The following is a 57,111-nucleotide window of genomic DNA, read 5'->3' on the forward strand; positions in this document are numbered from 1 at the left end:
GTCGTCCGACGCGACACATCCAAAGGCTCTCTCAGCATCAAACTCAAGCGAGCTGGCTGGGATGAGGCATTCTTATGCAGCGTTCTCAATGGGCTGTAAGACGCGTGAGCCAAACGCGATTGCCCTGTCGCTGACGAGACTGTGCTTATTCAGGCATGGAAGAAGACATCTAGCTACATTCGCTACCACAACTGGTTTTCAGATACCCTTGAGCTTGACCGCACAGCTATCAATCTAAGGGAGTTCATTACCAATATTTCGACCGAGATCAAATCTGATAGCCAACTCCTTTCTGACCCGATCCGAATGGTTCCGGCACCAAAAAGTCAACAATGGCGGATCGAAAGTGGTGGCCAATGGAAACCGGTCAACGGTAACGGCGACACTGCGAAGATCCGTCCGCTCGCTCATGTGAGCCTGCGCGACCAAGTGATTGCGACAGCTATGATGATGTGTCTGGGCGATCGTGTCGAGACGCGCCAAGGTGACCCCGCCATGCCACTTGACAGTGCTGAACTGCATACAGTCGTCTCGTATGGCAATCGGTTGTTTAGCGATTTCAAGAACGGTAAAGCGCACCAGCGGTGGGGTTCAGGTACACTTTATCGGGGGTTTTACGAGGATTATCAGACATTCTTAGCCAGGCCAGAAGACGTAGCTGAGCGGATTCACAAGGGCCATCCACGGACGCTGATCGTGCAGTCTGATCTTCGCCAATTCTATGATCGTGTCACAGACGATCTCTTGCACAAAGCGATAGTAAACCTTCGGGATGACTCTGGTGAGGCCGCGTTTTTCGAGCGTGTAACAGGCTTCTTGAAGTGGAAATGGTCAGATAGTGACCTTAAAGAGGTTGATATATACGCCAAGCAATCCGGCATTCCGGATTTCAGCAGAATTGTACTACCACAAGGGCTTGTTGCGGCTGGCTTCTTCGCCAACGTCGCCCTTGCGACATTTGACAAAAACCTTAGAGACCAGGTCGGCCGAGAAATCCTGCCAAATATTAAGTTGCACGACGTCGCCCGCTACGTTGATGATCTCCGGTTTGTGCTGTCTGCCCCATTGGACGTGGACATCGAAGCGGTAAAGACCGATATCTTCAAATGGATCAAAGGCAGTCTGGATCACTCCGCGCCTGGCCTTAGTCCGGCAGAAGAGAAGACACAGGTCACGGCTTTCCGGGCGGACGAAAGACCCCTAGTACAGCAGAGCAAGCGCATGGCGCGGATCCAGACAGCAATTTCAGGAGGTTTTGACCCCGTTGCTGGCGGAGAAATCCTCGATTCCGTACTTGCTCTTGTCAGGGCCCAGGAGCGGTTGGCGAAGGCCGAAGCGGTCAACGAGCACGACCCGTTCCGACCTGTTCCTGATGTGCGCGATTCAACCGTTGACCGCTTCGTTGCTGGTCGGTTTCGTTCAACTTATCGCTCTCTTCGCCCTCAGCTTTGGCAAACCCACGAGGATAGTCAGGCTGAGGGTGACGGCGAAGAATATAGCCAATTTCGAGGGGTTCGCACCCGAAACGAGCTCGACGATGAAATGCGAGCCTTTGCACTGGAACTGATCTCGAAATGGGTCAGCGATCCTTCCAATGTCCGTTTGCTGCGGATCGCCCTCGACCTTTGGCCCGATGCTGACGTCCTGACGAGAGTTCTCAATCTATTGCGACGGTTTACCCAAAAAGGGGGGCCCCGGAATGCACCGCGGCGGATCGCATGGTACTGCTTGTCCGAAATCCTTCGCGCCGGTGCCGTGGAAACCGGCTTTGTCGAGGATGATGAACAGCTTCCGTCTGCAGTCAAAGTCGACGAATATAGACGGGTGCTCCGAGAAGAAGCCCTAAGAATAGTTTTCACCACGGAAACGCGCCTTCCATGGTATCTCAAACAGCAAGCTTATCTGCTACTCGCAACAGATCCACCAGATATTCAGGCGCTGCCATCTCACGGAAGTAGCGATCTTTCACCCTATACCCGGCTGCTGCGCTTTCTGAAGGGTGATGCGCAAAAATGGCTGTCTGATGAATTCGCCACCTATGCCGTTCTTGCTCGGCGCTCATATTTGGACGCACAACGAGCAGCGGCGCTAGTAGGGCCGCAGTTGACGCCATCTCGAATAAATCGAATTGCGTCGCTAGATCCGAATTTTGCTGCTGAGCTTGTGGCTGCGACGGGTGGGGTATCCTCGCTGACCCCGCGAGCTAAGGCGGATCTCGGTCTCTCAGATCATTCCGATGCCAAGAGCAACACGCTGGCCAAGATCGTACTCTCACCTGAGACGCGAAATAAACTGCGCAACGAGCGCGCCTTGCTGAGCTTCGCTTCCAAGTTCCTGCTGGCAATTGACGGCGTTGCGGAGACAGCACCTATTTCCCCATCCGAGGTAACTCTGGGTCTGGATGCGGAGATGAACGAGGTTGGAGAGCTTCAGCTCCACCGTCGCAACTTGGCTGGCGATTCACTTTATGACCCGCCGAACTGGGTTCCTGTTGATGATCACTGGCGATTTCAACTTGGTTTTCTTCTGCGCTTCATCCTGACCGCCCAGCCGGATTTCACAAGGCCAGCTCGGAGTCCACATTGGAAAGAGGAGAAGCAGATCTACAGGTCGCCTGGCGGCCATTGGCATGAGCGGATACATGGTTTCTTTAATGGCTATTCTGCGTTCGGTGATGATTGGCTGCCCATTTCTGACTGGGTGGAGAGGTTGCTCTTCGGCCTCTTGTGGTGGCCGGGCTGTGCTGGAAAACGGGAGGATACTCCAGTTGCGGGCACCATGAGAGAAGCTCAGGAAGCCATTGGCGCGCGTCTGAAGTACATGCGGGAGATGCAAGGAACTAGCGTTGCCCTGATGCCCCTTAAAGTACCTGGTGCTTTTAAGAGGGAGGGGAAGCCCCTGCGGGCGTGCGTTGTCCAGATGGCATTTCCCTCGGTGGACGACTTTCATGAAAACGATCTTACTATGTCAGATGCAGATCTTCGAATACGTCATCGCCGCCATCTTTCTGCGGCCTTGGCTGCGGTCAAAAGCTCATTGGCCCTCCGCGAAACGCACAAGGGCATGGACCACAGACTCGACTGGCTTATTTTGCCCGAGCTTGCGGTCCATCCCGACGATGTGCGGACGCACCTTGTTCCCTTCGCACGAGCGCATAAGACGATCATCCTCGCAGGGCTTACTTATGACGAGCTTTTTGCCGGTCAGCCGCTTGTGAACTCTGCGCTCTGGATACTGCCTACCCACCATCCCACGCGCGGTGCACAGATCCTGATTAGGCGACAGGGCAAAAAACACTTGGCGCCGAGCGAGAAAAGCTTTGAGACCAATGGGTTGGTTCAGTCGTTCCGCCCTTGTCAGTGGCTGATTGGATATGATTGGTCCAAAGATCCAGACAGCGATCCGCTTTGGCTGACTGCCGCCATTTGCTTTGACGCAACCGACCTTCATTTGGCGGCCGACCTGAAGGATAGGTCTGACATTTTTGCTATTCCAGCCCTAAATAAGGACGTGAAAACGTTCGACAATATGGCTCTGGCTTTACACTACCACATGCACCAAATGGTCGTGGTAGCGAATAACGGCAACTATGGTGGAAGCAACGCTTATGCACCCTATGCTAAGGATTACAGGCGGCAGATATTCCACATGCATGGACAGCCACAGGCTTCGATCGCATTTTTTGAGCTGGAAAACATCGCCGTGTTCAAGGACCGCAAAACGAGTGGGATAGTTTTCAAGCCACCACCAGCAGGTTAGTCGAAACCCCTGCCAATGGCAGGTTGCCATGCGCTTCAAGCATATTTAACCTGCAAAGTCTTATCTTCCCCTCTTGTCGGCGACAGACCAAACCACCGACCCAATGGTCAGCAGCGCCCCAATCATCGGTTCGACATCGGATGCCTGGACAAGACCCTTTGCGACGAGTGCGGTGCCACCAACAGTCAGGATTTGGCGTACAAGTGCGAGGATTGCAGGTTTCAGCATGGTATTCTCCTGTTCAGATTTCATTGGTGGTTGAGAGGAACTCGCCGGGCTTCATGGTCGGCAGGCGCTGCAGGCGGGGCGGTTTAGTTGAGGGCCAGCGGGCGCCGAGGAGCCGCGATTTTGCGATGCGCGCCACGGTGACAGCGTCGGATTGGTTGCCGCCCAGCACGTAGAAATGCATGTCGTCCTGGCCGACCGCGAAACCGACATGACCGCCAGACCCGCGTTCGAAGACCAGTATGGCCCCAATGATCGGCTGTACTGTTTGCCCAAACAGCAACCAGTTGCGTGCCCAGTAGGGATTGGTGCCCAGCGCGCCGAGCAGCGGTTCATCCGGCAGGGCCACGCGGATGCAGGTTTCCACGAAATCCCCACACCACGGATTCTTGGACGGATCGCCAAGAGATCGGCCATCGCGTTTCAGCCAATCCATCAGCCAGGATCGATCGCGGGCCTCATGGCGACCGAGGGCAGACTTGGCTTCCGTGATCCAAGGCAAGAGGCCCGGTGGGGCGACAGACGCCGCGCGCCCGTTCGCGGCCAGCAGCGCTTTCATCGCGCGGGCGGTGCGCAGGCCCCAGAGGCCATCGATGGCGCCGGGGGAATGGCCGAGTTTATCGAGACCACTCTGGATCAGCCGCATGGGTTCGCGGGTATCGGTGGACATAGGGAGGCTCCTTTTGCTCGTCGCCGGGCATCAAAAAACCCGCCTTGCGGGCGAGTGTGGGTGGGATCGGAATGGTGGGTGGTATGCTGGTCAGTCGGTTCGGCCGCGCTGGAAGGCTTCGAACATCAGATCGCGCATCGCACGGATGTCGGTCTCGATGCGTTCCAACCGGTCCGCATCGTCGTCGCGATCTTCGGCGCGCTGACGATCGACGCGGTAGCGTTCCTGGCTGAGTTCTCGATCGAGGCGGGCGAGCATCGCGTCGTTGGTGAAGGCTTTGCGTGTGACGGAGGCCAGAAGGGCTATGGTGCCGCCAATCAATGCTGTGATTGCAGCCGCAATCCCATTGTCACGCAAGGCCTCGGCGACCTCCTGCAGGAAGCTGGTTTTCTCAGTCATGAAGGGTCTCCTAGAAGTCGGTTTCGACGTAGACGCCGGAGCAGTCGTAGGCGACCGCCGCCGCCGTGGTGCCGGTGTTCATGTAGTTGCGGGGGCTCAGGAGTTGGGTGGCTGCGGGCATGTCAGTGGTGATGGTGAATTCAATGGCCACGCCGCTCACCTCCTCAACCACCCGAACACCGATATCTCCGCCGTTCGGGGCGGCGGCGATATAGAGCGACAAGATGTTAGTGGTGCTGGCCACCGGGAAGCTACCGCCCAGATCGGTCAGGCTTGGTGCGCCTGCACCATCGTTGTGCACCAGCTGCCAGTTCGTATGGGTGCCGCGCTGGAAGCTGATGCCGACGCAATTCACCGCGGCGGCCAGTGTCAGATTGGTGGCCAGTGCTACCGTTGAGCCATAAAGCCCAAAGAACCCCATGCCAGTCGCCTGCAGCGTGGTCAGCGACAGCCGGTTGACGTAGCTCCAGCCTCCCAGCCCGTCGGCATTGCCGCGCCAGCAGACCCATCCGGCAGACCGTTCCTCGGCCACGGCATCTGCCGTCGCGGCGCTGGTCACACGCCAGCGTCGCATGCTGGTCGAGAGGTTGGTGGTTGCCAGCGTCGGCGTGGCAACGGTGCCAACGGCGGTGCGCGGCATGCCATTGGTGTTGACGGTGGTGCCCGTGGACGGTGCCCAAGTCGCAATCCTGTTCACGCCGAAATGCGGCTGCAGGGGGAAGAACCGACCGGATGGGCGCTGCACGTCCAGCCATCCGGCCCCGGCGCGATCCCGGGCATAGATCGCCAGTTTGCCAGCAGGCGGCGGGTCAGGTGCTGCGGGAAGGTTGGGCATAAGCAGAGGTTCGGGCAGCTCGACCCGGCCAGAGGTACGGTCAATCTTGATGGCCTCGTGAAACGTTCCGCCATCCGGGCTGACCTTGAAGCTAAAATCATCACTGCCAAGAAGGCCGATCAACGCCCGCGCCGAGAACCCGGTCTTGAAGGCGAAGGCGGCATCATTAGCCGGGCCATTTTTGTTGAAGGTCGCCTCGATCCCAGCGCCAGCGTTATTGAACAGCATGGCGGGAGCGTTGATCGACAGCCGGTTGTAGCTGTCGGCCGCAGCGCCACCGAGGCCGAGCAGTTGCGCGGTCAGGTTCGCCTGCGGCATGCCGACCTGTGTCACGGCATTTGCGAAGGTGACGGTCGGCGTGTTCACCACCGTCGTGCCGCCAGCCCCTGACGTGGCCGAGCCGATATTGACGACCGTCGTGGATCCGTTTGCGCCGCCGGTGCCGAGGTTCAGGGTCTTGGTGACGCCGGTCGTCGTGGCTCCGATGCCGATCCCGTATGTCGCGGTCGTCGTCGCTGTCCCGATCGTGGCCGTCGCCGCCGAAACCGTGACGGTTCCCGAGGCCGATAGGGTACCGGAGAAGGTCTTGTTGCCGCTGAAGGTCTGCGTGCCCGCGAGGATTGCCAGTTCCGACGAGGTATTGGGCAGCGTGAAGGTCCGGGTGGTGCCAGTACTGATCCCCGACAGCGAGAACAGCGCCTTCTTGGTCGGATCGGCGTCGTTCACCAAGCTGAACACGGCGTCCGACACATCCACCGGTTCGCTGACCAGATCCCATGCGCTGCCGGTCCAAACGGCAAAGGCTTGTTCTGCGGCGATCCAGGCCAGCCAGCCCGGGCGGGGGACCAGCCGCATCCAGACGCCATCGACCCAGAACGCCACATTCAGATCCCAGCCTGCCCAAAGGCCGATGGCACCAGAGACCACGATATATCGGTCGCCGTCGGCAGGGCTGGCGGGCGGCGTGGTGCGCGTGCGGTCGAGGACGGACAGTTGGACCATCGCATCGAGCAGGCGCAGCGCCTCGTTGTGGGTGACATGCTTCTGAGCTTGCGATGCCAAGATATAGGGCAGCAGGAGGTGAGTGGTGATGTCGGACATGGGTGCTTTCAGAAGCTGAGGGTGACTGATCGCCCAGCGCCCCGGCCGATCAGGGCCGAGAGCTGGTAAATCCGAATGGCAATGGATTGGCCGGGGCCGAGGGGTGCGCCCCAATCGGCGGTCTGCTGGGCGGCAGTGTAGAGCACACTGGTCGTGGTGGTGGTCAGTGTGCGTTTGACGGCACCACCATCACGGATTTCGACCTCATAGGCCTCGCTGTCCTCGGCCAAGGGTACATCGCCCGCGCCCCAGGTGTCGGCGACAAGGGATCGCGACCGGCGCGTCCAGCGGATCGTCAAATCGCCGGGGCTGCGGGCGATGCGCCACGGCTGTTCGACATGCGCGACAGAGAAAGGCCGCAGCCCAGCGCCCTCGGGCGTAAAGGTTGTGGCGACAAAGGTCTCGTCGCTGACCGGCTTTGAGGCCGGGCCGATGCGCCAGTTCCACGGCAAGCCGAGATCGGCTTCGGAAATTGGCAGTGAGGCCAGCGCCGCATCCAGCACCACCACACGCGCGCCGGTCGGCACCGTGCTTGCGATCGCATGTTCTGTCCCGCGCTGACCGCGCAGCAGCCGGGCCAAACGATAGCGACCCGGCGCGATCAGCTCGGCCGTGCCAGCCTGGATGATTTCCCACTGCCCAGCGCCAGTTTCAACCGCCAGAGCGTTGGCCCCGCCAAGCAGGGAGATGTCCGTGACGCTTTCCAAGGTGCCCGAAAACAGATCAACCACCAGCGCATTGCCGAGATCGAAGCGCGACACCGGACCCGCATAGAAATCCGCCGCCAAAACGCCCATGCGCGCGCGCGTGCCAAAACTGGTCAGCAGGGAAAAACCATCTGTTGCGGCGCTGCGGTAGACCGCAATTTCACCCGGCCATGGTTTGGCGTAGGCAGCGACCAAAGGCCGATGGGCTGGCTGATCCTCGCGCAGCTGCGGCAGGTCTAGGAGCACGATCTCAGGCATCCCAAACACGGTTGGCGTTGAAAGCGATGCTGGACGCGGCTCGCCGGGCGGCAGATCGTAGATTGTGCGGTCCTGGCGCACGGCGTCGATGCTGCGCAGGTCCGAGTCTGCGATGGAGACCACGCGCATTTCCGTCAGGCGGCCGTCATGATCGAGCAGGATGACGTCGCAGGGATCCAGCGCAAGACGTGAGGGCGGTAGCCGGAACACCGCACTTTCGCGGCCGACCCAGGCTTCCATCAGCGCACGGCGGCAGCGACGTTCAGCTTCTTCGGGTGGCACCGCCATTGGGAACGCCTCGGAGGCGATGCGCGAAGTATCAACCGTAATGCGCCGCGCCTCGACCTGTGCTGCGTCATAATTTTCGTCGGCGCGGGCGACCTGCCATTTGAGGGCCTGTGGCAGTTCGGTTTCCTGTGCGCGGGTCAGCTCCATGACGTCGCCTTGCGCGGATGATGGTGCCACCATGCTGTCTGGCGTAACTGTCGCGCTGGCAATTCGGCCACGCATCAGAAAGCGAATGCGGCCCTCACTCTCAACTGGATCGAAGCCGAAATGCCGGGCCAAGGTACTGATCGAGGCGCGCGGGGCCTCCAGCGCAGAAATCACAAAGCCTTCCACTGCACCCCAGAGGCCAGAAACGTCGATCAGTTCCTCGGGCATTCCTGCGCGCAAACAGAGATGACGGACGAGGGCCGCCAGCGACACCGCCCCCAGACGTCCGGTCAGCCAATGTCCGCGTCGCCAGTTTGGGCCATCGGTCCAGACAGTGGTGAGTTCGGGGAAAAACGGATAGGGCCGGGCATCCCAGGTCCAGGCGGCGCATTCCGGCACATGGACCATCCTGCTGCCGTAGACAGTAGAGGTTGGGTTGTTCGCCGCAGCACCCCAGAACAGATAGGTCGCCTCGAGATAGGTACGCTGGATCGCATCATCCCGCCAACCGCGCGAGAAGTAGGGCGTGAAGCTCTCGGATGATTTTGGATCGAAGAAGACGTTCGGTTGGTTGGTACCACGGTCGATGGCCGGGCAGCCCAGTTCGGTGAACCAGATCGGCTTGGACTGCGGCACCCATGCGGTTGGCGTCCCGCTTTCCACCCCGCCTGGCCGGTTGAAATGCGGCTCGGACCACCAGGTCCGCAGATCCTTGTAGCGGAAGACCCAAGGCTTTGCAGCAGCGCCGTCCGTAATCGGCGTCCTGACCTGCGCGGCGCGGTCAGCCGGGTTGGCGTAGAACCAGTCAAACCCCTCGCCACCGGTGATGTTGGATTGCAGATAGGCGCGGTCGTAGATCGCAGGAGCCAGTGCAGCGTCGGCATGGTCAAACCCATCGCGCCAGTCGGACAGCGGTATATAGTTGTCGATGCCGATTAAATCGATGTTGGCGTCCGACCAGAGCGGGTCAAGGTGGAAGAAGACATCGCCGCTCCCATCGGCAGGGTGGTGTCCGAAGTATTCCGACCAGTCGGACGCATAGCCAATCTTGGTTCCAGGGCCGAGGATCGTGCGCACATCAGCAGCGATAGCCTTGAATGCCGAAACTGCGGGATAGGTGCTGGCCCCTGAGCGGATGGTGGTCAGGCCGGGCATTTCCGATCCGATCAGGAAGGCATCGACGCCGCCTGCAGCTTTGCACAGATGCGCATAGTGCAGGATCATCCGGCGCAGGGACCATTCTCCGGCTGGGCCGGTCCAGCTGACATTGGTGCCCGAGACGCTGAAGCTTGCGGGCGTGGCGGTGCCGAACAGAGCCGATATTTGCGTGGTGGCCGTCGCGGTCTTGTCGACGGTTCCTGCAAAGCCCGCCGCTGGGGAACAGGTGATCCGGCCGCGCCAGGGGAAAGTCGGCTGACCGACACTGGCGGCATTGTTTGAATAAGGGTTCGGTTTGGTGTTGTCGGTGGGCACGTCCATCAGCAGGAACGGGTAAAAGGTCACGCGCAGCCCGCGTGCCTTCATTTCCTTGATCGCTTGCACCACCGCAAAATCAGCCGGGGTGCCGCCATAGACCGGGCGGTCGTCGGCGTCGCGGCTCACCAGAAAGGCATTGGCGCGGCTGACACCATTCACAGTCCATGCCGAAGGCGCCGTGGTTTTGGCCGCAACCTCCACACCGGGGCGCACCTTGCAGTCCCCCGCGCGCAGATCGTCACCAAACCATGCCACCACCAAGCTGACACTTTCCACAGCGGGGGCCATCGCTTGCAGCCGATCAAGTGCCACGACGATGTCGGCGGTATCGGTGATCGCGTTCAGGTTTTCCGCAACGGTCGCGCCACCGGCGCCACTGGTCTTCTTGACCGGGGCTGTCGCATAGCTGAACTCGCCCGAGGCCGGGATCAGGGTGACGGCCTTGACCAGCCCTTCGGCGGCGTCGGCATCTGCGAGGGGGCGAAACACCTCGAAGCTGATCTGCGGCAGGCGGTTGCCGAAGGCGCTGAGGTCCAGTTCCTCGAACACCACATAGGCCGTTCCGCGATAGGCGGGCGTGCTGGCAGCACCCATCTTGGCTGCAATGAACGGATCAGCCGTTTGGGCCTCATCGCCCGGATACCAGCGCCAGGTGACGCCGGTCATATCCATCGCCTTGCCGTCGGCCCAGACGCGGCCAATGCCGGTGATTTCGCCTTCGCAGAGCGCCACGGCGAAGCTGGCGTAGTACAAATACTCGGTCGTCTTGACCTTGCCGCCCCCGCCACCCTTGCCACCACCTTGGGTCGTGGTCTTGGTCTCCTCGCGGAAATCCGTGGCCCAGATCACGTTGCCGCCGATCCGCATGCGGCCAAAGAGGCGCGGGATCACCGCGCCTTCGGTCGATGAGGTCATGCGCAAACTGTCCAGCCGCGCACCTTCAATGCGTTGCGCGGGGGCGAGGGACGAGACGATCCAACTGTCGACCACCGATCCGATGCTAGATCCGATGAAGCCGCCGATGGCTGCGCCGGAAAAGCCAAGGATGGACCCGCCAATGCTGCCGCCAATCGCGGAGCCGACGGCACCGAGAACCAAAGTTGCCATGTGTGAGGTCTCAGCGTTGAGGGAACAGGAAAGCGAAGGCGATGCGCCGCCGCCACACCGGGGTCAGGAATTCTTCAATGACGCCCAGCCGCTCGTAAGCATGGATAAAGCGGTCGGGTCCGGTCAGGATCCCGACATGCTTGGCGATAGCGCGCTGGCCCATGCGGAACAGGACCAGTGCGCCGGGACCGGCTTCGGTCGGGGCGATTTCCGACATCATCGCTCGTGCGCCTTCGGCGAGTACTTCGCGGGGACCGGTCTCGCCCCAATCCCGACTGTAAGGTGGGATCGGGAAAGGTTCTTCGCCCACCACCTCGCGCCAGACGCCGCGCGCAAGGCCAAGGCAATCACAGCCGACGCCGCGCAGGCTGGCCTGGTCGTGGTAGGGTGTGCCGAGCCACGATCGTGCACTGGCAATGACAACGGCGGCGTCAACCACGGTCGGGATGTCTTTCATAGCACGTTCCCCTCATGGCCGCCGTCCTGGCTGGCATAGCGCAGCACCGCATCCTGGCCGGGGATGTTGGGAAAGCCCCGGAAGTTCGCGACATTCGCAAACTTCGTGCTGCAGGTGGCGATCCGCTTGTCGCAGCCCGCGCGCGCTATGAAACTGTCGCCCTCCGCGATGGGGCGCACCGGTGCTTCGAGGAGGGTCAGGGTCGCGATGGCATCGGTCAAATCATGGGAAAGCACCTCGGTGATGCGACCTGCATTGGCACCGCTGGTCCAGCTGAGGGTGCCGGAGGTAAACCAGCCCGCATCAAACCCGGCGAGCCCGGAGGCCATGAACGCCCTGTCGCGCAGAAGGTCGGTGACCACGCCGGGGCCCTTGTAGATGGCGTTTTCCAGATCGATGCAGCAGCGCGCGTCGCCCAGCGCCGCGTCACACCCCGCCTGAAACGTCCGCCCGACCGTCTGGCCAAGCACATGCGCCAGCGACCGCACCTCGGCCACGAAGGCCATCCGCCCGCGCCGGATTTGCCCGACCGCCCCGCGCCGCAAGAGCACCCGCTGACTGGTGTCGGCCCAATTCACCCGCCACAGCTCGATCGCCGCATTGTCCCAGCGCCCGTCGAAGATGTCGGTCTCTGTGATGCGGTCGGAGGTCAGCACGCCGCTGGCATCCTGTGCATCGACGGCTAAGTCGGACCCAGCGCGGATTTCCGAGGCGGCGAACCCGCTTTCTGGCTCAAACGCAGTCCCATCGAAGGCCAGCGTGCGGTCATGATCGGTGAAACCCAGCGCTACGCCGTCGCTGCGCGTAATCCGCCAGCACCAGGACAGGGTGGTGGTGCCATCGTCGAGATGGGCCTGCAGAGCCGGGGAGAGGGATTTCATCTGCGGATCTCCAGGAGGGGGATGGACGTGATCGACCCCAGCCGCTCGATATCGAGGGTCACGTCGAGAGTGTCTGTGTCGAAGCGGACGGGCACGTCGAATTCGAAGCCAGCGGTGATCGTGACACCCGCGCCGGGCGCGTTGGCGAAACTCACGCTGCCGGTGGTGGTGTCGGCGCTCCAGCCCGACATCTGCTCCACCCCATTCAGGGCGAGGCGGACGGTTCCCGCCACAGGCTTGGCGATGGCGCGGGTCCAGCTTTGGGTGCCAGAGGTATAGCGCTTCAGCAGTGCGAAGGTTGTGACGGCCCCGTTGCCGGTTCCAATGGGCTGGTCGATGGGGGCGACTGCCTGCGACGGCAAGCTGGACTTGTAGTCGGCCCAATCCTTGTGGCGGAAGCCGTGCAGGCGGCCGTTGCGGGCCTCGAAGAAGGCAACCACCGTTGCCAGATCGTCAGTGCGGCGGATGCCGTAGGCCACATCATAGCGGCGGCGCGAGTTGGCCCAGCTGGCGTTGCGCTCTTCGTCGCCGCTCACCAACTCCACCACTTGCGTGCGCCGTTCGGGACCGCCGCGTGCGCCACGGCTGATGTTGTCGGGGAAACGAATTTCGTGAAACGCCATCACATACCCCTCCGCCCGAGCGACACCGCGCGGGCGATGTCGGCCGCGACCTGCGTGCGCGATTGCCGGAAGCTTTCAGCGTCACGCGACATGATGGTCACCGAGATATTCGGGGCAGAACCTTGCCCTTGGCCATAGCCAGCAGCTTCCCGACGAGACAACACCCGTTCACCGCGTTGCAGGATCGCTGGAACTTCGTCGGGCTTGATCCCGGCCCAGCCACCGGCATGCATGCGAGGGGCACCGGCGAAGGCCAGCGCAGGGACCATGCGGCCCGGACCCGGCGATCCGACCACGCCACCCGCGTGCAGGATGTTGGCGAACAGCTCACTCGCGCCGCCCAGCGCGCCGGAGAGCGCATTGGCGATAGGCCCAAGGATGAACCGCCGCGCGGCCAGCTTGGCCAGATCGGCAATCATCGAAGTGACGAGGTCGCGAAAATCCAGTTTGCCGGATTTGACGAAGTCGCCGACAGCGTTCTCGGCGCTCTGGAACGCGCCAACCAGTGTCTGGCCGATATCACCGCCAATATCGCGCGCCTTGTTGGCATAACCGGCAAGTGCCGCCGTCACCGCGGCCCAGCCTGTTGCCGCTTGTTCGGCACCGGCACCGGCAGCAGCCACGGCACCGGCATTGCGGGCAGCACCACCTGCGCCATCCGCTGCGGTGGCGGTGTCATTTAAACCGGCCGCGAGCGCATCCGCAGAACTGGCGGCATCGGCCAGTGCGACTTCCGCCTCTGATCCGGTCCCAGTCACCGCGTCACGCAACGCCTGCCAACTGGCAAGCGGCCGCCCTGCGGCATCTGCGAGCATGCCCGCCGCCTCGCGATAGCCGTCGGCGCGGCCGCGCGCATCTTCGGCCATCGTGCCAAGGCCAAGGTCTGGCGGTTCGAGATAGGTGCGTGACAGCGCCCCCGAGAACGCATCCGCCGCGGCAGTTCCGGCGGTCGTGGCCGCCCCTTCGAAGGGGTTTCCAATCCGCCCGAGGTCAAGTGGATCAAGCGTGCCAATCCGAACGCCGCCTTCGCCTACCGCCCAGTCGGGCAGCAGTGCCAATGCTGCATTGAGGCCAGTGATGAAGGTGTTGATGCGGGTGACGACGCCGTTCAGCATGGCCTCGACGCCTGAGATCAGCCCGTTCGCCGCCTGAAACGCGAAGTCGCCGATGGCACCGGGCAGGCTGCCCCAGATCGCGACCGCTGCATCATAGGCGCCCTGGAAGATCGCTGCTGTCCGGTCGCCGAAGCTGACGACGCCCGCGATGGTACCCTCAAGCGCAGAAAACGCTGCGGCCTTCAGACCTTCCCAACCGGCTGCCATATTGGCAAAGGCCGCATCCAGCGACAGCCGCATCCGCGACCAGACTTCTTTCGCAAGATCGCCCAGCAGGCGAAAGGCCTCGCCCACGCTGCCAACCCGGGAAACCAGCTGCGAGAACTGATAGACCAGCTCGCCTGTGCCAACGATCAGCGCCCCAATCCCGGTCCGGATCAGCGCGCCGCGCAGGAATACGAGGGCAGTGGCCAGACCCCGGACAGAGAGCGCCGCTGCCGCCAGCCCCGCCACCCAACGCCCGGCCATGACGGCCGCGAAGGTGGTGGCATAGGTGGCGAGGCGACCGAGGTTGCCGATCAGCGCGTCGATGGCCGACCGCAGGATCCCGCCATCGGCCGCCAGTGCCACGAAAGCGTTTGCCAAAGCCTCGAGAGACGGGGCCACGGCGACAGCGATCCGGTTCCGCAGGCCCTCGAACACCAGCGACAGGGTACCGAGGGCGACTTGCGTGCGCCGCATGGCCTCGATGGCGTCCGCGTCCAGAACCGCGCCGAGGTCGGCAGCCTGGTCGCCCAGCCTTGCCATTTCCGCGCCACCATTGCGAAGGAGCGGCAGCAAGCGGGTGGCATCGGATGCCATGGCTTCGAGATAGAAGGTCATCTCCTGCTGGCTGAGCCCGGCGCGTTCCAGCGTGTCGACGTATAGCTGTAAGGCTTCTGGTCCGGACAGGCGGGCGAACTGGTCGGCGGTGACGCCCACACGGGGGGCCACGCTCTCGAAGAAATCCGCCATCGGCCCGCCGCCGGTCTGCAGAAAATCCCCGACCCGGTCGTTCACGTCTTTCAGGATGTCGGCGAGCTTCTCCTGCTCGATCCCGACCGTCTGCGCGCCTGCCGACCAACGCTGCAGGGCCTCGGGCGTGGCATTGGCGACTTGCGCGAACTGGCGGATCTGCGCTGCACTCTCGGCGGTGGACCGGACGATGAGGCCGAGCGAAGCGGTGGCGGCAGCGGCGGCCGCAGACATGGCGATGCCAGCGCGGCGCGCAAAACCCGCAAGCCGGGTGTTGGCCAGCTCCATCTCGCGGCTGAGGCGGCCAAACCCCTTTGCCCCAGCCTCGCCGACACCCTCCAGCTCGGCGCGCACTTGGCGGCCGCCCTCCGCCACGAGGCGGACGGATACGCGTTTTTCAGCCATCGCGGCCACCTTCCATCTGTTCGTTCAATTTGCGCACCATCACCGCCTCGATCTCAGGCAGCAGCTCGGCGGCGATCAGGGTGTTCACGCCCAGCGCGCGGGCGAGCGACAGCGCCGCACCCATGTCCCAGCCAAGCACTGCGCCGGGGATCACACGCAGCTGTCCGCCAAGGCGGCCGACCAGATCCCAAACCTGCCAGCCCTCTGGCGTTTGCGGCCGGTTCAGTCTTGCGGGGCAGTCCGGGCAGCGCGCTTCACAGGCGATGCAGTAGCGATCGCCCCCGCCGAAGGACCAGTCGGCAAGGGCGCGGAGACGTTTTTTTCCTGATCCAGCAGCAGGCCGCGGGCGACGTATAGGGTCTGGAACGCCTCAAAGACGGGCCAGATTTCCAGCAGGGCATTGATCCCGGCTGGGCTGACGGGCACAAGGTTGCCCGCGTCGTCGCCCACACCCTCCCAATCCAGTACGGCACGGCGGGCGACGGCTTTGGCCATGGCAAGCGCCATTTCCTCTTGGGAAGCGCCTTTGGGCAATTCCTCAACAGCCAGATCGGCGCGGGCTGAGACCATCAGTGCGGTGGTGAGCGGGCCGACCAACAGGCGCAGGCCGGGCGCAAGGTCCAGCCATCCAGGCGTGGCGGTCAGGTTCAGTCGGATCACGGTTGGGCCTTTCTCAAAACAAAAGCGACGTGCCGGGGCACGTCGCTGGGAGGGTGGTCTGCGGAAGGGGCGCTCTATTCAGGTCATTGGAGGCAGCATTTCTTGAACTTCTTGCCGCTGCCGCAGGGGCAGGGATCATTTCGCCCGATCTTGCCGGTGAAAGCACCATTTAAGGGATCACCGCTGCGGGGCATCAGGGATGAAACGACATTCAGTCGCCCTGCCGCCTTCTTCGCCAGATACTCGGGGGCGAAGCAGTACCATGGCTCAAGTTCTGCAATGGTGTCGGTGATCAGCATGTTGCTCGAGAGACCGGTGAACCAGTCGGGCCGACCGGACTCCACTGTTGCCTGAAGGCGCTGCGTAAAATCCTCGATCCGGCTGTGATCGGGCGTGATCAGACCACTCTCGAACACGGCGCGCACCGCGGTTTCCATTTTTGTGAGGCCAAGGGCGGCGATGCATTCCGCCCATGCCCACCAGACTTCCTCGCCCGTCACTTTGTCGGTCAGGTCGAAGAAGTCGATCAGGAACTGCGTTATGCGGGGCCGCAGGTCTGGGTTCTCCAAGGCAACGATGGCCAGCGTGTCAAACATCTCACCACGCAGGAACCCATCGACATCATCATCCAGCAGGATCTCGAACAGTGGCTGCAGATCGCCGTCAAAGACACCCGCCATGACACGCGCCGAGGCTTCGGTGATCGAATCGCCCAGCAATGCATCCAGAAACTCCGGATCCCGCCGCAGCAGGTGGGCAAGCGGGCGATAGGCCCGCGTCTCGCGCCACTCGGCCAACAGGAAGAAGATGAAGACGAAGGCGTCCATGCCCTCGAGATTGTCAACTCCCCCTGATTGCAGTTTCCCGATGTAATCCAGAAAGACTGGCACCATGGCGTCGCGCGATTGCCCTGCCGCTTCCAATGCTTCGCGCGGCAGGGGGCCATTGGCCTCCAATGCAGCGATGATTTCGGCGGGTGTCATGTGGGGAACCTTTCAACGGGGAATCGATGAAGGGAATACCGTCTTTCCGCGTCGGCCTCCATTGCCCGGATCGACAATCCTGGGTGTTTCAGTAGGTCGCGAGCGTGTTGACGAGAACGGCGGTGCACATGCGGGCGGGGCTGGTGGCTTTCGCGGCCTGCCAGTCGAATGTCGCCTGCACACCCTGCGGCCCGGCGATCTCGATGCGGGGGCGGGGCAGATAGACGGCATGGGCGGTGAAGGTGAAGCTCGCGTTCGCCCCGAGGCTGTAGTTGAATTCGAGCTCGCAGGGCGTGCCATCGATGGCTTGCGTGACCAGCGTCGTGTCGGAGAACCGCACTTCGATCCGGCCGGTCAGCGCAGCCATGGTCGGGTCGGCGCCATCGATGCGGCCATCGCCACGGATGGTTTCGATCCGGTCGAGGTTGTTGGAATAGGTGATCTCGGCGGAGACGACGTTGCCCAGGCTGCTGCCGTTGCGTTTCACCGTGCCGTTGAAATGGCCGAAGCGCTGCAGGCCCAGCGCTGTTGGCGTTCCCGCAGCGGTTGCCCCTGCAATCGTCTCGCCTTGTGCAATCAGCTTTGCCGATGCCGTAAGCAGCCCCGACCGCTGCATCTGCCAGGACAGCTGATCCAGCACGCAGCCAGAATACATGGCGAAGCGGGGCACTTCCGGCATTGCGGTTTCAATCGCCATGCTGGGCAGCGTCCAGTTGCCCGACTGAAAGGTGTGGGTCTTGGGCGTGGTGCCGGTCGTGACCGGTTGGCCGAATGCCGCCTTCAGCCAGAAACCGAACGCCTCGACATCAATGGGGATTACCACCTCGCCATCGGCGGTGACCGCGTCCTTGATTGGGGCCAGAGGATCGCGGCCATAGCCCAGCAGTTCGGATTCCAGCAGCGGCTGCTCCGACCCGAGCGTCGCCCGGGCGAAGGGCATCAGCCGGAAGCCACTGACCGGCGGGGTGCCGTAAACCGTCTCATACGCAAGCGCCATCTGCGCCCGCGCGCCTTGCGCACGTGCCATGGGGGTCTCCTTGATGTTGGGGGGTGTCAGGCCAAGGGGCCGGTTGTGGTATAGTGCAGGACGACGGTTATCACCGCCGCCTTCAGCGCGGCCGCGCCCTCGATGGGTAGGTCGACGGAGGCCGGTGCTTCGGGTTCGACCCAATCGCAGAGGCCGCCGAGCGTGCGGTCTGCCTCCAGTGCGGTGCCGATGGCGGCGATCAGGGTGTCGAAGGCCGTGGCTCTGCCATTCGGGGCCTGGACGACGACCTCCAGCTCGGCGCGGTGCTGGTAATGGTAGCGAAGCGGCGACAGCGTCACCTCCGGCTCGCCCGGCTGGCCATCGCGCAGGATGATCAGCCCGGTTGTTGGGATCCGTTCGGGCAGAACCTCATCGCGCAGAACGAGGGCGGCAAGCGGCTGCAGTCGCGCGTGCAGCGCGAAGAGTATAGTGTCGCGGGTTGTGGGCATTGCGTATGGCTTCGATTGGTGATGCAACTTCGCGGTGAATCGCTTTGTTGACGAGGTGGAATATGGATAACGCGAAGAAAATTGGTGCAGGGGCAATAGTCGCAATATTGGGCTATCTTGGGTATATTAGCTTTTTCGAGGAAATATCTGTCGAACCTATTGCTTTCACTCGAGCTCATGCGGCCTTTTCGGGCAGTATCGGAATCCCATTTAATGACTCGGTTGCTGAAGGCCTGCGATCAACGATCGTGTCAAAGTGCGCTTTGGTTGCCAACCAAAAGCTTTCTACAGCCGCCGCAAACCAGAGCATTTCACAGATAGCCCAACTCGTTGGAGGGCGCAGTCTTACCGCAGACATCGTTGCAGAGATTGTTTCAAAAAATGCGCAGGCTAATCCCGATGCGACTGACGAAGCCGAATGCCTATCATCGCTCACGCTCATGAGGACAGTGTACCCTGAGCTTTGGGCCGTGGTTGATGCTTCGTCTGCAGGCGACGACGATTTGGCGGGCATTGGTGCGATTATCGACGAGGCTTCGAAGCCCTAGAGAATGCCCAGTTGGGCCTATAGATTCACCCACCTCGCCACGATCAGCCCCGGCACGCTGTCTACCGCTCGTTCCGTATCTCGCGCCAGATCCAGCCGCTTTCGTAACTTGACCTGCGGCACAAGCAGAAAGATCGGCACGGTCGCCACGCCGCGCCCGGTTTTCGACCTGGACGCCACAGCCCGACCTTTCGAATTCAGCCTCCCCTCGGCCACAAGCAGGCTCGGCCCTCTGCGGCGGTAGATGAACCGCAGGCGCAGACCGGTGCGGCGTTCCCATTCGCCAGGGGTGATCCGCCCGCCTTTCGTGCTTTTCCCGGCGGCTGGTGTCGGGATCGCCAACCAGAACCCATCCTTGGACCGGATCAGCGGGCCGGTGTCATGCGCGCCGATGATCACCGGCGCGTTCGACCAGACCAGCGCCGCTGCGTTCAGGCTGTCGCCGGATTTGGGGAAGCTGGCGAGGCGGATGGAGTTACCAAGCCTTGTGCCGAGGCCAGCGCCGGTGATCTGGCCGCGCCAGGCGGATTTCAGGGAGGTGCCAGCTTCGCGCATCGCCGCCGACACTGCCTTTTCACCTGCGGCGATTTCGGCCTGCATCAGGGCGACGAGGTCGGGGTCGAACGCGATCTTCAGCTTCATGATGGCCGCAGGTCCAGCGACCAGATCAGACGTTCGCGGTCGCGCAGCGGTTCGCCCTGAATGGTGAAGCTGTCGGCCCCGATCACAATCAGATCGCCCGTGCGAGGATCGGGCAGGTCGGATACGCGGGCGTCGACCACCATGGTGTCGCTGACAAACCGTCCAGCGCCGAATTCGGTGATGCGGTCCGGGGCGCGGCGGATGACGCGGATCGGGCGTTTCTCTGACGTGTTGGCAGAAATCCAGACTGCGGCCGCCGCCATGGACGGGTTGGCGTAGATACGATCCATGGCGGCGGCAAAGACGGTCATGATGATGTCCGCCCGGCGTCAGTTCGAGGTGTGGATGCGGATCGCGATGCGCGGCCGCTTGTTCACCGGCAGGATCGAGGCCTCCGTCATCAGGTCGATCCAGCGGCCCTTTTCGTCGAGGTGCTGGCGGGCGTAGAGCGGAAGGCCCATCGTGTTTGCCGCCTCGAGCAGGTTGGCCGGGCCGCCGTAGGTGGTGAAGGTGTCCATCGTGCCCAAGGGGAACGCGATGCCTTCGTTCGCGGGAACCAGCCGTTCGGTGGCCTTGGTCGAGAGAGTGACCGTGCCCGCGTATTCCTCGAACACGATGCCCGCGAAGGGGAAGTTCCGGCGCACATCCTGGCGCAGGGGCTGCGCGCCGGTGGCGGCATAGAACTTGTAGGCCTCTTCGGTCTTCGGATGCGCGATCAGCTTGTCGAAGAATTCGCGGCTGACGAGGGCATGCACGTCCGTCATGCTTTCGCCAAGCAGGTTATCCTCCATCGCGCGAAGCACCTCCCGCACCTTGCCCTGGACATTGGTGCCAGCGGTGCCAAGGACGAAGTCGACCGAGATTTGTGCTAGGCCGAATTCGGTGAAGTAGTTGTAGAGGGTGGTGCCAGCCCCGTCCTTTACGATGCCGCGCAGGGCATTCATCTCCATGTATTCGCGGGTCTGGGCGTGCTTGCGCCGCATCAGCTGCAGCTTGCGGTTCATCACCTCGACCAGCGGATCGGCGCCGTCGAAGACGCCCAGCGCGGGCTGGCCCTGGATATCGCCCGGCAGGATCACGTCATCATGCGGGATCCACGGCAGGGCGAAGCTGCGCATCGAGCGCCCCTCACGCGTCCCGACGGTGGCGGGGCCACCCAGCGGCACCGAGGGCAGCAGGTTCAGCACACCCTCATATTGCTCGATGATCACCGACCGCTGGCTGACGCCTTCGAAGCGGAACAGGCCGATCTGGCCGAGGCGGGTGTAGAGGTTTGGCAGGATGTTGATGGCCTGCGTCATCTCGGCCAGCGAGTAACCGCCAGCGTCAAAGGGATTGCGAACGATGGTCATGGGGTGCTCCGGGGGATTGAGGGGATTTGACGTCAGACGCCGTCGCGGGCGATGATGCCGACGGCGGCAAGCTGGCCGATCTTGGTGGTGATCTTCGCGCCGTCATCGACGGTGGCGTCGTAGGCGAGGCCAGCGCGCGACACGATCGAGGGGCCGCGCGCGACGACAATGCCGACGGCATCGGCCAACGTCGCATCGACGGCATAGAGCAGAACGGCGGTCGCGGTCTGCGCGCCGTCGCTGCCGCCACTGGTGGCCAGCTTGTATTTTCCGCTGGGGGTGATCTTGCCCAGCACCGAACCGACCGGATAGGGCATTCCGGCAAGCAGCGTGATCACTTCGCGGGTGTAGTTCGGGTTGACCTCATATTTGAGGACATCGCCCATGCTGGGCGGTTCCGTCAGGACGGGCATTGGTCAGTCTCCATGTTCTGGGGGTGGGGAAGCAGGCGATGGTTCAGCGCTTGGCGTCGGTCGCGGCCTTCCTGGCGGCGGCGATGATCGGGCTGTCTTTGGCGGCAGCTGCCGCCGGGGCGGTGGCGATGATGCCAGCCGCATCGCTGCGGGCGGCGAGATCAGCCAGGACCCGGGCGCGCAGCGCTTCGGGTTTCAGCCCTTTGGTGACCGCGTCGGCGGCGTCGATGGTCACGCCGAGCCGGGCGGCCTGCGCACAGACCTGCGCCACCTCGGCGGCCTCGGCGCGAATGGCATCTGCGGCCATGGTGGTGGTGACTGGCGCTGCCGCGTTCACCGGCGGTTCGGGCGTGGCGGGTGCGATTGCGACTGCAGGCATGGCCGCAGAAGGAGCGGTAACCGGTGCCGGGTTCGGGGTGTCGGTGGGTGTGGTGGTCATCTGTGGACCCTTTCTGCTGGGGGAGGTTGTGCCGCGGGGTGCGGCGGCGAAGGCGTGGAAGGCGGCGACGGGATCGGCGAGATCATCGGCCAGACCAGCAGCGATGGCATCGGCCCCGCGAAACGCGGCGGCTTCGGTGGCCAAAGCTGCAGCATGGGTCAGCCGATCACCGCGACCGGCGGCGACCGTTTCTGCAAAGAGGAAGCGCACCACCTCCAGCTCGCGCTGCATCTGGTTGTGCACCGCCTCGGGCAACGGCTGATACGGGTTCGCATCGATCTTGTGCGCCCCTGCGTGGATCAGCGTGACGGCGATCCCCTTCTGATCCAGCGCGCCACTCATGTCGGTGTGCAGCGCCACAACGCCGATGCTGCCGACAGCGCCGGTGCGCGGTAGGACGATCCGGTCGGCCTGACTGGCGAGGACATAGCCAGCCGACAGCGCATGTTCGGCGACGAATGCATGGACGGGCTTCTGCGCTCGAGCGGCGCGGATGCGATCCGCCAGATCAAAAGCGCCCGCGACCTCGCCACCGAAGCTGTCGATGTCCAAGGCGATGCCACGCACGCCGGGATCGGCCAGTGCGGCTTGCAACTGGGCCGCGATCCCTTCGTAGGACGTGAGGCCAGAGGACTGCCCGATCCATGCGCCACGATGCACAAGTGTGCCCATGATTTCGATGACCGCGATGCCATCGACCACCGCAAAAGGCTGGCTCCCATTACGCTGATGGCGCTGGGCGAGGTCATTGCCGAACAGCGATGGCCGGGCGGGCAGGGTTGCGGCAGTCTGGTCAGTGGCTTCCACCTCCAGCGCCTGGAAGGTGATGTCCTGCCCGGTGATCCGTGGCCCGAGCCCGGACAGGAAGGCCAGCGCCTTGGCTGGGTCGACCATCAGCGGTGTATTAAAAGCGCGCTGGGCGATCTGGGCGTGATGCATCATGCGTCTTCCTTGGAGTCGGGTTTTTCATCAGCGCCTTCCGGCGCGTCCTCGTCCGCCGTCTCGTCCTTTTCGGCGCTGTCGTTGCCCTTGGCCGCGCCCGGCCCCTGTGCAGGAGATCCCGGGCGGCGGAAGTCGAGGCCAAGTGCCAATTCGCGTTTGCGTTCGGCGGCAATCTCGCGATCAACCTGTTCGGCGTCATAGCCGCGCTCCGACAGGGCTTGGGTGCGGGATTTCAGACCCGCTTCGATCTGCAGGATCTCGGCCGAGGCGTCCTTCATCGGATCGATCCAATCCCATTTGGTCGGCAGCCAGGCGCAGGCCTGATATTGGCGGCGCTTGCTGTCAAAACCGGGCAGGTCCAAGACGCCTGACAACACTGCCACGTCCATCCAGCGCACCCAGACCGCGCGGCAAAGCTGAAACACCAGCACGCCATGTTGCCAGGCTGATATTCGACGGCGGAATTCGATCAACGAAATCCGCGTGTTCGAGAAGTTGCCCTTGGCGGTATCGCCCGTCAGATAGCCGTAGGGAATGCCCAGCGCCGCCGCGATTTGCAGCAGGGTGCGGTATTGGAACGGCTCGTAGGTGCCGCCGGAATCCGGGGTGGCGGGCGTCGAGATGTCCTCGCCGGGATCCAGCCGCACCACCTGACCGGGCTCGACTTCCAGATCCTCGTCGGTCGGTTCCAGCGGGGTTTCCAGGGCGGGCGAGGTGATGAACATCGCGAACATCGCCGCGATTTTCTTCCGCTCCAGTTCAGCATCGTCATAAAGGTCGAGGGTGAACAGTTTGACGATGGCTGCGGCGAACCGCGACACGCCCCGCAGTTGACCGGCCTCGACGGGGTCGAGAACATGGATCACGTCGCCAGCCAGGACGCGCACGGTTTCACCCGCGAGGCCGGGATCGGTCATGTCACCCGGATGGCGGCGCAGGAAGTGATAGGCGACGCGGCGACCGATGCCATCGAACTCGATGCCCTGCCGGATCAACCCTGCGCCGGGCAAGGTACGATTCATGTCGAGCGGCAGCATTTCTGCGGGCAGCATCTGAAGTTGCAGCGGGACCGTCAAACCGTCCTCGGCCCGGCGCGGGCGGATGCGAATGAAGACCTCGCCGGAGAGGAACACCTCGCGCGCTGCCCGGCGCTGCAGGCCATAGAAATCGGTCAGCCCCTCGGCGTCGGCATCGTCGGTCCAGGCCAACCACAGCGCCTGCAACTCTTCCTTCTTGGCTGCATCCGCGATGGTCGACGAAGGCTTGATCCCATCGCCGACGACATTGCTGGCGAAACTCTCCACCGCGTTAGCCGCATAGCCGTTGTTTCGCACCAGCCAGCGTGCGCGTGCCGTGATCGTATCGCCCGATGCGGCGATCAGGGTGTTCACATGGGCGCGCGACGCCCGGAACCCACGAAGGCGACGATGCGCCTGTGCAGCATCGAAGCCCCCGATGATTGAGCCGATGCGCTGTCGGAAGGCTTCAAACGCCATGGATCACAGGCCCTTTGAGGCGACAGTGCCCCAGCGGCGGCGTCTCCGGGTGCCAGACCTGGCCGTGGCAATCCGGGTTTCCAGATCGTTGATGGCGTTCGCCAGTTCCACGTCCGAGCCATAGTTGATGGTCTTGCCGTCATAGCGGACCGAGCGGACGCCCGCGTAACGCGCCTCCTGCAGCGTGGCCAGAAGCGCGCGCATCCGTTCCAGATCCATCTCAGTCCCTCATGAAGTTCGGTGTGTAAGCCCGGCGTTTGCGCCGTGGCGTGGTCGGTGTTCCCGCCTTTGGCGCGGCGGGAGCGGTCGTTTCGGCAGGTGCAGGCTGTTGCCGGGTCGGGCGCGTTTCCACCCCGGCCTGTTCTTCAAGCCGCCGCCAGGTCGCCTCGTCCCAGCGATCGGCGCCAAGGATCCATGCGGCCGCCCTTGCATAGACGCGGCAGTCCAGCGCCTCGTTACGCTCGCGCATTTTCTGCCATTCGGGGTGGCTGTAACCGCGCTTGTTGCGCACGGTGACAAGCTGTTCGGCCACCAGCTGTTTCAGCCATTCGGTGTCGATCCAGTCGGGCAAGTGCACGGTGCCGGGGGCGTCGAGCACCCCCAAGCTCCGGTCCTCGTCGCTCGGCCGTTCCAGTCGCAGGAAGCGATATGTCTCGGTCTTGAAGGTCACCGTGGCCACCGACCAGAGCCGTGCGCCCCGGCGCAGACGTTTGCCGCCGATGGTGGCGTCGACATAGGTCGGGCCCGACACCGGCGTGGCGCGATTGAAGCCCTCCAGACCTTTGATCGGGGCGGCCTGATCAAAGCCCTGTTTGCGAGCCCAAGCGTAAACCGCCGGGCCCTCGTAGCCGGTGTCTATGGCCAGCTTGCCGATCACCATCACCGCGCCATTAGCGCAGGCCCAGGTCCGACTGAGCAGGGCGGTCAGCTTGTCCCAGCAGGCCGGATCGTCCGGGCCACCCGGGATGACGATGTGGTCGACCAGCCAGCTTTCCAAACCGCGGCCCCAAGCCCAGACGTCGACCTCAATCCGGTCCTTCTGCACGTCGACGCCGGCGGTCAGGAACAGACCTCCAACCGGGATCTGCGCGCCTACATAAGCTTCGCGGCGTTCGGCCAGCCGCTGCCATTCCGGCGCGTCGCCCGACTCGACCCACGTCTCGCCCAACAAGGTGTTGCGCGCAGCGCGCAGCATCTCTTCCGAGCCTTGGGAAGCCAGCCAGTCCCGCGCGATCTGCTGCCAGCTTTTCCAGCCAAGCGGCGAATAGAGCGCTGAGAGGTGGAAACCGATGGAGTGCGGATCGGCTGACACGGCCGTCGCCCGCCATTCCCCGCGCTCCAGCATCTGCGTCTTGTGGTGCTCGGCGATGGGCTTCTCGCACCCCTCGCAATGATAGGCCGCCGTGTCGGGCCGTCCCTTGTCCCAGCGCAGCCGTTCAAACTGCAGCCACTGCATCGCGCCGCAATGCGGACAGGGCACGAAATAGCGCCGCTGGTCGCTGGCCTCGTATTCCCGCTCGATCCGGCTGATGCCCCGGATCGTGGGCGTGGAGACCATGAACACCTTGCGCCGGTGCGAAAAGGTGGTGGTGCGCGCTTCGGCCAGTGTGACCGGATCGCCTTCCTCGTCGGCTGAAGCCGGATAGGCGTCAACTTCGTCGAGAAAGATGTAACGCGCAGGCATCGAGCGCAGGCCGGTGGCGGAGTTCGCGCCAGTCAGTACCAGAATGCCGCCGGGAAACTCTTTTGAGAGCATCGAATTGCCCGCGTCGCGCGAGCGGGCCGGGTTGACCCGTTCGCGCAGGGCTGGGCTTTCCGCAATCAGCGGATCAAGCCGCCCGTGTGAGGTGCGTTTCGCCATTTCCACCGTGGGCAGCACCGCCAGCATTGGTCCCGGTGCATGGTGGATGACAAAGCCGATCCAGTTGTTGCCAGCCTCCGTTGCGCCAACCTGTGCTGCTTTCATGAAGCTGATGCGTTGCGCCGGGTGGCGCGGCGATAGTGCATCCATGATCTCGCGCAGGTAGGGCGTGCGTGCGGTGCGGTACTGCCCCGGCTCGGCCGAGGCCCGCGAGGACAGCTTGCGGTGCTGATCCGCCCATTCCGACACGGTTAGGTCCGGATCGGGGCGCATGCCGTTGCGCCAAGTGCGCAGGATGTCCTCAGCCCCGTCAAACTCGAGGTCGAGGCCCTCTGTCAAATCGTTGGTGGCCGTGTCGTCGTTATCCGAGGCTGACCCGGAGATCGGCAAGGGCGTCGAGTTGCGCTCTGACATGGGTTTCCAGCACCCTCTGCAGGATCGCGGCCTCGATGATCACCGGTTTGCCGGATTTCTTTTCCACCTCCGTGGCCACTTCGGCCGCCATTAGAGCCGCGACTCGGGATGGCCATGTGACCCAAGTGTCGCGCTCTTGCCGCGCCAGCCGGAACACAAGTGTTTCCGCCCGGGCGCGGTCGACCAACGTGCCCTTCTTCTTCTGGATTGCCAGCTGACGTTCTTGCGCCTGGTAGACCGTCAGCGCGGTGCGGGCCTTCAGATAGGACGAGCTGTCGGCTGGGCCGCTGAACCCACTATCGCCGCCAGTGCTGCGCCGCTGCTGGTCCGGATCGGTCATCTCGCCGCGACGCAGATCAGACGCGGCGGCGTTGATCGAGCCATCGCCGTACACCACCAGCCGACCAGCCTTGCGGGCCTTCTGAATGGCCCCGCGAGACAGGCCGGAATGGGTGGAATATTCGCGCTCGGACATACCTTCCATGGCAGTGTTCACTTTGATTAAGGCGATGATAATGCTTGTTATTTAGTTGATTGAAATCGCCGACAGAGCGAGTCCTGGATCAAGACATCACCCCCAGCAAGGACTCCGCCATGGCGAAACTCACCGAAACCCAAACCATGATCCTCAGTGCGGGTACACAGCGCGCTGACAATATTGCCCTGCCACTGCCCAAGGGGCTGAATGGTGCCGCCGCAAAGATGACCGTCACCAAGATGATCCAACGAGGGTGGCTGGACGAGGTTGACGCCGACCTGCGCCAAGGTGAACCGCTCTGGCGCGAAACCGGCGACGGCCATGGCACCACGCTGGTCGTCACCGACGCAGGGCTGCTTGCCATCGGGATCGTACCGGTGGTGGTGAAGACTATGGTCGCCATCCGCAAGCATGCGGCCGAAACTCCCGAGGCCAAGCAGCCGACACCGCGCGCCGGTACCAAGCAGGCGATGCTGATTGAGATGCTGCAAACGGCAGAGGGTGCGACGATGCAGGCGATCGTCGCTGCCACCGGCTGGCAGGCTCATACCGCGCGCGGGGCAATGTCGGGGGCCTTGGGCAAGAAGCTGGGGCTGGTTGTGACCTCGGTAAAGGAAGACGGTAGGGGCAGGGTTTACCGGATCAGCAGCAACACTGCATGATTTTACCCGCGGTCAGTCGAGCAGTCGGTAATGAACCTCGGTCGGTTTGCAGTCGGCCCCATTGATCGGGATCATATCCTGAGGACAGGTTGACATAACCACGACGCAGTCGATGGCAGCGCGCAGCGTAACATAGTCTCCCGGCTTGCTGAGTGGCTCGCCCCAAATGATTTTTCCGTCAGGTGCTACGGGAATGTTCATCCACAGGTTCAATGGTGCTGGGCAGTCCGGCGCGCGCAGATCGAGCTGTGCCAACGCGGCGTGCAGATTGTCAGTACAATTATCGTGATACTCCCGGCACCCCAGCATGGCGTAGCGGTGCACATCGCAGGCTGCGATGACGGTGTCATGACGCCCGGGCGAGGTGTCCTCTTCCAAAAGCAGGATCGGCCGCCGCCGATTAGTGGTCAGTGCATCACCTTTGGCCGGGAATATGTCCTGAAGCGTCGCGTGAAGATGCTCCATCGACATGAATTCGGACAGGTCGTCGGCATTAAAGCACCAGGTATCCACAACCTGTTGGCCATGGGTATTGATGATCTGAATTGCCTTTCCTTTGGCAACACGGACGGCTCGACCGCGTCGGGCAGGGACCGCCATCAGGTTTGTCGTCATGTCTTGCATCCTTTGCCATCGGCGCCGTTATTGTCTCGGTCGGCAAACTGTCACGTCGGATTGCCAACAGCATCACTGATTCAGGTCTGGTCGTATTCCATGATAGCGATGGGCGATTCCTTGTTATCGCGCAGTGCCTCGAGATAAGCGCGGCCAGAATAACCACAGCGATTGAGGTAAGAAATTGTATGCGACGCCGAGCCAGCTTGGTCTTCGCGGGCTCTAAAAAGTGCGACGTGCGCAAATGACTCGACGCGATGTCGTGCCAGCGCGTCGATCCTTCCAGCTAGAGTTAGTGCCATGTCATTACGCATGCGTGTCTCCAAAAGCTCTAGAATTCCTATGCGATTAGTTAGCGAATTCAGATTGGCCACCGTGTCAGCGGCAGCAATCTGTGCGGCGTTCAAATCATCCATTGCTGTTCGGACGGAGACGAGGGCCGCTGAGGCTAATAACGCCGCATCAATAAAGCTTTCGAACCGATCAATGGCAAAATCGGGTGCGTTTCGTGCTTGCCGCGCGCGATCAAAGAACCGCGCTTCTAGCTGGTAGAGGGCACCTGCTGCTGCTGACCATTCTGGCAATGGATTTGCAATACTCCAAGCGTCGTCAATTTGTTTGCACACCGCTCGTAAAGTGACAAAATCGCGCTGTATCTCGGCATCATGAAGATCCTCGATCCGACTTTCGATATGTGCAAGACGATCATCAATTGCTTTAATCTGTCCGGTTAGGCGGTCTAGCTTTGTCGACATTACAGAAAAACCTGCAAGGCTTACGCCAAGCCCTAGGCCACTTAGCACCAAACCACCAATTTGAAGTCCCTGAAGCGCCTCGAGACTCGCCAGAATTTGTCGGTTCTGCAAGTAAGTTGCGATGCCGCTAGTTGCTGTGAGGGGCGAAGCAATGGCAGAAAGCGCTGACGGCCCAGCGTTGATCAGTGATGTCGAGATTTGCTGCGCGGCCCCAGTTTCCTGCAGGTGTGCCACGATACGGCCCGTGTGGGGATTGAGGATCAGTGCACCCACCTGTCGAAGCGCGCCGCTCATTACCTGGGACTGAAGGAGGGCTGGAACCTCAAACAACAGCGGCGGAATCATACTGAAGCTCCTGGATGATGTTTGAGGTCGTTGTTTCGATTGATCGACGATAGCAGGAAAGCGCGGACTGAGGACCTTCCGTTGTAGGTTCCCCGATGATTGAAGCAGCAATGGACGTGAGCACCTTGTCATTCAGTCGATTGACCGCCCGATCTTTGAGCCGGAAGCCCCGCGTCAGACCTGTTGCGGTCGCGATTGAAGCTACTCCAAAGACACCAAGCAGCACGGGAACGCTGATCGCTGAAGTGGTCACTAGGCCGAAGAAAGCTGCTGTAGTGCCCACAGCCATGGCAGGTGCAGCCAGCAGAGCACCTGCACCAAGTGCGACCGGAGCTCCGACGCTTCCGATATCAATCGCATTCGACCAAAGACTTCCATCTGCCTTTGAGGCAAAGTCGGCTTGCTCAAAATAGGTTGCGGCATTGCTGATGTCGAGCAACTTTTCTGAGGCCATTTTTTCTAGTCGAGTCAATTCCGGTTTTAATCGTGCTGCAACAATTGGATCAACTCTCGTGGCGCAAAACGACGTTGGCTTGCCTATGATTTCGACCATGGAGGCATTTTCCAATGTCTCTCTAATCAACGGTGCCAGATCAAGGGCCACGCGGGTGAGGGAAATCTTTGCATCAAACAAGCATTCATCGCGCCACTCAAGAATGCGCCGCCTAACCAGCATTTCGGCAGCGGTTTGGTCCGATAACTCCACCGTAAATGTCTCACTTGTCTGGAACTTTCGGCTCCATGCTATAGCCGATAGCGAGAGGTCAGCAACGGTCAACTGTAAGTGATTTTGCATTGAGCTGGTAGTCGATCCGGCCCGGAAGCAATGGCGCGTTCATCCCGCAAACCTCTTGGCCCTCAGGTCGGCAAAGGTCTCGCCGCTTTCCGCGAGGACAGCGTTTGCGCCGGTGAACTGCTGCCAACGATCAATGGCGACATCGACATAGGCCGGGTTTAACTCGATCCCGAAGCAAACGCGTCCGGTAGTTTCTGCGGCGATCAGCGTGGTGTCAGATCCCATGAACGGTTCAAAGACGGCCTGACCCGGGCTGGAATTGTTCAGGATCGGGCGGCGCATGCACTCGACCGGCTTCTGGGTGCCGTGCACGGTGGTGGCATCCTGATCCTTGCCGGAAATGTGCCACAGCGTGGTCTGTTTCCGGTCGCCCGCCCAGTGGCCCTTGCCCGTTTTCTTGACGGCATACCAGCACGGTTCATGCTGCCAATGATAGTCTCCGCGGCTGAGAACGAGGCGGTCCTTGGCCCAGATGATCTGCGACCTAACAGCGAAACCCGCTGATACGAGGCTTTCGGCCACCGTCGCCGCATGCAGCGCACCATGCCAGACATAGGCCACGTCGCCGGGAAACAGCGCCCAAGCCTCGCGCCAGTCGGCACGGTCATCATTCAGAACCTTGCCCGTGCGTTTGGTCTTGGCCGCCCCCGCCTGGTTGCGCCAGGACGGATCATATTCCACGCCATAGGGTGGATCGGTGACCATCAGGAGCGGCTTCACATCGCCCAGAAGTCGGCCGACCACATCGGCGGATGTGCTGTCGCCGCAGATCAGCCGGTGTGATCCGAGCTGCCAGAGATCGCCTGCAACCGACACCGGCCTGACCGGCGGTTCGGGAATATCATCTTCCCCCTCAACCGCCTCCCCTTCAACCTGATCCGGATCGCGCAGCAGCGCATCAAGATCCCCGTCAGCTATCCCGAGCAGCGACAGGTCGAAATCCTCAGCCAGCAGCCCCGCGATCTCGTCGCGCAGTGTTGCCTCGTCCCATTCGCCCAGCTCGGTGAGCTTATTGTCGGCGATGCGGTACGCCCGGCGCTCGGCCTCGTCGAGATGGCTGAGCCGGATCACCGGTACGTCCTTCAACCCCAGCGCCGTGGCCGCCAGCACCCGGCCATGCCCGGCAATCAGCTCGCCGTCGTCGGCGACCATGCACGGCACCGTCCAGCCGAATTTCGCCATGCTGGCGGCGATCTTAGCCACCTGATCGCTGCCGTGGATCTTGGCATTGCGGGCATAGGGGCGCAGCCAGTCAATCGGCCACGTCTCGATCTGGCTCGGTGCAAAGACCAGCAACTGTATGTTCATGTGGCGGGGGGAGCCCAATTCTGTCGTGATTTACAAAGCGCATTCGCGATGGTCACGAGTTTTCGGGCGACGGCTGTGACAACAAGCTTATGTGGTTTTCAGGCAGCACGCAGGCGATCTGCGAAAGGGCTCAAGACCGGGTTGTGATAGCTGGCCACCAATGCGGCCTGGAACAAGACATGCCGTAGCAGGCGCCGCCCGCCGCCGATTGCACGCCTTCCGCGAAGTGCGCCACTGTCGTGTGCAATCGGAGCCAGGCCTGTCAGAGCCGCTGCCTGTTCCCCGGATATCTGACCAAGTTCGGGCATCTCGGCGATCAGCATGGTGCTGGCGACAGGCCCAATCCCCGGGACGGAGCGTAGGATCCGGGCGGTTTCGGCCAGTGTCTTATCGGCTGCTATGAGGCGTTCAATCTGGCTTTCCAACTCGGCAATCTGGGCGGTAAGAAGGATACGGAGCGCATCGTCCATGTCTTCGAGCGGTTCATCCAGCCCTTGCTTTAGACGTGCCTTGATTTGTACCAGAAGCCGTTTGCGCATCTCGACGAGTTGACCTCGCTTACCAGTCAAGGCCCTGAGATGGCGTAGTTTCTGCGCCGGTAGGGAGCGCCCGGCATCCGGCCTGAATACCATAAAGCGAGCAATCAGTTCAGCATCAATCTGGTCCGTTTTCGCCCGCGTTCCCCGGCTCATAGCAAAGGCCTTGATCTGTGCAGGTGCAACTGCCGTGATGCGATCCCAGCAGCATCAAGCGTCGCCCAGAGCTGCCACTCCTGCCCGCCGGTCGCTTCAAAGCAGACCAAAGCGCGCCTGTCGCGCGCAATCTCAGCCAGTTGCTCATGTCCCTGTGCCGCGTTTGCAATCCGCAACCGGTGACCATCCGGCAGGCAATGGATGTCCAGCCAGTCGCGCGAGACGTCGATGCCAATGATCTGGTTCTGTGATATCATGTTCATGCTCTCTTCCTTCTGATCCGTGGTCCTGATTGGCCACATTCAACTGTTCGAGACGATGAAGAGAGACGGTGCTGGCTCGCTGGTAAAACGTGGTCACCGTTCAAATCGTGGGCCACTAGGTCCAAACGCCAAACACCGTCCCATCACCCGACCTCGGCCGAGGTCGGGTGATGGGAGTAGATTAACAGATCAGGGATACAGAAGGTCCATGGGGCGGTTCTCATTTGGGGCAGGGCGGACGTGCCGATGCGCGCGGACAGCATGGCCAGCGACAAGATCGGGATCCGCGATGTGGTGAAAAACGAAAGCGCCCGAGAGGGTTTCCTCCGGGCGCCATTCTTCGATGATCAAGGGGTGGGTCAAGAGGGGCAACTTTGTTAAACCAAAAATGCACGCAGATTCAACAGCTTCCCAGCAGTGGCTTCCACAGGCTGGCTTCCGGCGGGGTGGCTTCCACAAAAGAATCCAGCAGGCCGAAGTCCTGACACGGCAAGCCTTTGATAATGAGTCGCTTTTCCCAAAATTAAGCGGCAGGTGGATTCCGCCTGGATTCCCCGGTGAAGAAGCCAGGCGCTAGCGAAATGCCGCGCTGCGCCCCCCCGTATACGTTTCGGGCCGGGGAGGAACCATGCCAAGGGGGGCTCATCCCACAGCCGACGGATGTCGAGCACATAAGTCAGAATGGAATCTCGTCCGGTGACGCGTCGAGCTTTGGCAGGGCGTTCGCTGGCAGTGGAATGTTGTATGTCACGTAAAGATTCAGGATGTCTTCACGGTCCATAAACATTATCTGGCTGCGCTTTGACGCGTCGAGCTTTCCGCCCAGCCAATTGCGCGCTTGCTTGGTTATGATGCCACCGGCGACGATAAAGGCATGGTCGACGAGGGCCTTCTTGCTCGTTTCGGGGTCGAAAACCTCATGCCCCAGCATCATCAAGACTTGCTGGTAAATCTCGGCAATATTGGCATTCGATCCCTTCGTCATTCCGGCTGAGTCAAGTTTTCCCTTCTTCGCCTGAATGCCAAAGTATAGGACGTGCTGGGTGGGCAGAACAAAGCGCATCCAGACGTCCTTGCCATACTCGAGGGCCTTGTCGGAGTGACCAGCAGCGGTGAGGCGGTGAAAGCCAAGCTGCCTAAACAAGGGCAGCAGGATTTCCTCGATAAGCTCGTCCTCGCTGCATGTGTCGAGATAGGCGTTGAGCTGCCTTTTACGCTCTGTTTCTTTGGGGGTTAATGGGCGATGAGGGTTGGTCGCCGTCGATACTGTCTTGCTGCCTATGTGGCGAACCTGTAGCATCGGTTCCTCATCATAGTAGGCTTCATAGCCTTCTCTGGTCAGGGACTCATTTAGCAAAGCCAAGGCTTTGCTGCGATCAAGGTCGCCGTCTTCCGCTTCGCGTGGATCCATCAGCGTCCGAAGCAAAACGACAAAGCGCGTTGGCATCTGAAAGGCAGCGGGTTGTGGTTCTTCCAGAAGATCTTCGAGGCGTTGTGAAGTCCAGATCGCACGTGTGCTGCCATCGTGAACAAAGTCGAGATCGCACTCTTCAAAAAACTTAGTGATGAAAAAACTGGACCGACGAGGAAAATGCGCCGCATCCCCAATGACCATTTCGGCAATCGCGCGAAGGTTTCGCGGTTTGAACTTCATGAAGCTAACCTTCTCAACTGTTCAGCAGTTGCAATAAAGGGTCTGTTTTCCCCATCGCATAACGGGATACTTATCCACTCGAAATTTCGGACAGCATCGCCTCCGACTGAGCAAGCACACCCCGTACGGCAGCATCTTCGAGGTCGGGTGGATAGCCGTACTTTCGGAGGATTCGCTTTACGAGAACGCGCAGCCGCGCACGGGCGCTGTCGCGGTGGGCCCAGTCGATGCTGACATTGGCCTTCAGGCCTTTCAGAAGTTCATGCGCGATGATCTTCAGCTGGTCATTCCCGAGGACGTCGACGGCGCTCTGATTGTCGGCCAGTGCATCATAGAAGGCGATCTCTTCTGGCGTCAGCCCTGTTTCTTCGCCCCTGTTTCTAGCCTCGCGGACCTCCTTCGCCAGCGCGATCAACTCCTGCAGCACCTCGACTGTGCTGATGGCATTGATGTGATAGCGCGAGATTGCCTCATCCAGCCGTTCCGAAAACTTCCGCGTCTCAATGACGTTCGACCGACTGCGCGACCTGATCTCATCATTCAGAAGCTTTTTCAGCGCCTCCAAGGCGAGGTTCCTTTTCTCCATTTGACCGATTTCGGCCAAAAACTCGTCTGACAAGATGGAAATGTCTGGCGAGGAAAGCCCGGCCGCCGACAGGATGTCGACGATTTCGGTCGATGCAACCGCATCATTGACGATCTGGCGGATTGCCAGGTCGCGGTCGGCCGCAGAGCGACCGGAGGTATCGGCGGCCTTGACCATGGCGGTGCGCACGGTCTGGAAGAAGCCAACCTCGTCACGAACCTCTCGGGCGGTATCGCTGGCCGAACTGAGCGCAAAGGCCTTGGACAGTGCAAGCACGGCATCCTGATACCGACGGTGCGCCGCCTTCTTGGCTTCCTTGTCAGTTTCGCGCTGGGCGGCCTCGTCTTGCTTTGCAAGGATCCAATCAAGAGCGCCTGCCAAGGTAACGAGGCGCTGGTGCGGCGTGCCCGTCAGCCCGGTGGCATAGTCGAAGCCGTGGAACATGGCGCGCACCACATCCAGCCGTTCCAGAAGCGCTGCAACCGCCTCGGTCTCGTCGATACCTGCTTGTTCCTGATCCGATGCGGAATACTGACCCAGCGCGGATTTCAGGTTCTGCGCGATGCCGATATAGTCGACGATCAGTCCTGCAGGCTTGTCGCTGAACACCCGGTTCACCCGTGCAATGGCCTGCATCAGCCCATGCCCGCGCATCGGCTTGTCGATGTACATCGTGTGCATAGACGGAGCGTCAAAGCCAGTCAGCCACATGTCGCGCACGATCACCAGCTTGAGCGGGTCTTTCGGATCCTTCGCGCGCTTTGCCAGAAGGTCGCGCCGCGCCTTGCCGCCGATATGGGGCTGCCAGTTCTCGGAATCCGAGGCAGACCCCGTCATGACGATCTTTATCACGCCACCTGCGTCGTCGTCGGAATGCCATTCCGGGCGAAGGGCCACGATCTGGTTGTAGAGGTCCACACAGATACGACGGCTCATGCAGACGACCATGGCCTTGCCGTCCATCGCCTGCACGCGCGCCTCAAAATGCGTGACCAGATCCTCAGCAACCATGCGCAGCCGTTTCTCGGAGCCGACAAGCGCCTCGACGGTGGACCATTTTCGCTTCAGCCGTTCCTGCTCGCTGACAGCTTCATCCTCGGTCAGCTCTTCGATTTCGGCATCAACCTTGGGCTTTTCCGCGTCGGGCAGCTCAATCCTGGCAAGACGGGACACATAGTAAATCGGCACCGTCGCCCCATCCTCGACGGCGCGGCTGATATCGTAGACGTCGATGTAATGGCCAAACACCGCTGGCGTGTTCACATCATCCTGTTCAATTGGCGTTCCGGTGAAGCCGATGAAAGAGGCCATGGGCAAAGCATCGCGCAGGTGCTTGGCAAAACCATAGGCGATGGCACCGGTCTTCTCGATGCGGGCTTTGAATCCGTACTGGCTGCGGTGGGCCTCGTCAGCGATGACGACCACATTGCGCCGGTCTGTCAGCATTGGGTAAGCCTCGCCCTTCTCAGGGGCAAATTTCTGGATGGTCGTGAAGATGACCCCACCTGAGGCGCGTGCCAACGCATTCTGCAGATCCTCGCGGCTTTCGGCCTGTATCGGTGTCTGGCGGATCAAATCCCGGCACATTGAGAATGTACCGAATAGTTGATCGTCCAGATCGTTGCGGTCGGTAATCACCACGATTGTAGGATTTTCCATCGCGGGTTCGCGCACGAGTTGCCCGGCGTAGAACGCCATCAGCAGGCTTTTGCCTGAGCCTTGCGTGTGCCAGATCACCCCGGCCTTGCGATCACCCTGCGACCGGCTGGCCTCAATGGTGCTGATCACCGCGCGCTTGACCGCGTGGAACTGGTGATAGCCTGCGATGATTTTTGCGATGCCGCCGGGGGTGTCACCAAAGACGGTGAAGTCCCGCAGCAGCGACAGCAGCCGTGGGCGCTCAAACACGCCTTCGATCAGCACCGACATTTCCGGCGCACCTTTCGGGGCCACATCAATTCCATCAGTCGTGCGCCAAGGCATGAAGCGTTCGATGTCGGCGGTCAGCGACCCGATGCGAGCCTGAATGCCGTCGGTCGTAATCAGCACAGCATTGGCGCGAAATAGCGATCCGATCTGCGCTTTGTAGGTTTGCAACTGGTTGAAAGCCGCACCCAGCGTTGCGGTTTCCGCGCCGGGCTTTTTCACCTCGATCACGCCCACCGGCAGGCCGTTCAGGAATACCACCACATCGGGGCGGCGGTTGTTGCCGTTCTCGATCACCGTGAACTGGGCAATGGCCAGCCAGTCGTTTTGCTGATCCTCCGGGTCGATCAGGCGCACGGTGTCACCGCGGATCGTGCCGTCCTCGGTGCGGTACTCTACCGGTACACCTTCGACCAAGGCGCGGTGCAGGCGGCGGTTCTCTTCAATTAGCGAGGGACGTTCCACTGCAAGTAACTTACGCAATGCATCCTCGCGGGCGTCTTCCGGAATGTGGGGGTTCAATCGGGTAATGGCATCGCGGAGGCGGCAGGGTAGGAACGTATCAGAATAGGCGTCTCGCTCCGGCGCTTTGCCATCAGGGCCGGATACCGCGTCGTTCAAACAGGCATATCCCAATCGCCCCAAGTGATCGAGCAGCACGCCTTCGATTTCAGCTTCCGACAGGGTTGGCATAGTCAATTCCCAGCATTTGCAAACATGAACTCGACCTCTGACCAGTCCTTCTCCAGCACGGCCTCTCGATACGATTTCGAGTTTTGGGCAGTGATGTCGTACCAATGACCTCCGCTATAGTTTATGAAGCCGGACGCGTCGGTCACGAAAAGGGTTAGGCCGCGCATCTTTTCAGGTACGCCTGCCGCGTGAATGGCGTCCATCACGTGGTCCAATTGCTGACCGATGCCGATCGGAATTACAGTTGCGCCCGTTTTCTGGATCAAATCGGTGTAAGTGAGATAGCGGTTCTTCGGTGGCTTGCCAGTTTTCTTGATCGCAGACTGCACCATTCGGACATGGGCAATCAGGCCGTTTCCAAGTAGCATGGCGTTGTGGGTGGACACTGGTAATCTCATGGTTCAAACCTCATCCACTTTTGCTTTGGCGATTATTCGTTGCTTCAGCTCCTCGCTATCAAACGCACAGGTTTCCAGCCCAGTTGCCGCAGCAAAATCAGCGGTTTCTATATTGTAGGCCTCTCGGAAGTCGGCCCAATGAAATTGGCATTTTTTGAACGTAGCATGGGCAAGATCAGTGTCGTTAAAGCTAGCATAGTGGGTTCGGGCCATGATCGGGCGGCCATCATCTTCTTCCGCGATGACCTCCTCAAGAGTGTCCGGTGGCGGGGTGGTCCAATGTAGCTCGGTGGCGTCAAAGCAACTGCCCTGCAAATCGGCTTCCCAGAAGTTACAGTCTTCATATCGCCCCGACTTCGCAAAACCAAATCCCCACGCATCAACGCCAAACACAACGTCGCGGAGGTCCAATCGCGAGAAGTCGACGTTCTTGAAAGATGACTCGCGCAAGGTCTCGTCTGCCCACCCGCCGCCGGAAAGCTTCGATCCGCGCAGACTAGTTACACCGTATCCCTTAAGCTTCGCATCGGACAGCGCCGCCCCCGTCAGATCGACCGCTGTTTGCCCCATGCCGTTTAACCGCCGGAGCGCACCGACGATGCGATGCATCGCTTCCTCGTCGTTCCACCGTTTCAGATCTTCGATGATCTCATGCTGGCGGGCGGTGTCTTGCCGCCTTTGCTGGCGATACTGAAAGACACCCAACAAAACGACGATAAAGAGAATGTCGAATAGAAGGCCCCAGAATTCGACCATGACATCGCCCAAGGCGACACCGTCACCAAAACGCTGCCACGCTATGGCAATCATCAAGCCAAGGGCAAGCAGTAGTACGCTCTGTCCTATCAGCGTCTCGGAAAAGAGAACGCCCCGCCAATGTTTGATCCTGGCGATTTGGCGGTTTGGAAACCCCAGGTTGCCGGTTGCCTGCATCCGTTCAATCCGAGTGATTTCAAACAATGGCTTCTTGCGGAACGGGCTGAGCGACCAGTTCGCAAAGATCTTGAAGTAATATCGCGCGAACCGGCGCATGCGCAGAAAAGTCCAGCTCACACTACGCCCTCCGTATCCTTAAAACGGATTTCACCAGAAATGAGTTTCGGTCGGGTATCAGTCATCGCGGGCCTCCGTTTCTTCGATAATGGCTACGCCTTTCAGGTTCAGACGGTCCATCTCCTCATCCAGAGCCTCTTCCGCTTCTCGACCCTCCCTCAGCAAGCCCACCCATGGAGGGGCGCTGTCGGTCGGTTCAAAGGAAAGACCCAAGTCGCCGAATGCGACCACATCGTCTATGTCTTCGCCCATGCTGTAACTATAGAGCTGCTGCAGGCCATGCCCGATCAGCGATGGCAGGGACGAGTCCGCGGGGCGATCATCCCAGCAGCAGGGGCAGACAAGGAAATGCCAGGGGATCATCTGGAAGTCTCCGGGGCGGTTGTCTTTGCCCCAATTCGCTTTCTTGATGGCAAGCGCGCTCGCCGCGCTGATCCCCCAATCCGGCGAGGGGAACGGAAAGCCGCACAGATGCCACCAAGCCAGTTGCACGTGGGCCGAGAGCGTGGCGCTCAGCTTAAGCCCGTCAGAGTTGTAGAACACATAAAGTGGCACAAGGCCGTCCCGGTGGGTGAGCAAGGTTTCGCACTGATTGGGCGTGGGTTGCCCTGATGCCTTGCTGGCGGCTTTCTGTGTCTTGCTTTGGTGATAGAGCGAGCTGTATGCCCCATCATCGGCAAATAGCCGCTTGGCCTGTATGCGTGCACCTATGCCCTTCCATGGGCCATCCGCGAACCAGAACGCCCAGTCGGCCCCGTTCGTGCTCTCGTCGGTCTTGGTATAGGCCTTGATGTTCAGCCCGCGCCCTTTGTGCTTGCGGGCGAGGCTCAGAAGAAGCTCTTCGGTCGTAGTTTCCTCGTTGCGCGGCAGGCCAAAGCCTTCGGCCTCGGACATGTCAAGCCATACCTGAAGGGCCTCTTGCCGGAAAGAGCGGCAGTAGTTCGGAAGCACCCTCACACCACGCTCTCCGCGCCGCTGAGGTGGATTTCGCGGGATATGAGTTTGGGGAGGAGGAGGTCGCGGGTCTGGGCGAGGGTGCGGGATTCCATTTGGAGCAGAAATGCTCTGTCGAAGATTGGAGTTATCAGCTCGTCAAATGCTTGGTGGACGGATTTCGGTGCTGTGCAAATCAGCATTCGCTTCATATCTGCCTTCGTAACATGGCCAAGTCCGGTGGTCTGCTTATTGCGCGCTAGTTCTGCAAACTCGGGTTTGAGGAATTTCAGCATGGCATGCAGGAAGGGTTTGCTGCGCTTTCCGGTCTCACGCACTGCAAAAATATGCTGGTTCAGCCACGCTTTGCCTCCCGACCAAAGGAAGGTGTCAATCGAGGTATCAGGGTTGCCCGACCAAGAGAACAGAAGTTCACCATCATCAATCAGGTAGCGCGATCCAAGATCGGTGGCGGTCCATGCTGTATTTCCAGTGACGCCGTTTTTCAGTTCAGCGATCTTGATGACAGGCAAGGCATCGGGCGCGTCGGAAAAATGCATGTTCTTGTAGGCCGCGCCATTGATCCAGTCGGCCTGATCAATGACGGTCTCAAAATCCCACCCCTCCGGCTTGCCCTCGTCGTCCAGGCGGTCGGGGAAGTGGGGCCAGATGTCGGGGGAGAGGTAAGGTGTGGTGCCTGCCATCTTGGCGCGGGTGGGGCCGAAATCGACGAACCAGTCGCGGAACAGCGCCCGGGCCATGGCCTCCAGCGTCTCATTCATCCGCCGGTTCAACTCGATCTTGTCATCCAGCGCCCCGAGCGTGGCAGCAATGGCGCGTTGCTTGGGGAGGGGGGGAAGATCGAAATGGAAGCTTTGGATCTGCTTGGTGCTTATGTGCGGAATTGCCGTTCCGGTTTGGACCGCCAGAACGTGTTCTGTGAACGACTGGCTGCCAATCACATAGCGCAAGAAGCCGTTGTCTAGCTGCTTCTGACCACGCAGTCGCGCTACTCGCTGTACAAGCAGGCATGGTAGGTCGTCGCTTTGGATAACGCAGTATTTCAAACCTGCTTCGATCCAAGGACGATCCATCGCAAGGATTACGTCACCTTCTCGCAACCAATACTGGTCGATCCCACTGGTGTCCGCCGTGGGCCACCTTTTGACTCCATCCCAGCGAACTTTTCCTTGTGCGATGTTGTCGCCGCGCAGCAGTTTGGGATCTGACTGATCATCGGAATAGTTGCTGCTCTTGAACGGAAACCCGGTCTGAATTGCTACGACATCACCCAATTGAACGGACACTCGGCCGTCACTCACAACTCAATCCCCGCCAACCGTTCCCGGATCGTCACCGTCAGGTCCTCGGCCTCTCCAAACTGTGCTTCCAACTTGTCCTGCAAACCCGCGAACCGTTCAGCGAAGGGCGTCTCGTCCTCCTCGACCGCCTCGGCCCCGACATAGCGGCCCGGGGTCAGGACGTGGCCGTGCGACCTGATTTCCTCAAGGCTCGCCGATTTGCAAAAGCCGGGAATGTCGGCGTAGCCCTCACCTAGTCGCCAGGCGTGGTAAGTCTCGGCAATCTGCGTGATGTCGGCATCGGCAAACTCTTTACGGGTACGGTCCACCATGAAGCCCAGCTTGCGGGCGTCGATGAACAGCACCTCGCCGCGCCGATCGCGCAGCTTCCGGTCGCGGGCGATGCCGTTGGATTTGTCCTTGGCCAGAAACCAAAGGCAGGCCGGAATCTGTGTGGAATAGAACAACTGCCCCGGCAGGGCGATCATGCAGTCGATCACTTCGCCTTCGATCATGGCCTTACGCATCTCGCCCTCGCCCGATTGGGTCGAGGACATCGAGCCGTTGGCCAAGACAACGCCCGCCGTTCCCGAGGGGGCCAGATGGTGCAGGATGTGCTGCAGCCAGGCGTAGTTCGCGTTCCCTGCGGGGGGCGTGCCATATTTCCAGCGCCCATCCTCGCGCAGTCGCTCGCCGCCCCAGTCCGAGATGTTGAAGGGCGGGTTGGCAAGGATCACATCGGCGCGCAGGTCGGGCAGTTCGTTCTTGTGGAAAGTGCCTTCGGAGTTCCACTTGATGTCGGCGTCGATGCCGCGCACAGCAAGGTTCATCTTGCAGAGCCGCCAAGTGGTGTAGTTGCTTTTCCTGCCCGTAGATGGCGATGTCTCCCAGACGGCCACCGTGGGCCTCCACGAACTTTTCCGACTGCACGAACATGCCACCGGATCCGCAGCAGGGATCATAGACGCGACCTTTGTAAGGCTCCAGCATCTCGACCATGGTGCGCACGACGGAGCGGGGGGTGTAGAACTCGCCGCCACGCTTGCCCTCGCTGCCTGCGAATTGGCCGAGGAAGTATTCATAGACCCGGCCCAACAAGTCGCGGGCTTTGTCCTTGCCTTCGCCCAGCGCGATACCGGAAATGAGGTCGATCAGTTCGCCCAGCATGACGGCGTTGAGCGCAGGGCGGCCATAATCTTTTGGCAGGACGCCCTTGAGGGAGGGGTTCACCTTCTCGATGGCGATCATTGCTTCGTCGATCAACTTGCCAATAGTTGTCTGCTTGGCGCTGGCCTGAAGATGCGACCAGCGCGCCTCTTGCGGTACCCAAAAGACGTTTTCGGCAAGGTATGCGTCGGGGTCTTCAGCATCTTCGGGATATTCAGCTAGCAGCGATTGTCGCTTAAGTTCGAAACTGTCCGAGATGTGCTTGAGAAATATCAGACCAAGAGCGACGTGCTTGTAGTCCGACGGCTCCATATTGCCGCGCAATTTGTCAGCGGTCTTAAATAGGCTGGCTTCAATACCTAGGTCGGAACCGTTATCTGTTGATGCCATTGACTAATCTGCCCTCTCAAACTTCTTTTTGAGACCGTATTTCAGCCAGAAGATGAAATCTAGCCACTAAGCGGTATTGAAGGCTTTGCTCTTTGCCGACCCTGCCATGGCTGCGCTTTCGGCATGGCCGCCGCCACCACGACCTCCCGCAGCATCCCGCCTGCGATCAGCCCGTCGCTAATCCAGCCCAGCGCCTGCCACCAATCCTCGTAACCGCGCCGGGCGGATGTGATCTGTTCCGGATGCGGCCGCCAGGTGACGGGACAGGCTAAAACCTCCACCGTTCGCCACTTCCCGCGGGTCAGCACGCGCTCAGTGCCGACCACCACGGTGGTCGCCCGAACACCATGCTGGTTTTGTCGCGTTTCCACTGGGACGCAGCGCGGCACGACCCCGGGCATCCAGTCGGGGGTCAGCCCGGCCCGGGCCAGTTCCGCGACGCGGATCGCCATGCGGATGCCGCCGAGGCTGTCGGGCATTCCGGCTACTGTGGCCGCGATCACCTCGGCGTCCGCATGGGTATAACTGCCCATTTTGTGCTCCCCGCCGTCTACTTTGCAGCCTAGCGCGGCGCGCTGCATCAGGACGTATTCAAGGCCGAAGCCAAAACCCTCCTCGGTCACATCCTTCGGCACAGGCAGTTCCAGCTGCGCCTTTTCCACCCGAAAGGCCCATTCCAACGCCGCCTGCACGCCCAGCGCGCGTTTGACCTTCGTGCTGCCCCTGCGGCCGAGCCTGCCTTGGAAACTCATGGCTGCAATCCTTCAAGGAAATCCAGTTGCGTTGGGCACGCCGTCCCCTCGTTCGGCCGCCAGTTCCAAGGGCCCGAGGCCATGGGCAGCTGCGAGAGTGCGCCACGCATGCGCTGCTGCCAGAGGGTGAACTCCGTTGCCGAGCAGGCGCAGAGCGCGTGCCCGATAGGCCAGCCCATCAGCCATCCGACGAAGAGCGGGTTCAGCCGCCGCCGTGCCCGGGCTTTCAGGATCCGCCGCGAGACGACCCGCCCATGCGAGGCAATCATCGAAGCCCAAAGCAGGCGCGAGATCGGGGCGTGCGGCGAGGATTGCCGACCATGCGCCGTGGTGGCCGGGACCGGGCGGGTGAAGCCCTGCTCGGCCCGGTAGTGCAGGATATCCATCCGGGACTTCCCATCGGCCCGGATCACACTGGCCGGGCTGCTGCCCTTCCAGTTCTGGGCCGCCGGTGTGGGCCAGGATGAAGAGCCGCACCCGCTGGTGCGGCGCGCCGACTTCTGCCGCACTGAACAGGCCTGTCGCAGGCGTGTAGTCCATGTCCCGAAGCTCTCGCAGCACGGTCTCAAGGCCAAGGCTGACGTGGCCGGGGACATTTTCGAGGAAGACCCATTTGGGGCGGCATTCGGCGATGACACGGGCGACGTCTGGCCAGAGGTGGCGGGGATCATCGGCCCCACTGCGTTTTCCGGCCGCGCTGAAGGGCTGGCAGGGGTATCCGGCGAGGACGATGTCGAAGGCACCGTGAAAGGGGCGGGCATCGAAGCTGCGCAGATCGTCCCAGATCGGGGCCGGGGCGAAATATCCCGCGCGCTGGGCTGCGATGAGGACGGCTCGGGGCCAGTCCTCCCATTCGACGAAGGCGCGGGTGTGAAAACCGGGTTCGGCGAGCATGAGGCCCAGATCAAGGCCTCCGCCGCCTGCGCAGAGGGACAATCCGTGCCGGGGACGTGACACCATGCCATTCACCGCACCCCCCGCTGACGCAGCCTGTCCGCTGTCACCAACCTGCGGGCCAGCATCGCTTCGCACATTGCGGCGCTGATCATGTTTTGGGGCAGGTATTCGTCGGAGTTCACCTTGGCCGCGTAGAAGGCCGCCAGCTCATGCGGGCTGGGTGGTGGCGTGCCTTGGGCCTTGCGGCTGCGCTTGGCCGTCAGGGCGCTGCCACTTGCAGCATCAGCCTGCGCATCGCGCTGGGCAGCGCGTTCCATGAACCGATCCAGCGCTTTTGGCCCATCGGGCGGGTTGGGGTGATCACGCCGGGTCTCGGTGGCGACCTCGATGACCCGGTCCCCAGACAGCCCGAGCTCATCACGCCAGCGGCGAACGTGCTGCCGCGCTGGCGCGCCATGCCACCAGGCGGGCAGGCTGGCATTTGCGACAAAGCCCAGCGCCGAGAGCAACTCGTCAAAGAACCGATCAAAATCGAAATCTCGCGCCTGCGCGTCCTCCTCCTCCTTTACTGGTTTACTTAGTGGTTCCCTTACAAGGTTAGTGTCGCAATTTGAGACACGGGATTGGTCATTTTTGAGACACGGGTTTGCGTCGAATTGAGACACGGGCCCATGTCCGGATTTGAGACACGGCTTTGGGCCTGTTTCGGACGACAAGCCCTTGCAGGTGTGCGCTTTTTCGGCAATCGACCCGTGTCTCAAACCTGGACACGGGGTTTCAGCCTCTCCTGCCTCGAAGGGATTGGTTGAATCACACTCGATTTGGCCCGGCCCGCGCGGCGTGAACCCCGGCTCGCAGCCCAGCAGATAGCGGGTGGGGCGCTGCTGCCCGGTCTTGGGATCTATGACCCTGATCCGACGAATGAGTCCGCGTGCTTCCAGCCCGTCGAGGTGGCGGTTGAGCGTTGCCCGACTGATCTCGCAATCATGCGCCAGCCGCGCCTGTGAGGGAAAGCAGCCGTAGTCCGGGTTGAACCGTTCGCAGAGATGCCAGAGCACGATCTTGGTGGTGGGCTTCAACCCGCGCTGTTTGATCGCCCAGTTGGTGGCCTCGTGGCTCATGGCGCGGGCCTCCGAACCGGGCTGGCAACGCGCGTGGTGAACCCGTGATCCGCCAGCGCGCCCACCGCGTCGTTCAGACAGCGCACCAGCGCCCAGCCAAAGCCCTGCGCCAGAACGGCATCGCGGAACGCCTCCTGGGTGGGACGCAGTCGGCCTTTGGGGGCCTTCAGCTCAAGAAACAGCACGCGGCCATCGCACAGGACCATCAGGTCGGCAAAACCCGCATGCACACCCATGCCGACCAGAATGGCCTGGCGCTTTGCGCCGCGGGGGCCAGCCTCGGTCACCTCGTTGGCGCAGTGATGGATGATGGCCGTGCGCGGCAGGGCAACACGCAGTGTCTGCACCACCGCGCGTTGCAGATCGGCCTCGGGGGTGCCGCGCCGCTTCATGACCCCACCTCCGGATCCGGCCGGTGGTTGCCCCGCGTGGGATGCCTTGCATCGACCACCACCAGCAGGATGCGCGCGTCCTCGCGTTCCTCGTCCGTCTCGCCATGTTGAACGAGGACATTGCATGCCAGCCGGATCAGATGATCAGAGTGGTGCGCCACGTCGGCCACGACGGCGCGGGCCTCGCGCCGCCGCTCGTCGATCCAGTCCGTGCGCGATGTGTCCCGCGCAGAGTGTTTGCGAACGGAAAGCTGCGGTTTCATCGCCGACCTCCCGCGCGCCGGGGGCTCGGCAGTTCCTGCTGTTGCAGCCAATCCTGCACGGCGTCACGGCGGTAATAGACCTTGCGGCCCGCGCGCACGCAGGGCGGCCCGAAGCGTCGCGCCTCCCAGCGGCGCAGCGTGTCCACCGTCAGATCCAGCTCAAGCGCCAGGTCGAGGCGGCTGATCCAGCCGGTCAATACGCCACCTGGCGCGGATCGCTCTGAGGGTCCGGTTTCCGTCATGCTCTTGTCTCCCGTTGATCGCCCGAAGCGGGCTGATTTCCGGATCCAAAAGACGCAGACGCAAAGGGGTGGCGGGAAGGCGCGGGGTGGCACTGGAATTGGCATTGCGTGCCACCCCTTGTTTTATTGGGGATTGCGCGTCTGGCGCGATGTGGGAGTGCTCAGGCGCAGGACGGGCAGGCGTGCCTGCGCGCACCGCGCCGGGCGCGGTTGTGCCCGTTTGCACCGCACAGGCCCGCATCGGGCGACGTTCGGCGGCACACGCGGGGTTTCAGTTGGGTGGCAGGGTGGCATCGCTCTGCCGAAACCGCGCCACCCCCTGATTTCATTGGAAATTTACAAAAATCGCTAGTGAATCTGGCGCCAATGCGCGCTTAGCGACCCGTTGCACGGCATCACCGCGTGGGCCGCGCTTGCCAGATTTTTCGCAAAACCCAACAAAACAACGGGTGGCATGGGTGCGGCGGTCCGCTGCCACCCTGCGCCTCCCCGCCACCCTGGTCTGTGTGCTTGGCTTGATTGTGGGGCGAATCTACGCCTGTGTCACAGGTGAAAGGGGGCTCGAGTTGGTCAACAGATTACGATTGAACGATAAATCGGTGCGGGAGGCTGCACCTGCGAAGGGGCGTGACTATCAGATCTTCGACACCGAGGTGCGGGGGTTCTCGATCCGCATCCTGCGGTCCGGCAACCGGTCGTTTGCGCTTGATTATCGGTATGCCGGGGCGCAGCGCCGCATGGCCATCGGGCGCTGGCCGGAATGGACGGTGACAGCTGCGCGCGAGCGCGCAAAGGAACTGCGCCGCGAGATTGACGCGGGCCACGATCCGCTTGGCGCGCGGGGTGAATTGCGCGAGGCCCCAAGGATCAACGACATGATCGACCGCTATCTGGCCGAGCATGTGCCGCATCTTGCAAAGACCAACGCATCCGACCAGCGATCGATGTTGAAGAAACTCGTTGCACCCCACTGGGGCAACAAGCTGGTCAGTGAGATCACGCCGCATGATGTGGCGAAACTGCTGAACATCATCGCCAGGGGCCGGGCGCGGCCTTCGAAGGAGAAGCCCAACAACCGGGCGCGCAAGCTGCAAGGGTCAAAGCCGACCCCGATCCGCGCCAACCGGACGGGCGAGGTGCTGCGCAAGATGTTCACGCTTGCCATCAGCTGGGGCTGGCGCACGGACAATCCGGCGTCGGGTTTCAGGAAAAGGGTGGAGAACGCCCGCGAGCGGTTCCTGTCGCAGGACGAGATCGCGCGGCTGGCCGAGGCGCTGGACGAGGCCGAGGATCAGCGCGCGGCAGGGATCATCCGGATGTGCCTGCTGACCGGCAGCCGGGTGGGCGAGGTGCGGCAGGCGCGGTTTGAACAGTTCAATCTGGAGCTGGGCAGCTGGGCGAAGCCCGCCACCACCACCAAGCAGCGCAAGATCCACCGCATTCCGATCTCGGCCGAGGTCGCCGCTATTGTGCGCCAGCGCCAGCTGGCGGTGCCAAAGGGCAACCCGTGGCTTTTTCCCGGTGATGTGCCGGGCCAGCCGGTCAAGGAAATCCGCCGTTTCTGGATCAACATGCAGAAAGAGGCCAAGCTTCCCGAGGTGCGCATCCATGATCTGCGCCACACCTTCGCCTCCTTGCTGGTCAGCGGCGGGGCCTCACTGGAGATGATCGGCAAATTGCTGGGCCACAGCCAGATGCAGACGACCCAGCGCTATGCGCACCTGATGGATTCGCCCCTGCGCGCCGGTGTCGATGCCGTGGCCAGCATGCTCCGGCCCCGCCCGAAGATCGTGCATGATGCCGATGCCGCGCCCAGGAACCTGGCCGACGATCAAAAGTCCGCGTGACCCGTGCCGCCTTGTGCGGAGCCGGTCAGGCCTCTTCGCGGCGCAGCTCATGCCAGATCGGCGTGATCCGCCTGCGGATGCTCCGGCTGTCGGGGATCCTCGCCCCACCTGTCTGATCGGCAAACCAGTCCTGCATCTCCGCGATGAGTTCGGCCTGTGTGGCGGGCAGGCCCTGATCGTGGATGCGCCGGATCAGTGCGATGTTCATGCCCGCCCAATCATAGGGCTGTCCGCCATTCGCACCCCCGGCGGCCTTGCGGACCAAGTCGTGCTCGTCCTCGAAGCCGAACACCTCATCCGCGCGGATCAGCATGTCCGCCACCGCCACAGGAATACCGCCCGCTGGATCGGTGATGACCAGCCAGTCCGATGTTTTGTCGGGCATGATCCGTTGCACCATGCCCTCAGTCGGTGTTGGGCCGCTGCGGCGAAACAGGGGCAGCAGGTCCATCGGCGACAGGGTCACCGGACCCGCCACCGTGGCATCGCCACAACGGACCAGGCCGATCCCTGTCATGATCTTCAGCTTGCCCTGTGAAGCCCACCCCGCGATGTCGGCGACAGAACAGTCCCAACGGACTGAGACTTCATAAAGCGAAAAAAACACGCGCGGTGGTAATGCCACGGCGACTCCCTCCTCAATTGAGCCAGAGGAGAGACCATGCCTGTGCCCTGCTGACCATGTTTTTATGGCAAGACAGGAAAATCCGGGCGCAAAAGGTCAGGGCGTGCGATCGCCTTCTTTAACAGCTCTGCGCGAAGTGGGTCGTCCTGTCGTGATTCTGATTGAGGCCTGCTCGCCTCATGCGGGTATTTCGCATTCGACAGAAACGGGATCAATAGGGGCGAAGCAGGAATCTGTGGGTAACGCGGCGGCAGGAATGATCGTCGGTGTGGAACGTAAGGGAAACTTGACCTTCATGTTATGAACTGACCCCAAGCTGGACAAACGGACCTCGACGCAAAGCGCGGCGAAGGGTACGACACCACAAATTTCATCAGCTTCCGAAACCCAGTAATTCGTGGTTGAGAAGTGGCCTTCGTTGACTGCGACTTCCTCCCGACAAGCTTCCATGAATTCATCTTCAAAGCCGTTAGACTGCTTTGATCGCATCGACAGCTCGGTCAAAATATAAACTCGACAATCAAGATTAAGCGCAAGCTCATGAATCGTCTGACTCCGAAAGTGACTTAGCCTTACCGATATTGTCCAGAAACCGAGGCAATGCAGCAAAAATCGCTGAAATGTTCCGCAGCACCCAGGCGCCTCCTATGAGGGCAAGTCCGCGAACTCCAGATTTGTCTGCTCGCTTAAAATCTATTCCCTGCGATATCAGCTTAGCCGCGAACCGGTCGAACACCAGCTTCGGATCTTCTTCGGAGTAATTCTTCAATGAAGAATTTGCCAAGGAAAGTATTAACCTGAATTTCGAAGTAAGCTCATCGGTGTCACTTTTACTTATAGGAACATAGAGTGCAAACTTTGGTTCAACCAAGGATTCAAAGAAAACCAAACCTGGCAGCATCGGGGTTTCTGTACTCGGGAAGAATTGAGCTGCCATTTCGTAGGCGGGATGGTCATCTCTTACCAGATCAACGCCGAATTCCAACTGAGCGCGTTCCAAGTCGTTCATTTTGGCCGAATTGCTCGTCGTAGCTAGAAACAACACCAAGATGTTTTTTCCAGCATCAGATCCAATGTTGCTACTTACGATGAAATCTGCAATCCAGTCATCTGTGGTGGGGTGGAACGCCACGTAAGCATAAATCCCATGGTGGCACGCATCTAAGGCACCGAGATTAGCTTCGAATTCTTCGCGGTCAGCGATCGACCCAAGTTGATTGCGTTTCGTGGAGATTGCATATCGAGAGTCACTCGCCAAGTCGATGATGGACATCATCTTCATACTTGTTTCTCCTTTTTACATCAGATCTCTAATTGCTGCGCCCGCGGACCCAAAAAAGCGATGGTCATCGCCATAGCCATTTGCTGCCGCGATGGTCGACAGGGCCGACCAATGGATAGGTTCTTTGGGTCTCAAAAGGACGCAATAGGTAAGCAACTCCACAGCAGTCATGACTTGACCTTCCAGAGCCAGCATAAGTGCCTGTGCGTTTAGTGCCTCCGGTAGCCATGGGCATCGTTCCAGTACTTCTCGTATACCATTCGTCCTCCCGATTGCATTGTTTGGAAGCATGGACAGATGCGCTCTTTCGAAGCTCACACTCTCTCTAAGGAGCCTTTTGCGAGCTGTTGCTCTGATGTTGTCATCATTTGGACCCCCATTCTCGATCTCCGCTACAACTTGGTCAAGCTTCTCACTCTTGAAGCCATGTGTTCGGATATGCTCCGGATCAACGCAAAGTGCGATCGAAAGAGGTGTGGCCAGCCTTGGACCTGGAAATCTAAATTTCTGCGGCAGCGAGATGGAATCGAAGGAGTCTTCCTTGGCGTCCTTTATGATATCCCCAATGGCTCTAGGAAACAGAAGTCGCTCATCAAGAAGCCTCGGTAACCACTCCGACTCCCCAAACTGCAGTTTATATCCAGACGCATAATCAGAGTATCGGTCCAGACTGAAGGTCAGCGGCACAGCATTATTGGCGAAAAGTACTCTCATACCCTGAAGTGCGCTCAAATCAGCAGAGACCTCTTCAATACCGCTGAGTACTGAGCGAACAATCACTGAGCAACGCTTGCTAAAGCGATCATGGTGGAAAATACCGAGAGCTGTTATCAATCCAGCGGCTTGCTCAACCCTTATCCACCAGTCTTCCAAGCTCCCTGCTTCCTTGGCGAAGTCGATTTGCCTTAGGCAGATTTGAATACTCTCTTCCAACAAGGTCTCTGGGAAGTTCTCGGGATGCTCGTCTGAGATATCGAAATTTGATAGACCACGATTTAAGGCACTTAGGCTTTGGGTATCGCAATCCCTGAGGAACCTAAGGCTCTCATATCTTTGGGACAATCCAAAAAACTTGAACAAAGTGTCATAGAGTATGGTCGAAAAGGCCAAGTGGCCTGCCGCGGAAAGGGACGTGAGCATCTTTAGCCCTCCCCGATAATCCGATCCATTATTTTCAGAGAACCAAAGTGCGGATTTCAACAAGTGGCTTTTATTTGCCTGGGGGTGCTCATAAGCGGCTAACCAGCGACCAACGATTGCCTCCAAGTATTCACTTGCCGCAACTCGATCGGTTCCGCTCGAGAATCCGGCCAATTCCCTACGCCGCCAAACCCTCGTACTATATGTGTAAGGAAGGGTTTGATTAGGATGAACAGCGTCGAACTGTTTCGAGATTTCAAACGATATCTGCAGCGTCTGATAGAGACGCTTCATTCCCGGTAGGTGGCGTTGACCCACTCCAGTCGAGGCAAGAAACAGCCCAGTCAGATTAAGTTGGTCGACTGCGACGTCGACGAATTTCTGAGTAAGGCTTACGCTGGCATCAACGGTCAAATTCTTTGCCTTTGTTTTGCATGTGCAGTCATCCGAGTGTCAGGCTTTGAACCCAGGCTACATCGAATAGCTTGCACGGGACGATAGTGAAGTTGGCTCGAGCTAGGAATAGTTTTGTGTTGCGTATGCCATTCTGACCAGCCCCACCTGGGTGGTCCATTTCGAGTTCTAGTGCATGCTGGTCCCGGGTTCACGGGGATGATAGTTTCCGAAGCCGGTCGGCTGTAGCCCAGAGCGATAGCCCCATGATCCAGACAGCAGGCGCCATCGGCGCGCATTGAACGATAAAGCGTGCAGCCGTGATCTGACCCACCGGAACGCTTCCTGATGCCAGCTTGGCCGCTACATCGAGCAGGGGTGCCGTCACGCAGAATCCCAGCATCAGGGCAATGCCAGCAAGGATGCGGTCGGTGGACGGGATGTCGGAGGCAGCAATGGCTATGAAGCCCGGATAGGATGTCACCCCGCGCACGTCTATCCATTTTGCGACCATTGGCTGCGCCAACAGGGGCCACCATACACCTGCCACGCCAGAGAGCGTGGACACCAAAATAATCCATTCCATCTGTCCTTCGGGGACACATTTCCGAAGCTGGTTTCTGCCTAGCTGTTCCGCGGCGCGATTGATGATCGCGCAATTCATGTCAACGCCACGTCAACCCGCATGCGCCTGTTTGGCGGGGTTTGAGACGTTGAAAACCGGTCGATGACGGGCGGTGCTGGAACGGAAAATGCGTGAAATCAGAGGCTTATCGCGTAAGTATTTGGTTTTCCTAAGTTGCTGGAATCGCTGGGGTTTCGGCTCATAACCTGAAGGTCGTAGGTTCAAATCCTACTCCCGCAACCAACTCAAATTGCGATTGACCCGCCCCTGTGGCGGGTTTTTTGCGTTTAAGGGAAACGCTAAGGATTCCAGCAAGATCGCCCCGTACATCGATCAGCATTTCGTCCTCGGTCGGCGTTAGGATGATCTCGTCGACAAGTGATCGCAGTATCTCAGTTGCGTCCAGTCTCTTCGCCTCGACTTCGTCCTGCAAGGATGTGTGAAGCTTCGTCACTTGAGCACGGTAGTATCCGGCCATCTCCGGGTGCAGCAGGGGTGGCGGTTCATCTGCATCGGCCAGGATGGCCTCCAGCTCCTTCTTCCGCTGTTCGAGACCCACCATCGTTTCATTGATGCGGTCCGCAGCACCTCCCTTCAGAATGAGATCGACCAATCTGTCCAACTCGCGATCGATGCGTTTCACTTCGGTCTCAGCTGCGGCAATCGCCGCCCGTCCATCCATGCGGAGGCGGTTCATCTCGCGCGTAAACTCGTCGCAGAATTCCTTGAACAAGGTCGGTTCCATGAGGTGATGGCGCAAGGCGCTCAGGACGCGTTCTTCAAGCCGATCACGACGAATATTCTTGCGGTTGTCGCAGGTCCCCTTGTTGCGGGCAGTTGCGCAGCCGACGAGATCGGTGGAAATCATCGTATAGCCGCCACCACAGCAGGCGCACTTGGTAAGGCCCGAAAAGAGGTACTTTGGACGTCTGCGGTCTCTGAAGTGGTTTTCGGTACTGCCGCCGCCTCGCTTCTGTTTGATTGCAAGCTGCCGCGCCTTAACGGCTTGCCACATCTCATCATCAACAATGCGGAGGTCAGGTACATCGTTGATAATCCATTCTTCCTCAGGATTGGGGCGCGCCTGCCGTCGTCCGGTGTCGGGGTCCTTGATGAATCTTTGACGGTTCCAAACCAATCGGCCTATGTACATCTCGTTATTCAGGATTCCTGTTCCACGCTTGGCATTGCCGTTGATCGTGCTGAAACCCCAATCGCCGCCGCTGGGCGCGCGGATGCCTTCTTGGTTCATCTCCGTGGCAATGCGTTTCGGTGACTTACCCGCCGCGTAGTCTCGATAGATCCGCCGGACCACCGATGCCTCATAATCGTTGATCTCGCGATCACCCCTGACGGGCTCACCATCAGGAGAGAATTGTTTGACAACATCATAGCCATATGAGTTTCCCCCGCCCGACTTGCCCATCTCGACACGCCCGCGAAGTCCGCGGCGCGTCTTGTCAGCAAGATCCTTCAAGAAAAGGGCGTTCATGGTGCCCTTGAGCCCTACATGCAGGTGGGTGACCTCTCCCTCGGAAAGGGTAACGATCTTTACGTCGGCATAAGCCATCCGCTTGTGGAAACCGGCGATATCTTCCTGATCTCGTGAGAGGCGGTCCATCGCCTCGGACAGAACGAGTTCGAAGCGACCTCGGTGGGCATCATCAATCAGCGCTTGAATGCCGGGCCTCAGTAGCGACGCACCCGACACAGCATGGTCGGAATACTCTTCGACGATGTTCCAGCCCTGCTTTTCCGCATGCAGTCGACAGACTCTGAATTGATCGGCGATCGACGCGTCCCGTTGGTTGTCGCTTGAGTAACGGGCATAAAGTGCGACTTTCATGACTTCGTCTCCTGAAGCATCAGGAGCGCGTTTGCCGACGATCTCCGGACTGCTTGCCATACCAATCTTGTGCCGCACGACGCGCGAGGAGACGGATCAGCTCGACCAGGCGCGGATCAGGTCCAGCGGCATCTTTTGATAGGACAAGTGAGCGATCAACGTCGTCGCTGTTCCTCGTCTTTCGATGTGCCAAACCTTTCGCCACTATACCGCTACGTCCTGTTGATGAAAGATAAAATCGAACAGATAGTCGCGAAGGTGGCGCAGTTAAGCAATGCGCCTTTGAGGGGAGCGGTGGCGTGCGGTTTGGGGTCGTCTGCTCGCTATGTCGAGAATTGGAGGGCAATTTCGCATTCAAACGTAGCGTAAATACTTGCTTACGGCGGCCAATTCTTTGGCACCAAATTTAACTTCCGCGTGATCGGGTGTTCAGAGTGGAGTGTCGGCCTCCGAAGCCGAAGGTCACTGGTTCGAATACAGTCGGGTGCACCATCTCTCAGTTTTTCAACGTTAGAACGTTCGTTGGGCCGTCAAAGGCCAGATCAAATCGCTCAGTCGGCATAACGTCCTAGAAGTGGTGGACTTCGGCTCGATGCCACTGCCGCTTCCATGGCCCACGCTGCCCTCGCGCGCCAGGATGCGCTTCTCCACGAAGAGCGTCGTCCACTTGTAACGGTTCACGAAGATCGATCAGGTCAACCAATTCCGGTCGCGCTGAATAGACGCCTCCTAGGATCACAACCTGTTTGGGGCGAATAACGTTGATGCATTGCTCAGCCGCCCTTCGAAGGTCTCTCAATTGAAGACTTGCCATGCAGCCTCGCGACATTGATGCAGAACTTCGAGTACGGGACGCTGCCGCATCCAGTCGATGCAGGCTGCTGCGAGCGCCTCCTTGCCTCAAAGTTGGGGGGCAAAGCGTCTACAAAAGGGGCACCTCAGAATGTCTAGGTTAAACCTTCCCATTGGTTTCTTGGCAGCGACAACGTTCAGGAACCATTGTCCCAAGCATTTGATGCAATCGAGTGCCTCGCAAAGTCAGTGAAATCGCGCGGCGGGCGGCCCATCGCGCGCTGAACGCCATCCGTGACATAGGCATTCCGACCGTCGAGCACCTCCTTGACCAGAATACTCATCAGCGAGATGATTTCGTCGGGCAATTGAGCCTTGCGCAGTGCGCTGAGGTAATCGTCGGGCGACATATCGACGTATAGGACAGGACGAGCGAGGCTGACTGCGATTTCCGCGACAGCCTCCCGAAAGGTGAGCAATCGGGGGCCCGTGACCTCATAGATCTGTCCGATGTGTCCATCGTCCAGCAGGGCTGATACCGCGACATCGGCGATATCGTCGGCATCGATGAAGGGCTCGGGGACGTCTCCGTTGGCAAAGACGACCTCTCCGGCGGCAACACCATCGCGGAACACACTTTCCGAGAAGTTTTGCATGAACCAACTGGCTCGGATGATTGTGCAGGCGGTATCGGACTCCATGAGCCGCGCTTCGGCGCGCTGTGCTTCAGGCTCTCCGCGCCCGGAGAGAAGCACAAGTCGCCGCACGCCTTCCCGTTTGGCGCGCTCGATTAAATCGGTGATTGCCTCGACAGCGCCCGGCAGGGCGATATCGGGTGCATAGGTGATGTAGGCAGCATCGGCGCCGGCCAGCGCAGGGCCCCATGTCTCCGACTGTGACCAGTCAAAGCGCCAGGCCCCGTTGCGGGAGGCGGAGCGAACTGTTACATCACGTGCCGTCAATCGTTCAACCACCCGTCGTCCGGTTTTCCCGGTTCCGCCAATCACCAGAACCGTCGGTTTAGCCTTTTCCATCAGATCCTCCATAAGTGAGTAAGTATCATATTTTCAAATGTGATAGATGCTCGTATAATTCTGGTCAAGAGATAAAATGAGGAAGGCTCACATTATGCCAGCGGTGAACAAAGACGACGCATCAGTCGAGCGGGGCACCGGGCAACTTACCCTCGTCCAGCAGCGCAGCCGGGACCGACAGGCCATGATCCTGGCCGAGGCGGCGCAGATCATTGCGGAGGTCGGAAGCGATGCGCTGAAAATGAACGCATTGGCTCAGCGGTGCGGCATCTCGATCGGATCGCTCTATCAGCACTTTCGGGACAAGGGGGCTGTTCTGTCTTCCATCGCCGAGCGCTATCACGCGGCCACGCGTGACTGTATCGACGAAGCGCTCGACAAGGCGACGGAATGGCAGGCATTCGCAAACGGGTTTGCCGGCTTGATCGATGACTACTACGGAATGTTCCTGGCCGAACCGGTGATCCGCGACGTGTGGTCCGGGATCGCTGCAGACAAACAGCTTCAAGCCCTGGAACTGCGCAGTTCCCGCGAGAACGGTGCCCATCTGGCACGGCACATTCTGCGTGTCACACCGGATGCAGATCCCGACGCTGTGCAGGAGGCCGCCTTTTTCGTGATGGCTCTGGGCGAATCCGTGATGCGCTTTGCCATCCTTTGCCCACCGGAAGAAGGACATCTCCATGTCGCGAGATACAGTGAAATGGCCCTGGCGGAACTCGCTCGCGCGGCAGGCGTGCCCATCAATCCGGCTAACCGGCGGTCAAGTGCTGAATGACATTGAGCGCAATATGCAGGTCATTGGACCACTGAAGGGCCAGCTCAATTCGAAAGCGGACACACATTACATCGCGTGCCCGGCAAAGACTGGAAGGTCATCCAGGATCTCGTACCAGGGTGCCTTGGAGGCGACAAAGATATGGCACGAGGGGCGGATCGATGGCGTGTCGGTCAGGCTGCCGAGATTGATGTGCGCATAGGTGCCCTCCATCACGATGGAATAAAGGAACGCGCCGCACTTGGCGCAATGCCCATCGTGATCGGTCGCTCCAAAGCGTTTGATCTTGGCCGCACCGTTGATGATGGCGAACCGATCGACGGCTATGCCAGCGAACGACTTGAAAGCAGCGCCCGTTTTGCGGCGGCAGTCAGTGCAGTGACAGTTGATCGCGTATGCGAACGCATCTTCGACCTGACAGGTGACGGCGCCGCA

General features: G+C 60.6%; 54 protein-coding genes and 3 pseudogenes (1 of these 57 only partly in view). 5 read left to right on the plus strand and 52 right to left on the minus strand.

Annotated elements, in window-relative coordinates; genetic code table 11:
* Window positions 1-141 precede the first annotated feature (141 nt).
* Window positions 142-3,759, plus strand: coding sequence for a hypothetical protein (locus FQ320_RS17145; RefSeq protein ID WP_148474454.1), 3,618 nt, complete (start codon window positions 142-144; stop codon window positions 3,757-3,759).
* Between the two features lie 60 nt (window positions 3,760-3,819).
* Here the strand turns inward: FQ320_RS17145 and FQ320_RS25725 are convergent, their stop codons facing one another.
* The 14 genes from FQ320_RS25725 to FQ320_RS17205 all read right to left on the minus strand — a co-directional run bounded on the left by FQ320_RS25725 (window position 3,820) and on the right by FQ320_RS17205 (window position 18,526).
* Window positions 3,820-3,987, minus strand: coding sequence for a hypothetical protein (locus FQ320_RS25725; RefSeq protein WP_187393937.1), 168 nt, complete (start codon window positions 3,985-3,987; stop codon window positions 3,820-3,822).
* Between the two features lie 13 nt (window positions 3,988-4,000).
* The gene (locus tag FQ320_RS17150) at window positions 4,001-4,654 is read right to left on the minus strand and encodes a TIGR02594 family protein (protein ID WP_148474456.1); all 654 of its coding nucleotides are present in this window, start codon (window positions 4,652-4,654) and stop codon (window positions 4,001-4,003) included.
* A 90-nt stretch (window positions 4,655-4,744) separates the two neighbouring features.
* Entirely contained in the window at window positions 4,745-5,053 is a 309-nt protein-coding gene (locus FQ320_RS17155; protein ID WP_148474458.1) for a hypothetical protein, read from the minus strand.
* A gap of 10 nt (window positions 5,054-5,063) precedes the next feature.
* A complete protein-coding gene (locus FQ320_RS17160) occupies window positions 5,064-6,989 on the minus strand; it encodes a DUF2793 domain-containing protein (RefSeq protein WP_148474460.1) in 1,926 nt (641 codons plus the stop codon).
* An 8-nt stretch (window positions 6,990-6,997) separates the two neighbouring features.
* A complete protein-coding gene (locus tag FQ320_RS17165; protein ID WP_148474462.1) occupies window positions 6,998-10,972 on the minus strand; it encodes a glycoside hydrolase TIM-barrel-like domain-containing protein in 3,975 nt (1,324 codons plus the stop codon).
* A gap of 10 nt (window positions 10,973-10,982) precedes the next feature.
* Entirely contained in the window at window positions 10,983-11,429 is a 447-nt protein-coding gene (locus FQ320_RS17170) for an NlpC/P60 family protein (RefSeq protein WP_148474464.1), read from the minus strand.
* Window positions 11,426-12,310: a DUF2163 domain-containing protein gene (locus tag FQ320_RS17175; RefSeq protein WP_148474466.1), complete on the minus strand. Its 885-nt coding sequence runs from the start codon at window positions 12,308-12,310 to the stop codon at window positions 11,426-11,428. Before FQ320_RS17175 ends, FQ320_RS17170 begins: the two co-directional genes overlap by 4 nt.
* Window positions 12,307-12,933, minus strand: a complete 627-nt coding sequence (locus FQ320_RS17180; protein WP_148474468.1) for a DUF2460 domain-containing protein — start codon at window positions 12,931-12,933, stop codon at window positions 12,307-12,309. The genes FQ320_RS17175 and FQ320_RS17180 overlap by 4 nt, the downstream gene beginning before the upstream one ends.
* Window positions 12,933-15,407 (minus strand): phage tail tape measure C-terminal domain-containing protein, encoded by a 2,475-nt coding sequence (locus FQ320_RS17185; protein WP_148474470.1) that lies wholly within the window; start codon window positions 15,405-15,407, stop codon window positions 12,933-12,935. Before FQ320_RS17185 ends, FQ320_RS17180 begins: the two co-directional genes overlap by 1 nt.
* The gene (locus FQ320_RS25730; protein WP_187393953.1) at window positions 15,400-15,561 is read right to left on the minus strand and encodes a hypothetical protein; all 162 of its coding nucleotides are present in this window, start codon (window positions 15,559-15,561) and stop codon (window positions 15,400-15,402) included. The genes FQ320_RS17185 and FQ320_RS25730 overlap by 8 nt, the downstream gene beginning before the upstream one ends.
* 68 nt (window positions 15,562-15,629) lie before the next feature.
* Window positions 15,630-16,067, minus strand: a complete 438-nt coding sequence (locus tag FQ320_RS17190) for a hypothetical protein (RefSeq protein WP_148474472.1) — start codon at window positions 16,065-16,067, stop codon at window positions 15,630-15,632.
* A gap of 83 nt (window positions 16,068-16,150) precedes the next feature.
* A complete protein-coding gene (locus FQ320_RS26045) occupies window positions 16,151-17,050 on the minus strand; it encodes a DUF1186 domain-containing protein (protein ID WP_222861623.1) in 900 nt (299 codons plus the stop codon).
* Between the two features lie 88 nt (window positions 17,051-17,138).
* Complete coding sequence (locus FQ320_RS17200; protein WP_148474474.1) at window positions 17,139-18,077, minus strand: phage tail tube protein; 939 nt, start codon at window positions 18,075-18,077, stop codon at window positions 17,139-17,141.
* Window positions 18,078-18,103: 26 nt separating this feature from the next.
* Window positions 18,104-18,526, minus strand: coding sequence for an acyl-CoA transferase (locus FQ320_RS17205; RefSeq protein WP_148474476.1), 423 nt, complete (start codon window positions 18,524-18,526; stop codon window positions 18,104-18,106).
* Between the two features lie 62 nt (window positions 18,527-18,588).
* Here FQ320_RS17205 and FQ320_RS25735 point away from each other — a divergent pair, with 62 nt between their 5' ends.
* Window positions 18,589-19,074 carry a hypothetical protein gene (locus FQ320_RS25735; RefSeq protein ID WP_187393938.1) on the plus strand — a complete coding sequence of 162 codons (486 nt, stop codon included), beginning with the start codon at window positions 18,589-18,591 and terminating at the stop codon, window positions 19,072-19,074.
* A 17-nt stretch (window positions 19,075-19,091) separates the two neighbouring features.
* On the opposite strand, the gene FQ320_RS17215 is transcribed toward FQ320_RS25735, so the two are convergent.
* From FQ320_RS17215 to FQ320_RS17255, 9 genes are read right to left on the minus strand one after another with little or no spacing between them, the layout of a single operon-like run.
* Complete coding sequence (locus FQ320_RS17215; protein WP_148474478.1) at window positions 19,092-19,715, minus strand: DUF6441 family protein; 624 nt, start codon at window positions 19,713-19,715, stop codon at window positions 19,092-19,094.
* Window positions 19,712-20,026, minus strand: coding sequence for a hypothetical protein (locus FQ320_RS17220; RefSeq protein WP_148474480.1), 315 nt, complete (start codon window positions 20,024-20,026; stop codon window positions 19,712-19,714). Before FQ320_RS17220 ends, FQ320_RS17215 begins: the two co-directional genes overlap by 4 nt.
* An 18-nt stretch (window positions 20,027-20,044) precedes the next feature.
* Complete coding sequence (locus FQ320_RS17225) at window positions 20,045-21,067, minus strand: major capsid protein (RefSeq protein ID WP_148474482.1); 1,023 nt, start codon at window positions 21,065-21,067, stop codon at window positions 20,045-20,047.
* Window positions 21,068-21,099: 32 nt separating this feature from the next.
* Window positions 21,100-21,480 (minus strand): head decoration protein, encoded by a 381-nt coding sequence (locus tag FQ320_RS17230; protein ID WP_148474484.1) that lies wholly within the window; start codon window positions 21,478-21,480, stop codon window positions 21,100-21,102.
* A gap of 43 nt (window positions 21,481-21,523) precedes the next feature.
* Window positions 21,524-22,858 carry a S49 family peptidase gene (locus FQ320_RS17235; RefSeq protein WP_187393951.1) on the minus strand — a complete coding sequence of 445 codons (1,335 nt, stop codon included), beginning with the start codon at window positions 22,856-22,858 and terminating at the stop codon, window positions 21,524-21,526.
* Window positions 22,858-24,357 carry a phage portal protein gene (locus FQ320_RS17240; RefSeq protein WP_148474488.1) on the minus strand — a complete coding sequence of 500 codons (1,500 nt, stop codon included), beginning with the start codon at window positions 24,355-24,357 and terminating at the stop codon, window positions 22,858-22,860. The genes FQ320_RS17235 and FQ320_RS17240 overlap by 1 nt, the downstream gene beginning before the upstream one ends.
* Before the next feature lie 3 nt (window positions 24,358-24,360).
* Window positions 24,361-24,576: a phage head-tail joining protein gene (locus FQ320_RS17245; RefSeq protein WP_148474490.1), complete on the minus strand. Its 216-nt coding sequence runs from the start codon at window positions 24,574-24,576 to the stop codon at window positions 24,361-24,363.
* A 1-nt stretch (window position 24,577) separates the two neighbouring features.
* Window positions 24,578-26,632: a phage terminase large subunit family protein gene (locus tag FQ320_RS17250; protein ID WP_148474492.1), complete on the minus strand. Its 2,055-nt coding sequence runs from the start codon at window positions 26,630-26,632 to the stop codon at window positions 24,578-24,580.
* Entirely contained in the window at window positions 26,580-27,116 is a 537-nt protein-coding gene (locus FQ320_RS17255) for a hypothetical protein (protein WP_148474494.1), read from the minus strand. The genes FQ320_RS17250 and FQ320_RS17255 overlap by 53 nt, the downstream gene beginning before the upstream one ends.
* 110 nt (window positions 27,117-27,226) lie before the next feature.
* Here FQ320_RS17255 and FQ320_RS17260 point away from each other — a divergent pair, with 110 nt between their 5' ends.
* Window positions 27,227-27,772, plus strand: coding sequence for a DUF3489 domain-containing protein (locus tag FQ320_RS17260; protein ID WP_148474496.1), 546 nt, complete (start codon window positions 27,227-27,229; stop codon window positions 27,770-27,772).
* A 12-nt stretch (window positions 27,773-27,784) separates the two neighbouring features.
* On the opposite strand, the gene FQ320_RS17265 is transcribed toward FQ320_RS17260, so the two are convergent.
* The 21 genes and pseudogenes from FQ320_RS17265 to FQ320_RS17350 all read right to left on the minus strand — a co-directional run bounded on the left by FQ320_RS17265 (window position 27,785) and on the right by FQ320_RS17350 (window position 46,314).
* Window positions 27,785-28,387 (minus strand): DUF1989 domain-containing protein, encoded by a 603-nt coding sequence (locus tag FQ320_RS17265; RefSeq protein ID WP_148474498.1) that lies wholly within the window; start codon window positions 28,385-28,387, stop codon window positions 27,785-27,787.
* 80 nt (window positions 28,388-28,467) lie between these two features.
* Window positions 28,468-29,487 (minus strand): hypothetical protein, encoded by a 1,020-nt coding sequence (locus tag FQ320_RS17270; RefSeq protein ID WP_148474499.1) that lies wholly within the window; start codon window positions 29,485-29,487, stop codon window positions 28,468-28,470.
* Window positions 29,465-30,265 carry a hypothetical protein gene (locus FQ320_RS17275; protein WP_148474500.1) on the minus strand — a complete coding sequence of 267 codons (801 nt, stop codon included), beginning with the start codon at window positions 30,263-30,265 and terminating at the stop codon, window positions 29,465-29,467. Before FQ320_RS17275 ends, FQ320_RS17270 begins: the two co-directional genes overlap by 23 nt.
* 57 nt (window positions 30,266-30,322) lie before the next feature.
* Entirely contained in the window at window positions 30,323-31,591 is a 1,269-nt protein-coding gene (locus tag FQ320_RS17280) for a site-specific DNA-methyltransferase (protein WP_148474501.1), read from the minus strand.
* Window positions 31,592-31,689: 98 nt separating this feature from the next.
* The gene (locus tag FQ320_RS26050; protein ID WP_222861624.1) at window positions 31,690-32,283 is read right to left on the minus strand and encodes a transposase; all 594 of its coding nucleotides are present in this window, start codon (window positions 32,281-32,283) and stop codon (window positions 31,690-31,692) included.
* Window positions 32,280-32,546 (minus strand): hypothetical protein, encoded by a 267-nt coding sequence (locus FQ320_RS26055; protein WP_222861625.1) that lies wholly within the window; start codon window positions 32,544-32,546, stop codon window positions 32,280-32,282. The genes FQ320_RS26050 and FQ320_RS26055 overlap by 4 nt, the downstream gene beginning before the upstream one ends.
* A gap of 676 nt (window positions 32,547-33,222) precedes the next feature.
* On the minus strand, window positions 33,223-34,200 hold the full coding sequence (locus FQ320_RS17290; RefSeq protein WP_148474503.1) for a restriction endonuclease: 978 nt from the start codon (window positions 34,198-34,200) through the stop codon (window positions 33,223-33,225).
* A gap of 70 nt (window positions 34,201-34,270) precedes the next feature.
* The gene (locus tag FQ320_RS17295; protein ID WP_148474505.1) at window positions 34,271-37,405 is read right to left on the minus strand and encodes a type I restriction endonuclease subunit R; all 3,135 of its coding nucleotides are present in this window, start codon (window positions 37,403-37,405) and stop codon (window positions 34,271-34,273) included.
* A gap of 2 nt (window positions 37,406-37,407) precedes the next feature.
* The gene (locus tag FQ320_RS17300) at window positions 37,408-37,791 is read right to left on the minus strand and encodes a hypothetical protein (RefSeq protein WP_148474507.1); all 384 of its coding nucleotides are present in this window, start codon (window positions 37,789-37,791) and stop codon (window positions 37,408-37,410) included.
* A 15-nt stretch (window positions 37,792-37,806) separates the two neighbouring features.
* Window positions 37,807-38,856: a pentapeptide repeat-containing protein gene (locus FQ320_RS17305; protein WP_148474509.1), complete on the minus strand. Its 1,050-nt coding sequence runs from the start codon at window positions 38,854-38,856 to the stop codon at window positions 37,807-37,809.
* A 57-nt stretch (window positions 38,857-38,913) separates the two neighbouring features.
* Window positions 38,914-39,750 carry a DUF6615 family protein gene (locus FQ320_RS17310; protein WP_148474511.1) on the minus strand — a complete coding sequence of 279 codons (837 nt, stop codon included), beginning with the start codon at window positions 39,748-39,750 and terminating at the stop codon, window positions 38,914-38,916.
* A gap of 59 nt (window positions 39,751-39,809) precedes the next feature.
* Window positions 39,810-41,096, minus strand: coding sequence for a restriction endonuclease subunit S (locus FQ320_RS17315; RefSeq protein WP_222861626.1), 1,287 nt, complete (start codon window positions 41,094-41,096; stop codon window positions 39,810-39,812).
* Window positions 41,097-41,107: 11 nt separating this feature from the next.
* Window positions 41,108-41,920 (minus strand): N-6 DNA methylase, encoded by an 813-nt coding sequence (locus FQ320_RS26490; protein WP_255509578.1) that lies wholly within the window; start codon window positions 41,918-41,920, stop codon window positions 41,108-41,110.
* An 82-nt stretch (window positions 41,921-42,002) separates the two neighbouring features.
* Window positions 42,003-42,647, minus strand: a pseudogene (locus FQ320_RS26495) (N-6 DNA methylase); the annotation flags it as partial.
* Between the two features lie 59 nt (window positions 42,648-42,706).
* Window positions 42,707-43,399 (minus strand): hypothetical protein, encoded by a 693-nt coding sequence (locus FQ320_RS17325; RefSeq protein ID WP_148474515.1) that lies wholly within the window; start codon window positions 43,397-43,399, stop codon window positions 42,707-42,709.
* A complete protein-coding gene (locus FQ320_RS26500) occupies window positions 43,396-43,785 on the minus strand; it encodes a hypothetical protein (protein ID WP_255509579.1) in 390 nt (129 codons plus the stop codon). The genes FQ320_RS17325 and FQ320_RS26500 overlap by 4 nt, the downstream gene beginning before the upstream one ends.
* Before the next feature lie 121 nt (window positions 43,786-43,906).
* Window positions 43,907-44,359, minus strand: a pseudogene (locus FQ320_RS26870) (DNA cytosine methyltransferase); the annotation flags it as partial.
* A gap of 5 nt (window positions 44,360-44,364) precedes the next feature.
* Window positions 44,365-45,417, minus strand: a complete 1,053-nt coding sequence (locus tag FQ320_RS17335) for a helix-turn-helix domain-containing protein (RefSeq protein ID WP_148474519.1) — start codon at window positions 45,415-45,417, stop codon at window positions 44,365-44,367.
* Window positions 45,414-45,809 carry a VRR-NUC domain-containing protein gene (locus FQ320_RS17340; protein ID WP_148474521.1) on the minus strand — a complete coding sequence of 132 codons (396 nt, stop codon included), beginning with the start codon at window positions 45,807-45,809 and terminating at the stop codon, window positions 45,414-45,416. Before FQ320_RS17340 ends, FQ320_RS17335 begins: the two co-directional genes overlap by 4 nt.
* Window positions 45,806-46,072 (minus strand): hypothetical protein, encoded by a 267-nt coding sequence (locus FQ320_RS17345; RefSeq protein ID WP_187393939.1) that lies wholly within the window; start codon window positions 46,070-46,072, stop codon window positions 45,806-45,808. The genes FQ320_RS17340 and FQ320_RS17345 overlap by 4 nt, the downstream gene beginning before the upstream one ends.
* Complete coding sequence (locus FQ320_RS17350) at window positions 46,069-46,314, minus strand: helix-turn-helix domain-containing protein (protein ID WP_148474523.1); 246 nt, start codon at window positions 46,312-46,314, stop codon at window positions 46,069-46,071. The genes FQ320_RS17345 and FQ320_RS17350 overlap by 4 nt, the downstream gene beginning before the upstream one ends.
* A gap of 566 nt (window positions 46,315-46,880) precedes the next feature.
* On the opposite strand from FQ320_RS17350, the gene FQ320_RS17355 reads away from it, so the two are divergent.
* A complete protein-coding gene (locus FQ320_RS17355; RefSeq protein WP_148474695.1) occupies window positions 46,881-48,161 on the plus strand; it encodes a site-specific integrase in 1,281 nt (426 codons plus the stop codon).
* A 25-nt stretch (window positions 48,162-48,186) separates the two neighbouring features.
* On the opposite strand, the gene FQ320_RS17360 is transcribed toward FQ320_RS17355, so the two are convergent.
* The 7 genes and pseudogenes from FQ320_RS17360 to FQ320_RS17390 all read right to left on the minus strand — a co-directional run bounded on the left by FQ320_RS17360 (window position 48,187) and on the right by FQ320_RS17390 (window position 55,898).
* Window positions 48,187-48,678, minus strand: a complete 492-nt coding sequence (locus FQ320_RS17360; protein ID WP_255509581.1) for a hypothetical protein — start codon at window positions 48,676-48,678, stop codon at window positions 48,187-48,189.
* Window positions 48,679-48,963: 285 nt separating this feature from the next.
* On the minus strand, window positions 48,964-49,290 hold the full coding sequence (locus FQ320_RS17365; RefSeq protein ID WP_148474527.1) for a hypothetical protein: 327 nt from the start codon (window positions 49,288-49,290) through the stop codon (window positions 48,964-48,966).
* A 34-nt stretch (window positions 49,291-49,324) separates the two neighbouring features.
* On the minus strand, window positions 49,325-50,068 hold the full coding sequence (locus FQ320_RS17370) for a hypothetical protein (protein ID WP_148474529.1): 744 nt from the start codon (window positions 50,066-50,068) through the stop codon (window positions 49,325-49,327).
* 15 nt (window positions 50,069-50,083) lie between these two features.
* The gene (locus FQ320_RS17375; RefSeq protein ID WP_148474531.1) at window positions 50,084-51,622 is read right to left on the minus strand and encodes a hypothetical protein; all 1,539 of its coding nucleotides are present in this window, start codon (window positions 51,620-51,622) and stop codon (window positions 50,084-50,086) included.
* Between the two features lie 232 nt (window positions 51,623-51,854).
* Window positions 51,855-52,004 (minus strand): annotated as a pseudogene (locus FQ320_RS17380) (EamA/RhaT family transporter); the annotation flags it as partial.
* Between the two features lie 421 nt (window positions 52,005-52,425).
* On the minus strand, window positions 52,426-54,072 hold the full coding sequence (locus FQ320_RS17385; protein ID WP_148474533.1) for a recombinase family protein: 1,647 nt from the start codon (window positions 54,070-54,072) through the stop codon (window positions 52,426-52,428).
* A 989-nt stretch (window positions 54,073-55,061) separates the two neighbouring features.
* Window positions 55,062-55,898 (minus strand): NAD(P)H-binding protein, encoded by an 837-nt coding sequence (locus FQ320_RS17390; protein WP_148474534.1) that lies wholly within the window; start codon window positions 55,896-55,898, stop codon window positions 55,062-55,064.
* Window positions 55,899-56,082: 184 nt separating this feature from the next.
* On the opposite strand from FQ320_RS17390, the gene FQ320_RS17395 reads away from it, so the two are divergent.
* Window positions 56,083-56,676 (plus strand): TetR/AcrR family transcriptional regulator, encoded by a 594-nt coding sequence (locus FQ320_RS17395; RefSeq protein WP_187393940.1) that lies wholly within the window; start codon window positions 56,083-56,085, stop codon window positions 56,674-56,676.
* 66 nt (window positions 56,677-56,742) lie between these two features.
* Here the strand turns inward: FQ320_RS17395 and FQ320_RS17400 are convergent, their stop codons facing one another.
* A protein-coding gene (locus FQ320_RS17400) for a GFA family protein (RefSeq protein WP_148474538.1) crosses the window boundary here: on the minus strand, window positions 56,743-57,111 show its 3' portion. The gene runs 54 nt beyond the window's last position; the window shows 369 of its 423 coding nt (coding positions 55-423); its start codon lies off the right edge, out of view; it ends in the stop codon at window positions 56,743-56,745.

Origin of the sequence: Oceaniovalibus sp. ACAM 378 (assembly GCF_008085915.1) — a bacterium.
Lineage (GTDB): Bacteria > Pseudomonadota > Alphaproteobacteria > Rhodobacterales > Rhodobacteraceae > Oceaniglobus.

Bases quoted from the DNA above. Each gene is read 5' to 3' on its own strand.
- FQ320_RS25725 (WP_187393937.1), bottom strand. From the start codon at position 3,987: ATGCTGAAACCTGCAATCCTCGCACTTGTACGCCAAATCCTGACTGTT.
- FQ320_RS17150 (WP_148474456.1), bottom strand. From the start codon at position 4,654: ATGTCCACCGATACCCGCGAACCCATGCGGCTGATCCAGAGTGGTCTC.
- FQ320_RS17155 (WP_148474458.1), bottom strand. From the start codon at position 5,053: ATGACTGAGAAAACCAGCTTCCTGCAGGAGGTCGCCGAGGCCTTGCGT.
- FQ320_RS17160 (WP_148474460.1), bottom strand. From the start codon at position 6,989: ATGTCCGACATCACCACTCACCTCCTGCTGCCCTATATCTTGGCATCG.
- FQ320_RS17165 (WP_148474462.1), bottom strand. From the start codon at position 10,972: ATGGCAACTTTGGTTCTCGGTGCCGTCGGCTCCGCGATTGGCGGCAGC.
- FQ320_RS17170 (WP_148474464.1), bottom strand. From the start codon at position 11,429: ATGAAAGACATCCCGACCGTGGTTGACGCCGCCGTTGTCATTGCCAGT.
- FQ320_RS17175 (WP_148474466.1), bottom strand. From the start codon at position 12,310: ATGAAATCCCTCTCCCCGGCTCTGCAGGCCCATCTCGACGATGGCACC.
- FQ320_RS17180 (WP_148474468.1), bottom strand. From the start codon at position 12,933: ATGGCGTTTCACGAAATTCGTTTCCCCGACAACATCAGCCGTGGCGCA.
- FQ320_RS17185 (WP_148474470.1), bottom strand. From the start codon at position 15,407: ATGGCTGAAAAACGCGTATCCGTCCGCCTCGTGGCGGAGGGCGGCCGC.
- FQ320_RS26045 (WP_222861623.1), bottom strand. From the start codon at position 17,050: ATGACACCCGCCGAAATCATCGCTGCATTGGAGGCCAATGGCCCCCTG.
- FQ320_RS17200 (WP_148474474.1), bottom strand. From the start codon at position 18,077: ATGGCACGTGCGCAAGGCGCGCGGGCGCAGATGGCGCTTGCGTATGAG.
- FQ320_RS17205 (WP_148474476.1), bottom strand. From the start codon at position 18,526: ATGCCCACAACCCGCGACACTATACTCTTCGCGCTGCACGCGCGACTG.
- FQ320_RS25735 (WP_187393938.1), top strand. From the start codon at position 18,589: ATGGATAACGCGAAGAAAATTGGTGCAGGGGCAATAGTCGCAATATTG.
- FQ320_RS17215 (WP_148474478.1), bottom strand. From the start codon at position 19,715: ATGAAGCTGAAGATCGCGTTCGACCCCGACCTCGTCGCCCTGATGCAG.
- FQ320_RS17220 (WP_148474480.1), bottom strand. From the start codon at position 20,026: ATGACCGTCTTTGCCGCCGCCATGGATCGTATCTACGCCAACCCGTCC.
- FQ320_RS17225 (WP_148474482.1), bottom strand. From the start codon at position 21,067: ATGACCATCGTTCGCAATCCCTTTGACGCTGGCGGTTACTCGCTGGCC.
- FQ320_RS17230 (WP_148474484.1), bottom strand. From the start codon at position 21,480: ATGCCCGTCCTGACGGAACCGCCCAGCATGGGCGATGTCCTCAAATAT.
- FQ320_RS17235 (WP_187393951.1), bottom strand. From the start codon at position 22,858: ATGCATCACGCCCAGATCGCCCAGCGCGCTTTTAATACACCGCTGATG.
- FQ320_RS17240 (WP_148474488.1), bottom strand. From the start codon at position 24,357: ATGGCGTTTGAAGCCTTCCGACAGCGCATCGGCTCAATCATCGGGGGC.
- FQ320_RS17245 (WP_148474490.1), bottom strand. From the start codon at position 24,576: ATGGATCTGGAACGGATGCGCGCGCTTCTGGCCACGCTGCAGGAGGCG.
- FQ320_RS17250 (WP_148474492.1), bottom strand. From the start codon at position 26,632: ATGTCAGAGCGCAACTCGACGCCCTTGCCGATCTCCGGGTCAGCCTCG.
- FQ320_RS17255 (WP_148474494.1), bottom strand. From the start codon at position 27,116: ATGGAAGGTATGTCCGAGCGCGAATATTCCACCCATTCCGGCCTGTCT.
- FQ320_RS17260 (WP_148474496.1), top strand. From the start codon at position 27,227: ATGGCGAAACTCACCGAAACCCAAACCATGATCCTCAGTGCGGGTACA.
- FQ320_RS17265 (WP_148474498.1), bottom strand. From the start codon at position 28,387: ATGACGACAAACCTGATGGCGGTCCCTGCCCGACGCGGTCGAGCCGTC.
- FQ320_RS17270 (WP_148474499.1), bottom strand. From the start codon at position 29,487: ATGATTCCGCCGCTGTTGTTTGAGGTTCCAGCCCTCCTTCAGTCCCAG.
- FQ320_RS17280 (WP_148474501.1), bottom strand. From the start codon at position 31,591: ATGAACATACAGTTGCTGGTCTTTGCACCGAGCCAGATCGAGACGTGG.
- FQ320_RS26050 (WP_222861624.1), bottom strand. From the start codon at position 32,283: ATGAGCCGGGGAACGCGGGCGAAAACGGACCAGATTGATGCTGAACTG.
- FQ320_RS26055 (WP_222861625.1), bottom strand. From the start codon at position 32,546: ATGAACATGATATCACAGAACCAGATCATTGGCATCGACGTCTCGCGC.
- FQ320_RS17290 (WP_148474503.1), bottom strand. From the start codon at position 34,200: ATGAAGTTCAAACCGCGAAACCTTCGCGCGATTGCCGAAATGGTCATT.
- FQ320_RS17295 (WP_148474505.1), bottom strand. From the start codon at position 37,405: ATGCCAACCCTGTCGGAAGCTGAAATCGAAGGCGTGCTGCTCGATCAC.
- FQ320_RS17310 (WP_148474511.1), bottom strand. From the start codon at position 39,750: ATGTCCGAGGCCGAAGGCTTTGGCCTGCCGCGCAACGAGGAAACTACG.
- FQ320_RS26490 (WP_255509578.1), bottom strand. From the start codon at position 41,920: ATGAACCTTGCTGTGCGCGGCATCGACGCCGACATCAAGTGGAACTCC.
- FQ320_RS17325 (WP_148474515.1), bottom strand. From the start codon at position 43,399: ATGAGTTTCCAAGGCAGGCTCGGCCGCAGGGGCAGCACGAAGGTCAAA.
- FQ320_RS26500 (WP_255509579.1), bottom strand. From the start codon at position 43,785: ATGGATATCCTGCACTACCGGGCCGAGCAGGGCTTCACCCGCCCGGTC.
- FQ320_RS17335 (WP_148474519.1), bottom strand. From the start codon at position 45,417: ATGAGCCACGAGGCCACCAACTGGGCGATCAAACAGCGCGGGTTGAAG.
- FQ320_RS17340 (WP_148474521.1), bottom strand. From the start codon at position 45,809: ATGAAGCGGCGCGGCACCCCCGAGGCCGATCTGCAACGCGCGGTGGTG.
- FQ320_RS17345 (WP_187393939.1), bottom strand. From the start codon at position 46,072: ATGAAACCGCAGCTTTCCGTTCGCAAACACTCTGCGCGGGACACATCG.
- FQ320_RS17350 (WP_148474523.1), bottom strand. From the start codon at position 46,314: ATGACGGAAACCGGACCCTCAGAGCGATCCGCGCCAGGTGGCGTATTG.
- FQ320_RS17360 (WP_255509581.1), bottom strand. From the start codon at position 48,678: ATGACAGGGATCGGCCTGGTCCGTTGTGGCGATGCCACGGTGGCGGGT.
- FQ320_RS17370 (WP_148474529.1), bottom strand. From the start codon at position 50,068: ATGAAGATGATGTCCATCATCGACTTGGCGAGTGACTCTCGATATGCA.
- FQ320_RS17385 (WP_148474533.1), bottom strand. From the start codon at position 54,072: ATGAAAGTCGCACTTTATGCCCGTTACTCAAGCGACAACCAACGGGAC.
- FQ320_RS17390 (WP_148474534.1), bottom strand. From the start codon at position 55,898: ATGGAAAAGGCTAAACCGACGGTTCTGGTGATTGGCGGAACCGGGAAA.
- FQ320_RS17395 (WP_187393940.1), top strand. From the start codon at position 56,083: ATGATCCTGGCCGAGGCGGCGCAGATCATTGCGGAGGTCGGAAGCGAT.